The sequence below is a fragment of the Thermococcus sp. genome, assembly GCF_027052235.1.
Classification (GTDB): Archaea; Methanobacteriota_B; Thermococci; order Thermococcales; family Thermococcaceae; genus Thermococcus.
Map to the genome: position 1 here is coordinate 56,949 of NZ_JALUFF010000047.1, position 53,624 is coordinate 110,572.

At 54.5% G+C, this 53,624-nt stretch carries 63 protein-coding genes, 1 tRNA gene and 1 pseudogene (2 of these 65 cut by a window edge); 30 read left to right on the forward strand and 35 right to left on the reverse strand.

The window, feature by feature from the left end:
- From MVC73_RS05045 to MVC73_RS05065, 5 genes are all read right to left on the reverse strand, one after another.
- Window positions 1–230, reverse strand: partial view of a V-type ATP synthase subunit I gene (locus MVC73_RS05045; RefSeq protein ID WP_297507746.1) — the 5' end (the start) only. 1,768 nt of this gene lie to the left of the window's left edge; the window shows 230 of its 1,998 coding nt (coding positions 1–230); the start codon lies at window positions 228–230; its stop codon lies off the left edge, out of view.
- 1 nt (window position 231) lies between these two features.
- The gene (locus MVC73_RS05050) at window positions 232–543 is read right to left on the reverse strand and encodes a V-type ATP synthase subunit H (RefSeq protein WP_297507749.1); all 312 of its coding nucleotides are present in this window, start codon (window positions 541–543) and stop codon (window positions 232–234) included.
- Between the two features lie 122 nt (window positions 544–665).
- The gene (locus tag MVC73_RS05055) at window positions 666–1,367 is read right to left on the reverse strand and encodes a TrkA family potassium uptake protein (RefSeq protein ID WP_297507753.1); all 702 of its coding nucleotides are present in this window, start codon (window positions 1,365–1,367) and stop codon (window positions 666–668) included.
- Window positions 1,367–2,887: a preprotein translocase subunit SecD gene (locus tag MVC73_RS05060; RefSeq protein WP_297507756.1), complete on the reverse strand. Its 1,521-nt coding sequence runs from the start codon at window positions 2,885–2,887 to the stop codon at window positions 1,367–1,369. Before MVC73_RS05060 ends, MVC73_RS05055 begins: the two co-directional genes overlap by 1 nt.
- Window positions 2,884–3,792 carry a protein translocase subunit SecF gene (locus MVC73_RS05065; protein WP_297507760.1) on the reverse strand — a complete coding sequence of 303 codons (909 nt, stop codon included), beginning with the start codon at window positions 3,790–3,792 and terminating at the stop codon, window positions 2,884–2,886. Before MVC73_RS05065 ends, MVC73_RS05060 begins: the two co-directional genes overlap by 4 nt.
- A 298-nt stretch (window positions 3,793–4,090) precedes the next feature.
- Between MVC73_RS05065 and speD the strand changes: the two genes are divergently transcribed.
- Complete coding sequence (gene speD, locus MVC73_RS05070) at window positions 4,091–4,507, forward strand: adenosylmethionine decarboxylase (RefSeq protein WP_297507913.1); 417 nt, start codon at window positions 4,091–4,093, stop codon at window positions 4,505–4,507.
- On the opposite strand, the gene MVC73_RS05075 is transcribed toward speD, so the two are convergent.
- The 4 genes from MVC73_RS05075 to MVC73_RS05090 all read right to left on the reverse strand — a co-directional run bounded on the left by MVC73_RS05075 (window position 4,508) and on the right by MVC73_RS05090 (window position 7,255).
- The gene (locus MVC73_RS05075; protein ID WP_297507763.1) at window positions 4,508–5,062 is read right to left on the reverse strand and encodes a hypothetical protein; all 555 of its coding nucleotides are present in this window, start codon (window positions 5,060–5,062) and stop codon (window positions 4,508–4,510) included.
- Window positions 5,063–5,070: 8 nt separating this feature from the next.
- Window positions 5,071–5,814 (reverse strand): KaiC domain-containing protein, encoded by a 744-nt coding sequence (locus MVC73_RS05080; RefSeq protein WP_297507766.1) that lies wholly within the window; start codon window positions 5,812–5,814, stop codon window positions 5,071–5,073.
- A gap of 151 nt (window positions 5,815–5,965) precedes the next feature.
- Window positions 5,966–6,043 (reverse strand) — tRNA-Lys (locus MVC73_RS05085).
- Window positions 6,044–6,091: 48 nt separating this feature from the next.
- A complete protein-coding gene (locus MVC73_RS05090; protein WP_297507769.1) occupies window positions 6,092–7,255 on the reverse strand; it encodes a GTP-binding protein in 1,164 nt (387 codons plus the stop codon).
- A gap of 113 nt (window positions 7,256–7,368) precedes the next feature.
- Here MVC73_RS05090 and MVC73_RS05095 point away from each other — a divergent pair, with 113 nt between their 5' ends.
- From MVC73_RS05095 to MVC73_RS05115, 5 genes are read left to right on the forward strand one after another with little or no spacing between them, the layout of a single operon-like run.
- The gene (locus MVC73_RS05095) at window positions 7,369–7,824 is read left to right on the forward strand and encodes an Lrp/AsnC family transcriptional regulator (RefSeq protein ID WP_297507914.1); all 456 of its coding nucleotides are present in this window, start codon (window positions 7,369–7,371) and stop codon (window positions 7,822–7,824) included.
- A gap of 57 nt (window positions 7,825–7,881) precedes the next feature.
- A complete protein-coding gene (pfpI, locus tag MVC73_RS05100; protein WP_297507771.1) occupies window positions 7,882–8,382 on the forward strand; it encodes a deglycase PfpI in 501 nt (166 codons plus the stop codon).
- Between the two features lie 47 nt (window positions 8,383–8,429).
- Complete coding sequence (locus tag MVC73_RS05105; protein ID WP_297507916.1) at window positions 8,430–8,825, forward strand: PspC domain-containing protein; 396 nt, start codon at window positions 8,430–8,432, stop codon at window positions 8,823–8,825.
- 1 nt (window position 8,826) lies between these two features.
- Entirely contained in the window at window positions 8,827–9,054 is a 228-nt protein-coding gene (locus MVC73_RS05110) for a hypothetical protein (protein WP_297507774.1), read from the forward strand.
- Window positions 9,055–9,978 carry a triphosphoribosyl-dephospho-CoA synthase gene (locus tag MVC73_RS05115; RefSeq protein WP_297507777.1) on the forward strand — a complete coding sequence of 308 codons (924 nt, stop codon included), beginning with the start codon at window positions 9,055–9,057 and terminating at the stop codon, window positions 9,976–9,978.
- Here the strand turns inward: MVC73_RS05115 and MVC73_RS05120 are convergent.
- The 3 genes from MVC73_RS05120 to MVC73_RS05130 are packed head-to-tail and all read right to left on the reverse strand — an operon-like array spanning window position 9,962 to window position 11,376.
- Entirely contained in the window at window positions 9,962–10,240 is a 279-nt protein-coding gene (locus MVC73_RS05120) for a family 4A encapsulin nanocompartment shell protein (protein ID WP_297507919.1), read from the reverse strand. The two genes, MVC73_RS05115 and MVC73_RS05120, sit on opposite strands and share 17 nt — an antisense overlap.
- Window positions 10,241–10,287: 47 nt before the next feature.
- Window positions 10,288–10,923, reverse strand: a complete 636-nt coding sequence (snatA, locus tag MVC73_RS05125; protein ID WP_297507780.1) for a neutral amino acid NAAT transporter SnatA — start codon at window positions 10,921–10,923, stop codon at window positions 10,288–10,290.
- A 39-nt stretch (window positions 10,924–10,962) separates the two neighbouring features.
- The gene (locus tag MVC73_RS05130; RefSeq protein WP_297507922.1) at window positions 10,963–11,376 is read right to left on the reverse strand and encodes an OsmC family protein; all 414 of its coding nucleotides are present in this window, start codon (window positions 11,374–11,376) and stop codon (window positions 10,963–10,965) included.
- Between the two features lie 58 nt (window positions 11,377–11,434).
- Here MVC73_RS05130 and MVC73_RS05135 point away from each other — a divergent pair, with 58 nt between their 5' ends.
- On the forward strand, window positions 11,435–12,277 hold the full coding sequence (locus MVC73_RS05135; RefSeq protein ID WP_297507783.1) for a radical SAM protein: 843 nt from the start codon (window positions 11,435–11,437) through the stop codon (window positions 12,275–12,277).
- On the opposite strand, the gene MVC73_RS05140 is transcribed toward MVC73_RS05135, so the two are convergent.
- Entirely contained in the window at window positions 12,204–13,055 is an 852-nt protein-coding gene (locus tag MVC73_RS05140) for a gamma-glutamyl-gamma-aminobutyrate hydrolase family protein (protein ID WP_297507785.1), read from the reverse strand. The genes MVC73_RS05135 and MVC73_RS05140 overlap by 74 nt on opposite strands.
- Window positions 13,056–13,099: 44 nt before the next feature.
- Window positions 13,100–14,353, reverse strand: coding sequence for a PLP-dependent aminotransferase family protein (locus MVC73_RS05145; RefSeq protein WP_297507788.1), 1,254 nt, complete (start codon window positions 14,351–14,353; stop codon window positions 13,100–13,102).
- 227 nt (window positions 14,354–14,580) lie between these two features.
- On the opposite strand from MVC73_RS05145, the gene MVC73_RS05150 reads away from it, so the two are divergent.
- The 6 genes from MVC73_RS05150 to MVC73_RS05175 all read left to right on the forward strand — a co-directional run bounded on the left by MVC73_RS05150 (window position 14,581) and on the right by MVC73_RS05175 (window position 20,358).
- Window positions 14,581–15,546: a ribose 1,5-bisphosphate isomerase gene (locus tag MVC73_RS05150; RefSeq protein WP_297507791.1), complete on the forward strand. Its 966-nt coding sequence runs from the start codon at window positions 14,581–14,583 to the stop codon at window positions 15,544–15,546.
- An 84-nt stretch (window positions 15,547–15,630) separates the two neighbouring features.
- Entirely contained in the window at window positions 15,631–16,920 is a 1,290-nt protein-coding gene (locus MVC73_RS05155) for a C/D box methylation guide ribonucleoprotein complex aNOP56 subunit (RefSeq protein ID WP_297507794.1), read from the forward strand.
- A gap of 5 nt (window positions 16,921–16,925) precedes the next feature.
- Window positions 16,926–17,606, forward strand: coding sequence for a fibrillarin-like rRNA/tRNA 2'-O-methyltransferase (locus MVC73_RS05160; RefSeq protein ID WP_297507796.1), 681 nt, complete (start codon window positions 16,926–16,928; stop codon window positions 17,604–17,606).
- Between the two features lie 116 nt (window positions 17,607–17,722).
- Window positions 17,723–18,775: a hydroxymethylglutaryl-CoA synthase gene (locus MVC73_RS05165; RefSeq protein ID WP_297507799.1), complete on the forward strand. Its 1,053-nt coding sequence runs from the start codon at window positions 17,723–17,725 to the stop codon at window positions 18,773–18,775.
- Between the two features lie 10 nt (window positions 18,776–18,785).
- On the forward strand, window positions 18,786–19,952 hold the full coding sequence (locus MVC73_RS05170; RefSeq protein WP_297507802.1) for a thiolase domain-containing protein: 1,167 nt from the start codon (window positions 18,786–18,788) through the stop codon (window positions 19,950–19,952).
- A 1-nt stretch (window position 19,953) separates the two neighbouring features.
- Window positions 19,954–20,358, forward strand: a complete 405-nt coding sequence (locus tag MVC73_RS05175; protein WP_297507805.1) for a Zn-ribbon domain-containing OB-fold protein — start codon at window positions 19,954–19,956, stop codon at window positions 20,356–20,358.
- A gap of 266 nt (window positions 20,359–20,624) precedes the next feature.
- Here MVC73_RS05175 and MVC73_RS05180 read toward each other — a convergent pair whose 3' ends face one another.
- Window positions 20,625–20,918: a hypothetical protein gene (locus MVC73_RS05180; protein ID WP_297507807.1), complete on the reverse strand. Its 294-nt coding sequence runs from the start codon at window positions 20,916–20,918 to the stop codon at window positions 20,625–20,627.
- A 4-nt stretch (window positions 20,919–20,922) separates the two neighbouring features.
- On the reverse strand, window positions 20,923–21,429 hold the full coding sequence (locus MVC73_RS05185; protein WP_297507810.1) for a GNAT family N-acetyltransferase: 507 nt from the start codon (window positions 21,427–21,429) through the stop codon (window positions 20,923–20,925).
- 72 nt (window positions 21,430–21,501) lie between these two features.
- Here MVC73_RS05185 and MVC73_RS05190 point away from each other — a divergent pair, with 72 nt between their 5' ends.
- Window positions 21,502–22,041 carry a multiprotein bridging factor aMBF1 gene (locus MVC73_RS05190; protein ID WP_297507925.1) on the forward strand — a complete coding sequence of 180 codons (540 nt, stop codon included), beginning with the start codon at window positions 21,502–21,504 and terminating at the stop codon, window positions 22,039–22,041.
- 60 nt (window positions 22,042–22,101) lie between these two features.
- Here the strand turns inward: MVC73_RS05190 and MVC73_RS05195 are convergent, their stop codons facing one another.
- The gene (locus MVC73_RS05195) at window positions 22,102–22,512 is read right to left on the reverse strand and encodes a DUF356 domain-containing protein (protein WP_297507813.1); all 411 of its coding nucleotides are present in this window, start codon (window positions 22,510–22,512) and stop codon (window positions 22,102–22,104) included.
- Between the two features lie 110 nt (window positions 22,513–22,622).
- Between MVC73_RS05195 and MVC73_RS05200 the strand changes: the two genes are divergently transcribed.
- The 3 genes from MVC73_RS05200 to MVC73_RS05210 all read left to right on the forward strand — a co-directional run bounded on the left by MVC73_RS05200 (window position 22,623) and on the right by MVC73_RS05210 (window position 26,003).
- On the forward strand, window positions 22,623–24,332 hold the full coding sequence (locus MVC73_RS05200) for a DUF505 family protein (protein WP_297507816.1): 1,710 nt from the start codon (window positions 22,623–22,625) through the stop codon (window positions 24,330–24,332).
- A gap of 90 nt (window positions 24,333–24,422) precedes the next feature.
- Window positions 24,423–24,995: a TATA-box-binding protein gene (locus MVC73_RS05205; protein WP_297507819.1), complete on the forward strand. Its 573-nt coding sequence runs from the start codon at window positions 24,423–24,425 to the stop codon at window positions 24,993–24,995.
- A gap of 6 nt (window positions 24,996–25,001) precedes the next feature.
- A complete protein-coding gene (locus MVC73_RS05210; RefSeq protein ID WP_297507822.1) occupies window positions 25,002–26,003 on the forward strand; it encodes a histone deacetylase family protein in 1,002 nt (333 codons plus the stop codon).
- 1 nt (window position 26,004) lies between these two features.
- Here the strand turns inward: MVC73_RS05210 and MVC73_RS05215 are convergent, their stop codons facing one another.
- The 4 genes from MVC73_RS05215 to MVC73_RS05230 all read right to left on the reverse strand — a co-directional run bounded on the left by MVC73_RS05215 (window position 26,005) and on the right by MVC73_RS05230 (window position 31,188).
- Complete coding sequence (locus MVC73_RS05215) at window positions 26,005–27,111, reverse strand: ATP-binding protein (protein WP_297507825.1); 1,107 nt, start codon at window positions 27,109–27,111, stop codon at window positions 26,005–26,007.
- A 108-nt stretch (window positions 27,112–27,219) separates the two neighbouring features.
- Complete coding sequence (locus tag MVC73_RS05220) at window positions 27,220–27,828, reverse strand: indolepyruvate oxidoreductase subunit beta (RefSeq protein ID WP_297507828.1); 609 nt, start codon at window positions 27,826–27,828, stop codon at window positions 27,220–27,222.
- 1 nt (window position 27,829) lies between these two features.
- Complete coding sequence (gene iorA / locus MVC73_RS05225; protein ID WP_297507831.1) at window positions 27,830–29,773, reverse strand: indolepyruvate ferredoxin oxidoreductase subunit alpha; 1,944 nt, start codon at window positions 29,771–29,773, stop codon at window positions 27,830–27,832.
- Window positions 29,774–29,811: 38 nt separating this feature from the next.
- A complete protein-coding gene (locus tag MVC73_RS05230; protein ID WP_297507927.1) occupies window positions 29,812–31,188 on the reverse strand; it encodes a CoA-binding protein in 1,377 nt (458 codons plus the stop codon).
- Window positions 31,189–31,353: 165 nt separating this feature from the next.
- Here MVC73_RS05230 and MVC73_RS05235 point away from each other — a divergent pair, with 165 nt between their 5' ends.
- Window positions 31,354–32,031: a metal-dependent hydrolase gene (locus MVC73_RS05235; RefSeq protein WP_297507930.1), complete on the forward strand. Its 678-nt coding sequence runs from the start codon at window positions 31,354–31,356 to the stop codon at window positions 32,029–32,031.
- Window positions 32,032–32,085: 54 nt separating this feature from the next.
- A complete protein-coding gene (locus tag MVC73_RS05240) occupies window positions 32,086–33,084 on the forward strand; it encodes a cell wall-binding repeat-containing protein (RefSeq protein WP_297507834.1) in 999 nt (332 codons plus the stop codon).
- Window positions 33,085–33,163: 79 nt separating this feature from the next.
- On the opposite strand, the gene MVC73_RS05245 is transcribed toward MVC73_RS05240, so the two are convergent.
- From MVC73_RS05245 to speE, 5 genes are read right to left on the reverse strand one after another with little or no spacing between them, the layout of a single operon-like run.
- Entirely contained in the window at window positions 33,164–33,310 is a 147-nt protein-coding gene (locus tag MVC73_RS05245) for a C2H2-type zinc finger protein (RefSeq protein WP_297507933.1), read from the reverse strand.
- 47 nt (window positions 33,311–33,357) lie between these two features.
- The gene (locus tag MVC73_RS05250) at window positions 33,358–34,170 is read right to left on the reverse strand and encodes a hypothetical protein (protein WP_297507838.1); all 813 of its coding nucleotides are present in this window, start codon (window positions 34,168–34,170) and stop codon (window positions 33,358–33,360) included.
- Between the two features lie 41 nt (window positions 34,171–34,211).
- Window positions 34,212–34,826, reverse strand: a complete 615-nt coding sequence (locus MVC73_RS05255; protein ID WP_297507841.1) for a hypothetical protein — start codon at window positions 34,824–34,826, stop codon at window positions 34,212–34,214.
- Complete coding sequence (locus MVC73_RS05260) at window positions 34,780–35,745, reverse strand: hypothetical protein (RefSeq protein WP_297507844.1); 966 nt, start codon at window positions 35,743–35,745, stop codon at window positions 34,780–34,782. The genes MVC73_RS05255 and MVC73_RS05260 overlap by 47 nt, the downstream gene beginning before the upstream one ends.
- Before the next feature lie 4 nt (window positions 35,746–35,749).
- The gene (speE, locus tag MVC73_RS05265; RefSeq protein WP_297507935.1) at window positions 35,750–36,598 is read right to left on the reverse strand and encodes a polyamine aminopropyltransferase; all 849 of its coding nucleotides are present in this window, start codon (window positions 36,596–36,598) and stop codon (window positions 35,750–35,752) included.
- A 107-nt stretch (window positions 36,599–36,705) separates the two neighbouring features.
- Here speE and MVC73_RS05270 point away from each other — a divergent pair, with 107 nt between their 5' ends.
- On the forward strand, window positions 36,706–37,203 hold the full coding sequence (locus MVC73_RS05270) for a hypothetical protein (protein ID WP_297507847.1): 498 nt from the start codon (window positions 36,706–36,708) through the stop codon (window positions 37,201–37,203).
- Here MVC73_RS05270 and MVC73_RS05275 read toward each other — a convergent pair.
- Window positions 37,200–37,673, reverse strand: coding sequence for an arginine decarboxylase, pyruvoyl-dependent (locus MVC73_RS05275; protein WP_297507938.1), 474 nt, complete (start codon window positions 37,671–37,673; stop codon window positions 37,200–37,202). The genes MVC73_RS05270 and MVC73_RS05275 overlap by 4 nt on opposite strands.
- Window positions 37,674–37,794: 121 nt before the next feature.
- The gene (locus MVC73_RS05280; RefSeq protein WP_366938935.1) at window positions 37,795–38,967 is read right to left on the reverse strand and encodes a cation:proton antiporter; all 1,173 of its coding nucleotides are present in this window, start codon (window positions 38,965–38,967) and stop codon (window positions 37,795–37,797) included.
- Window positions 38,968–39,052: 85 nt separating this feature from the next.
- On the opposite strand from MVC73_RS05280, the gene gcvH reads away from it, so the two are divergent.
- Together gcvH and MVC73_RS05290 are read left to right on the forward strand one after the other, a co-directional pair.
- Complete coding sequence (gcvH, locus tag MVC73_RS05285) at window positions 39,053–39,457, forward strand: glycine cleavage system protein GcvH (protein ID WP_297507944.1); 405 nt, start codon at window positions 39,053–39,055, stop codon at window positions 39,455–39,457.
- A 45-nt stretch (window positions 39,458–39,502) separates the two neighbouring features.
- A complete protein-coding gene (locus MVC73_RS05290) occupies window positions 39,503–39,841 on the forward strand; it encodes a hypothetical protein (RefSeq protein ID WP_297507850.1) in 339 nt (112 codons plus the stop codon).
- A gap of 166 nt (window positions 39,842–40,007) precedes the next feature.
- Here MVC73_RS05290 and MVC73_RS05295 read toward each other — a convergent pair.
- The 3 genes and pseudogenes from MVC73_RS05295 to MVC73_RS05305 all read right to left on the reverse strand — a co-directional run.
- Window positions 40,008–40,703: pseudogene (locus tag MVC73_RS05295) on the reverse strand (glycosyltransferase family 4 protein); the annotation flags it as partial.
- A 42-nt stretch (window positions 40,704–40,745) separates the two neighbouring features.
- On the reverse strand, window positions 40,746–42,200 hold the full coding sequence (gltA, locus tag MVC73_RS05300) for an NADPH-dependent glutamate synthase (protein ID WP_297507853.1): 1,455 nt from the start codon (window positions 42,198–42,200) through the stop codon (window positions 40,746–40,748).
- A gap of 1 nt (window position 42,201) precedes the next feature.
- Window positions 42,202–43,065, reverse strand: a complete 864-nt coding sequence (locus tag MVC73_RS05305; protein WP_297507857.1) for a sulfide/dihydroorotate dehydrogenase-like FAD/NAD-binding protein — start codon at window positions 43,063–43,065, stop codon at window positions 42,202–42,204.
- Between the two features lie 167 nt (window positions 43,066–43,232).
- Here MVC73_RS05305 and MVC73_RS05310 point away from each other — a divergent pair, with 167 nt between their 5' ends.
- A complete protein-coding gene (locus MVC73_RS05310; RefSeq protein WP_297507861.1) occupies window positions 43,233–43,433 on the forward strand; it encodes a hypothetical protein in 201 nt (66 codons plus the stop codon).
- Here MVC73_RS05310 and MVC73_RS05315 read toward each other — a convergent pair.
- Complete coding sequence (locus tag MVC73_RS05315; protein WP_297507863.1) at window positions 43,420–44,181, reverse strand: tRNA (adenine-N1)-methyltransferase; 762 nt, start codon at window positions 44,179–44,181, stop codon at window positions 43,420–43,422. The genes MVC73_RS05310 and MVC73_RS05315 overlap by 14 nt on opposite strands.
- Window positions 44,174–44,797 carry a DUF257 family protein gene (locus MVC73_RS05320; protein WP_297507947.1) on the reverse strand — a complete coding sequence of 208 codons (624 nt, stop codon included), beginning with the start codon at window positions 44,795–44,797 and terminating at the stop codon, window positions 44,174–44,176. Before MVC73_RS05320 ends, MVC73_RS05315 begins: the two co-directional genes overlap by 8 nt.
- Before the next feature lie 57 nt (window positions 44,798–44,854).
- On the opposite strand from MVC73_RS05320, the gene MVC73_RS05325 reads away from it, so the two are divergent.
- Complete coding sequence (locus MVC73_RS05325; RefSeq protein WP_297507866.1) at window positions 44,855–45,184, forward strand: signal recognition particle protein Srp19; 330 nt, start codon at window positions 44,855–44,857, stop codon at window positions 45,182–45,184.
- A gap of 1 nt (window position 45,185) precedes the next feature.
- Here the strand turns inward: MVC73_RS05325 and MVC73_RS05330 are convergent, their stop codons facing one another.
- Window positions 45,186–45,431: an Lrp/AsnC ligand binding domain-containing protein gene (locus MVC73_RS05330; RefSeq protein WP_088865137.1), complete on the reverse strand. Its 246-nt coding sequence runs from the start codon at window positions 45,429–45,431 to the stop codon at window positions 45,186–45,188.
- A gap of 171 nt (window positions 45,432–45,602) precedes the next feature.
- Here MVC73_RS05330 and MVC73_RS05335 point away from each other — a divergent pair, with 171 nt between their 5' ends.
- Genes MVC73_RS05335 through MVC73_RS05355 form a run of 5 tightly spaced genes read left to right on the forward strand, consistent with a single transcriptional unit; the run spans window position 45,603 to window position 52,019 of the window.
- Window positions 45,603–47,798 carry an ABC transporter substrate-binding protein gene (locus MVC73_RS05335; protein WP_297507869.1) on the forward strand — a complete coding sequence of 732 codons (2,196 nt, stop codon included), beginning with the start codon at window positions 45,603–45,605 and terminating at the stop codon, window positions 47,796–47,798.
- Window positions 47,799–47,849: 51 nt separating this feature from the next.
- A complete protein-coding gene (locus tag MVC73_RS05340) occupies window positions 47,850–48,851 on the forward strand; it encodes an ABC transporter permease (RefSeq protein ID WP_297507871.1) in 1,002 nt (333 codons plus the stop codon).
- A 10-nt stretch (window positions 48,852–48,861) separates the two neighbouring features.
- A complete protein-coding gene (locus MVC73_RS05345; RefSeq protein ID WP_297507874.1) occupies window positions 48,862–50,064 on the forward strand; it encodes an ABC transporter permease in 1,203 nt (400 codons plus the stop codon).
- Window positions 50,057–51,037: an ABC transporter ATP-binding protein gene (locus tag MVC73_RS05350; protein WP_297507877.1), complete on the forward strand. Its 981-nt coding sequence runs from the start codon at window positions 50,057–50,059 to the stop codon at window positions 51,035–51,037. The genes MVC73_RS05345 and MVC73_RS05350 overlap by 8 nt, the downstream gene beginning before the upstream one ends.
- A 10-nt stretch (window positions 51,038–51,047) precedes the next feature.
- The gene (locus MVC73_RS05355; protein WP_297507880.1) at window positions 51,048–52,019 is read left to right on the forward strand and encodes an ABC transporter ATP-binding protein; all 972 of its coding nucleotides are present in this window, start codon (window positions 51,048–51,050) and stop codon (window positions 52,017–52,019) included.
- Here MVC73_RS05355 and MVC73_RS05360 read toward each other — a convergent pair.
- Window positions 52,004–52,618 (reverse strand): hypothetical protein, encoded by a 615-nt coding sequence (locus MVC73_RS05360; RefSeq protein ID WP_297507883.1) that lies wholly within the window; start codon window positions 52,616–52,618, stop codon window positions 52,004–52,006. The genes MVC73_RS05355 and MVC73_RS05360 overlap by 16 nt on opposite strands.
- A 50-nt stretch (window positions 52,619–52,668) precedes the next feature.
- Here MVC73_RS05360 and MVC73_RS05365 point away from each other — a divergent pair, with 50 nt between their 5' ends.
- On the forward strand, window positions 52,669–53,624 hold the 5' end (the start) of the coding sequence (locus tag MVC73_RS05365; RefSeq protein ID WP_297507952.1) for an ATP-dependent DNA helicase. The gene runs 1,207 nt beyond the window's last position; only the first 956 of its 2,163 coding nucleotides appear in the window; its start codon is at window positions 52,669–52,671; its stop codon lies beyond the right edge, outside the window.

The following is a 53,624-nucleotide window of genomic DNA, read 5'->3' on the forward strand; positions in this document are numbered from 1 at the left end:
CCTCCTGAGGTTCTCTTGTATGCCTTGAGGAACTCGGTGAGCCTTGAAATCGTTATCGAGTATGAAGCGGCCTTTCGGTAGTACTCGTTCGGCGCATCCCTCTGGGCTATCCTGACCTCCGTTTCCCTTATCTCAACGGCCCCGGCCTCGTGGAGATAGGTCAACAGTTCGTCCTTGTACCTGTTGAGCGTTATTACCTCTAGCTTGACCATCTCTTCGGGCCTGAACATTTCAGCCCCCTCTTATCAGCTCTATTCCCGAGTTTACTGCCTTCTCGAAGTTGGACTCGGCCTTTTCACGGAGGGCGGATATCTCCATCTCCCCCTCCTTGAGAATTCTCTTTGCCTCTTCCTCGCCCTCAACGCGGGCCTTCTCGATTAAACTCTCGGCCTGTCTCTGGGCATCTTGGATTATCTTTTCCTCAAGGGCCTTAGCCTCTTCCTTCGCCTTCAGGACGAGCTCCTTGGCCTCGCTCTTGGCCCGCTCTATGCGCTCCTCTGCCTCCCTTTCTGCGTCCACAATACGCTTGATGACGTCCTCCATGAGCAGTCCCTCCGATGACCCTGAAAACAGGTGAGCTTTTCGCCAACTTTGGCTTCCCTAACTGGTTTAAATAGTTTATGGTATAAGAGCCTAAGGGTTTTGAAAACGAAAAGAAAAGGTGCTCATCCGGCTTGGACTTCTTCGCCTTTGACTTTCTTTTCCAGTAATTCTTTCACCTCGCTTAGGACACCGTTCTTGGCAAAAACGATTATCTGGCCCTTTTTGGGCAACTTCGTGTCTCCGGAGGGAATTATCAGGTTGCCCTTCTCGTCGTAGACGGCTATGATTAAAGCATCCTTTGGGAGTTTTAGTTCCCTCACGAGCTTTCCTGAGACGTCGCTGTTTTCGTCTATGGTGAAGCGGACTATCTCGGCACCCTCCTTCGGGAAGAGCACCCTGTCGAAGCCAGGGGTGATAATGTTCCTGCTGATGTACTCAGCTGCTATCTCCTCGGGGCTTATGACGAAGTCAAAGTACTTCTTCAGGTCGGAGACCTCTTCAAAGATGCGCTTGTTCTTTGGGTTGCTTATCCTCAGGGATGTTCTGATGTTGGGGTTCAGGTTCTTGGCCAGTATGCAGGCCAGCAGGTTGGCGTCGTCCTTACCGGTTAGCGCCGCGAAGGCATCCGCCTGCTTTATGTTGGCCTCCTCTAGGGTTTTCGTATCGGTTGCGTCCCCCTGTATTACCAGACCGTTGACCATCCCCGAGAGCTCCTCGGCCCTTTCCCTGTTAAGTTCTATTATCGTTATATCGTGTCCGTCCTCCTCCAGCATCTTCGCGACGAGGTAGCCAACCCTGCCCGCGCCCATTATTATGACGTACATCACTCCTCACCGATGAGGTATTTGGCAATCTCTGCGTACGCCGGTCTCGTGATGAATATTCCTATCAGGACGCCGAGTATCGTCGTTACCGCGAATCCCTTAAGGGTTCCGACGAAGTAAACCAGCAGGAAGCTCATGGCTGCTATGGTCGTCGCTGCCGAGGCGAAGATTATGAAGAACGCCCTGCCTATCCTCCTCAGACTGCTGGCGCGTCTCGTTATTCTCGCAACCCTCTCACCGCCGAGGAGCTCGTCGGTTATGACTATCTGCTGATCAACTCCGGTACCTATAGCTGCAATTATACCGGCTATACTCGGGAGGTCGAGGTTCCAGTTGATTAGCGCAGCGGTTCCGAGGATTATGATGACCTCGAAGAGGCTCGTGCTGGCAACCGGTATTGCTATCTTCCAGCGCCTGTAGTGGAAGTAGACTATAAGCAGAACCGCGACGAGGGCCGCGAGGCCCGCATAGAGTGCCTGGGTCTTGAAGTTTTCGCCGAGCTTGGGCGAGATGAACTGCATCCCGATGACGTTGAGCTTGACCGGGAGCGAACCACTTTTCAGGACTGTATAGACAGTTTTGGCCTCCTGCTCTGCGGCAAGCCTGTTCGGAGCTGAACCGCTTATCTGAACGTCCGTCTGGGGCTGACCGTTGGCGAGGCCCTCACCGAGGGAGTAAGGCCCGTAGAGACCGAGAACGCTTTTTACGAGTGTTCTGTCGTCTGCACCCTTGGGGCGCGGGATGTACTTAACGCTGGCGTTCATTTCTCTGAGGTTTTCGTAGAGGCTCTGTGGGACGTCGACGAGGACGATGGGCTTTCCCCCGGCGAGCTTCTTGAGTTCCTCGGCGCTCTGGCCGGAGTAAGGCACTGTGGTTATGTTAAGCGCGCTCTTGATCCTCTTCACGAGGAACGGTGCCTGTGGAGCTTGGGCGTTGAAGGTCGTGCTGTTCATGACGCTGTAGACGCTCTTCGGAACCACGAGGAGGGAGTTAACCGGCGGGTCGAGGAACATGTCAACGGGCCATCCAGCCTTTCCCTTGGCCAGCTTGGCGAACTTTTCTGCTGCGGCCTTTGAAATCCTGAAGGGGACAGCCCAGCTTCCGTCGGGTTTTATCTCGTAGGGGCCGACGTAAACGATGTCCTTACCTGTCCCAAAGATTACGCCGTCGAACTCCATGTAGAATACACCCTGGCTCTCGATGACCTGCTTTATCTGATTCGCCTCCTCAGCACTGGTCACGTTCGCGACCTTGACGAGGACTATCTGGTTTCCCTGACCTTCAACGCTTATGTCCCTCAGCCCGAGGGTGTTCAAACGCCTCTGGAGGGAGTCAACGACGAGCTCCATCGTTTTCTGGTCGACCGGGTGCTCCGTTTGGGCAACTATGGCAACGCCACCGGCTATGTCTATTCCGAAGGTGAGGGGCTTGAAGTAGAGCGTCGCTATCGAGCCCGTGAGGAAGAGTATGAGCAGGAGAACCCTCCAGCTCAGGAGGAGCTTCTTCAGCTTTCTGTTCATGAGCTAACCCCCCTTGAGAGGTACCATCTGAGAACGCCTGCGTTGAATATCCAGGTGTTCATGAAGTCCGCGAGGAGGCCGAATATAAGGACTATGGCTATGTTGTCAATAGTCGGGGACGTTGAGATGAGCCAGAGCATAAGGAGGGCACCGAGTGTCGTCGTACTCATCGTGAAGCCCGTTGAGACCGCGCTCAGGTAGGCTTCCTCTATCGTGTCCTCCTTCCTCCTCGTGAGCTTCGTCGTCAGGAGTATGTTGCTGTCAACGGTGTAACCTATGAGCATGAGCAGTGCCGCTATTGTTGCGGTCGTCAGCTGTATCCTGAATATTCCCATTGAGGCCACTGCTATCACCATGTCCGAGAAGGCCGAGAAGATTATCGCCAGGGACGACACCGGGTTCCTGAAGAAGAGGAACACAACGAGGGCCATCGCTATGAACGCGAAGGTAACGGCCTTGATTCCCTGTTTTTTGGCGAGCTCCCCGAAGGTTGGCTGAACCTCGCTGTGGGTGTACTTTGCATCTGGGAACTTGGTCTTCAGGAGGCTTATTATCTTCAAGGGGTCAACGCCAGTTGGCGCGTACACCCTGATTCCAGAGACTCCCTCAACGCTCTTAAAGCTCTCAACGTGGACGTCAACACCGAGCTGGCCGTCGAGCCACTTCTCCATCTCGTCAGGGTTCGCGCTGACGCCGTAGGCCGTTACGACGACACCGCCCCTGAGGTCTATTCCCAGGGGAGGGAAGTGAACGGCCACGAGAAGAAGTGCTATTATGAAGACCGCGAGGGGGTACATAATCATCTTCTTCGGCTCCATTTCAGCCAGAAACCTGAGCTTTTCTCTTTTCTTTGTGCGAAACTCTTCCTCAATGGAAGGTTCCTTTCTGCGCTTTTTCTTCGCCATAAGTTCACCCCGGGGCAGTTGTTGTCCTGAGTTATGGAGTAGTTGGGTGGTGGAGTTTTAAAATTAGTGGTTGGGGTGCCGGCCACCAAAAGGAGGGGAATTGTCGGTTTTGGGAGCGATTGGACAAAAATCCTCAGGATTAACCGAGAACAGTAAAGAGAAAGCCGTTTAATTCAATAAAATTCGGTTCAGGACATTACAAGGCTGAAACGGCCCGCTGATTGCCGTTCACTTTCGGGATTAACTTTAAAAAGGGTGCCGGTTACCCCCGAAAGAGGAGGTGAGGGCCATGGGCGAGATTGAGACGATAGGGTTCCACTACGTTGTTGAGGCGGCCGGTTGCGATCCTGAGATTCTCGGTGACGCTGACAAGATTCGCGAAATATTCATTGAGGCGGCTAAGATAAGCAACATGGAGGTCAAGTCAAGCTACTTCTTCAAGTTTTCGCCAACAGGGGTCAGCGGCGTGGTTATCGTCGCCGAGAGTCATATCTCTGTTCACACCTGGCCCGAGAAGGGCTACGCAGCTCTGGACGTCTACACCTGTGGCACCAAGGCAGAACCCGAGAAGGCCGTGGACTACATCCTTGAAAAGTTCAGGGCAAAGTACGCCCACGTGAGCGAGATAAAGCGCGGAATCGAGGAGGACGACGAGACCTTCACCCACATGATAATGACTTGGGAGGAGAGCCTGAGGAAAAACGGAAACGGATAGTCACAGCAGCTTTTCTATCTCCTTCACCCTCTCCAACGCGTCCTTCAGGACTTCCCTGATTTTCTCAACCTTGGCTTCGAGTTCTTTCTTCTCCTCCTCAAGGGTCTTGACCTTCTCTTCCAGCTCTTTGACTCTGGCCTCAAGCTCCTCCTTCTCCTTCCTGAGCTTCTCGTACTCCTCCATCGCAACGAGCTGACCGCCTTTAGCTAGAACCTCGATGTTCCTGACGAGCTCGTCGAGCTTGCCCTGCTTTATGAGCTCGTAGGTTTCTCTGACGAGCTGGCCCGCTTTCGTCTCGCCCTTGAGGTGCTTCCTTATCGTCTGCTCAGTCCTGCCGAGCTCTTCAGCTATCTCGCTGGTTGTCATTCCCGCCTTTTCCCTGGCCAGCGCTCCAGCCGCTACCGCTAAGCTGTCAACCCATGTGAGTCTCTCCGCTGGGTCCTTTATCAGCTCTATCACTTCGGGCCTGAAGAGGGTCGCGAAGAGGAGTATGCTCTCAAGCCTGTGTATCTCCTCCCTTCCGATCGGGTTCAGCGGAACCTCTACCATCTCCATCACCTCCTTCATAGTTCAACAACAGTTTTCCTTTTGAGAACCTTGTCCGGGTAAACGACTATCCCCTTGTCGGTGATCTCGAAGGGGTGCCTCCTCATGGAGTGACTAGTTCCGCGCATCTTCCAGACTATCAGCGAGCGCTTGAGCTCGCCGTCTATCTCGTCGAGGTCGAGCCTTATTATGCCGTCAACGCCGTGCTCAACACCGGGCCCGCCGAAACCGCGCTCGCCGACGCTTATCTGGCTGACGAAGATGCTGGTAACTCCAAGTCCGGCGAGAACCCTCTTGAGCTGCATCACTATGCCCCTCGCGAGGGCCGGCTTGTTGATGTAGAGCGTCGTAACGGAGTCAATCACAACGCGCTTGGCGTTTATCTCCCTGATAGCCGTCCTGAGGACGTCTATGAACTCCCTGAGGTCTGTTAAGTCGTGGACTATGTACTTCTCGTACTCCTTACTCTTTCCTATGCCCGCGGTAAAGGCATCCACCATTGCGAACAGCCCTTTCTCCTCGTATTTCCGGACGTCCCAGCCGAACTGGGCCATGTTCTGCCTGACCTGAACCGGGTGCTCCTCCAGAGCCACGTAGATTCCGGGCTCACCCATCTGGAGGCCGTTCCAGAGGAACTGCTGGGAGAATATCGTCTTCCCAGTTCCGGGTCCACCGCTGAGCAGAACAACGTTTCGCTCTGGAATCCCCCCGTGAAGTATCTCGTCCATTCCGGGGATTCCGGTCTTTACCCTCTTGACCATGAGCGTCACCCCCTTTAGTAACCTTTTGTTACCATAGGCTCTAACGCAAAAGGGCTTAAAAAGGTTACGTTGGGTAAGAAAAACGCCTCAGACTTAGGTGGGGCTGTTGAATCAAAGCAACGACTGGAGTGTAGAGACAGAAAAAGGGCTCTGGCGGGCCGGGCGGGATTCGAACCCGCGACCACGGGGTTAAAAGCCCCGCGCTCTAACCAGGCTGAGCTACCGGCCCATGCCCGCTTTGGGTAAATTCCGAGAGCCTTATAAGTTTTGTCCCGCTTCAGCGGGCGTGTATCTCAACTATGTCCCCGTCCTCAAGGACGTGGTCTGCCCCAACCCTCTGGCCCGGGAACTTAACGCTCTTTCCCCACACCCTTGCATAGCGGAAGTTCTTGGCGAAGTCCTTGTGTATCCTCTCGGCGAGATCCATAACCGTTGAGCCCTTCTTTAGTGCAACCGGCGGATAAGCTGGCTCCTCCCCGGGACTCTTCGTGAAGACCCTGATTATTCCGGCGAGCTCGTAGAGTTCGTCCTTGAGCTTGTCGAGGTTTATCTTCCTCCTCGCCGAGACGGGGACTATCTTAAACCGGTCTCCATAGGTCTTGATAAGCCTCTCGTAGTTCTCCTTACTGCCCGGGGCGTCGCCTTTGTTGGCCACGATTATCGCCCTCTTCCACACGAGGCTCTCGTCGAGGGCATCGGCGAACTCCTCAAGGGTGACGGGCTCCTTTACGGTTATCTCTGCCGAGTGGATTCTCTCCTCACGGAGCATCCGCATGACTTCCCTCATGTCGCCCTTTATGTTCTCAGAGCCGTTGATGACTATTCCCCCGCTGGCGGTTCTCTTTATCTCGACCCTCGGCTTTCTCTTGTTGACCTTGATTCCAGCCCTCTCGAACTCCCTCAGAAGAATTTCCATCTGCTTCACCGGGTCCTGCGAGAGGTCTACGACGATTGCTATCGCATCTGCGTTCCTTATCACGCTGAGCAGCTGGGGGCCCATTCCCTTTCCGAGAGCGGCGCCTTCCACAAGCCCCGGGACTTCAACCAGCTGTATCTGGACGTCCTTGTGGTGCATCATGCCCGGTATTGGCTCGACGGTCGTGAAGGCGTAGTTAGCGACGTCGACGTCCGCGTTTGTGAGTGCCTTCAGGAGCGAGCTCTTCCCGACGTTTGGAAGCCCCGCTAAGACTATCTGGGCAGCACCTTCCTTCCTGACGCTGAAGGAGTAGCCACCGCCCTTCTTCTGTGCCCTCTGTTTTTCCAGTTCCCTTCTAAGCTCGGCGAGCTTCCTCTTTATCTGGAGCCGGAGCTTCTCGGTTCCCTTGTGCTTTGGAACCGTGGCGTACATTTTCTCAAGTGCCCTGATTTTCTCGGGTATCGTCTTTGCGTTCCTGTACTCCTCTTCGGCCGCTAGATACTCAGCCGTGACGTTCGTTGGCATCGCTGTTCACCCCCGGCCGGACTAAAAGACGAACGGCCTTTTATAAACGTATGGTCGCTCTAAATCGGCAAATTTTTAAGGACTTTCGAAAATTTTCCATGACGGTGGTGGAGATGACCAGAAGTGGTCTCGACGAAATTGACCGGAAGATACTCGCGATCCTCCAGAAGAACAGCAGAACTCCCCTCCGCGAGATATCGAAGGAGGTCGGCCTGGCCGAGTCAACCATATACGAGCGCATAAAGAAGCTGAAGGAGAAGGGCATCATAAGGAAGTTCACGGTTATACTCGACCCGGAGGCTCTGGGCTTCAGAATTTTGTCCTTCGTCCTCATTAAGGCCCGGGCCGGGATGTATTCCCACGTCGCCGAGGAGCTTATGAGGTATCCCGAGATAGTGGAGGTCTACGAGACCACAGGGGACTACGACATGCTCATCAAGATAAGGACGCGCAGCAGCGAGGAGCTCAACGACTTCCTCGACAGGATTGGGGAGATAGAGGGAGTTGACTCAACGCATACCATGGTCGTCCTCAAAACCCATAAGGAGACGACCGAACTGCCTCTCTGAACGTTTTTGTCCAGTTAGGGTTATAAATGTCCTCTCCAATTTTTCCCGGGTGATACCATGAAGGTGCTGTTTCTGAGTGCGGACCAGTTTGAGGACGTTGAGCTGATTTATCCGCTCCACAGGATTAGGGAAGAGGGCCATGAGGTCTACGTTGCCAGCTTTGAAAGGGGAACGATAACGGGGAAGCACGGCTATCCAGTGAAGGTCGACCTGACCTTTGAGGAGGTAGACTCGGATGAGTTCGATGCACTTGTCCTCCCTGGTGGGAGGGCTCCCGAGAGGGTCAGGCTGAGCGAGAAGGCCGTGATGATAGCCAGGAAAATGTTCGAGGACGGAAAGCCCGTCGCGAGCATCTGCCACGGACCGCAGATACTCATCTCTGCCGGGGTTCTCAAGGGCAGGAAGGGAACCAGCTACATCGGCATAAGGGACGACCTGATCAACGCCGGCGTCGAGTGGGTTGACGAGCCCGTCGTTGTCGACGGCAACTGGGTCAGCTCAAGGCATCCCGGTGACCTCTACGCCTGGATGAGGGAGTTCGTTAAGCTCCTTCGCTAATCCCAATTTTTAAATACCTCCACCCGTAGAAAACATCGGTGGGGGAAATGGAGAAGAGACTGAGGCGCTCAAGGAAAGACAGGATTCTCTTCGGGGTTCTCGGTGGAATAGCCGAGTACTTTGATCTCGACCCAACCCTCGTCAGGCTGTTCTTCATACTGCTCTTCGTCTTCTACCCTGTGCAGATGACCCTCCTCTACCTCCTCGCGGCTTTCGTCATCCCCGAGGAAAAGAACGGGGAGGAGAGTGATGATTTCATAGACGAAGCCAGCAGAAAGCTCAGGGAGGGCTCCGGGAACCTCAAGCTCCTCGCGATAGTTCTCATAGCCTTTGGACTCGTGCTCCTTATGAGACCCATCGTGCCGGTTACCATTGACAGGACAACCGCTGTCGCGCTAGGCCTGCTCATCCTGGGTGTTCTGCTCCTCCTGAGGGGTGATTGAGGTGAGAACCGCTGGAGTGCTTCTCGTCTTAATCGGCATTGCGTTGCTCCTCCTCCAGTTCAGACCGGCTTTCCTTGAGCCCCTCAGGGTTTACGCCCCCTACATCAAGGGTGCCTTCTGGGGTGTCACCTTCATCGCGGGTGGCCTTTACCTCCTCGCCAGGGGCTTCTGGAGAAAGCTCGTGCTTTTCCTCTACCTCCTCTACCTAGTCATATATCTGGTGGTGTGAATGGAGCGGTGGGAGATAGTCAGGGCCTTCATAACGGGCCCCCTGGTTGAAGTTGCCCTGCCGAAGCCCGGCAACGTTAACAGGTTTGCCGACTTCGAGGACTTGAGCATCTACAACTTCCTCGTCTCTTACCCGGCGCTGGTGGGCATATATCACGAAACCGTCAGGAGGGGGGAGCTTATACGCTCCGGGGTTCTCTCTCCAGCCGAGGCTGGCATCGGGGAGCTCATAAGGAGGGGCGCAGAGGCCACGAGGCGCGTTCAGTCGGGAAACCCGAACTTCGGGGTTCTCGTGCTCTCTATACCACTGATTGCCGGCCTCGCCCTCACGAGGAAGCTGAGGGAAGGGGGAGAGAAGGCGAGGCTTCTCATTGAGGAATCCAGCGTCAGGGACACTATGGAGCTTTACCGGGCCATAAGGATTCTTGAGCCCAAGGGAATACCTAGGGGGGTTAAGTACGACGTCTACTCCGAGAGCGCCTTTGAGGAGCTCTTCAGGGACAGGGTCAACCTGATGAAGCTGGCCGGACTCAGCTGTGCAAGGGAGATGGTCTTCTGTGAGTGGCTGAACTCCTATGAGGTGACCTACTGGGCCTTCTCTAGAATTCTCCAGCTGGCGAACGAGATGCCCCTTGAGGAGGCCTCAATAAAGCTCTTCCTTGAGTTGCTGGCTGAGAGGGGGGACACTCTGATCCGGAGAAAGGCGGGAGAAGCCGAGGAACTGCTCGTCAGGGAAAAGGCCAGGGAAGTCCTTGAGGGAAAGCTATCACTTGAGGAGTTCGACGCATTCCTCAGGGAGAAGGGCGACCTCAGGAATCCGGGGAGCGTGGCCGACCTAGTTGCCATCGCCCTAAGTCTTGTCTTCCTGAGCGGTGCGAAAGTTAAGATGAGGAACGGGAGGGCCTGGCTCACGGCACGACCCTGAACCTCTTCGCGGAGTTTTCGTAGCCGAGGACTTTGCTGTCAACGACGAGGGCGTCCTTACCGAACTCGTCAACCACCCTGACCGGAAGGCCTGAGAGCTCGGCCACCTCCTCGTCCCCGCCAAACTCTTCGTTCACCTGCTCCCTTATGAACTCGTAGGCTTCCCTGCCGACTATGACGACGTCGGGCTCGTAGCCCTCAAGCTTGAGTTCGTTGGCCTTCTCCTCAATCGAGCTGAGTATCCTTATCAGGTCTCCCCTCACTTCGAACACCTGAGGGAGTTTTCGGGGTTGAATTTAAGGCTTTCTGGTCAGAGGCCGAAGGCGCCCTTGATGCCGTTTATCGTCATCTGGACGGCCATCGAGGTCAGTATGAGTCCCATCATCCTCGTCATGACCTTGATTCCCACACGACCCAGCTTGGCCTTTATCCTGTTGGCGGAGCACAGGACGAGCCATACGGTCAGGCCGATGAGGATTATGGATGCTATCACCACCGCCTTCTCCGGTACTGTTGAGGTTCCTGCCATGTAGAGCATCACCGTCGTTATCGCGCCGGGTCCCGAAATCAGGGGTATCGCGAGCGGGATTATGGCGACTTCCTCAAGGGTAACGGCATCCTCATCGAGCTCCTCCTCACTGCTTATCTTTACCGTGGAGAGCTTCCCGGAGAGCATTTCCATGGCCATTTTGAAGAGCAGTATCCCACCGGCTATCGAGAAGGCGTCAATGCTGGAGCCAAAGAACTTGAATATCCACTGCCCGATGAGGGCGAAAACAAGGAGCGTCGCTATGACCGTCACAGAAGTTTTTCTTGCTATCTCCCGCCTCTCCCGCCAGCCGAGGTCGTGGGTCACGCTGAGGAACACCGGGACGGCTCCTATGGGGTTCGTTATGGCGAAGAGACCGCCGTAGATGATTATGAGGTATTTGGCAAGCCCTATCACGGTATCACCGAACCGGCCGGAGGAGGGGAGGTTAAAAAGTTAACCCTTCCCCGGGACGACCTCAAGCGAGTACGTCAACTCAGCACCGCTGAGCTTCATGTGGGCGCTCGCAGAGCAGTACTTGTCCTGGCTCAGCTCTATGGCTCTTCTGGCTTTCTCCTCCCTAACCCTCCCGTAAATCCTGTAGTGGATGTGAACCCTTGTGTAAACCTGCGGGTGCTCCTCCCGCCTCTCACCGCTTATCTCCACCTCAAGGCCCTCTATGGGCTCGCGCATCTTCTTGAGTATCGCCACAACATCGTAGGCAGTGCATCCGGCGACGCTCAGGAGAAGGAGGCGCATCGGGCTTATACCGCCCTCCCCGAGTATGACCGAGCACTTGTCTCCCTCAATCCTGCCTATGAACTGGTAGTCCCTGAACCACTCCACCCTTCCCTTTATCGGCTCCCCCACTTCGACCACCAGAGATAGTGAGGAAAGCCCTTTAAAAGCCCTCTCCAAAGGGTTAAGCATGTACATAAGGCCCTTCGACCCATGGAAGTCGAAGCTCTGCACCTGCCCCTTCAAATACACCCTGAACGTCTACACCGGTTGCGACCACGCGTGCGTTTACTGCTACATAACGAGCTACATTCCAAAGGCCTTCAAAGTCAGAACCAAGGAGAGCCTTCTCCCCAAGCTGGAGAGGGAACTCAGAAAGTTCGACAAACGTTATATCATAGCACTTTCCTACTCCTCGGATCCGTATCCAACGGTTGAGCGGGAACTGGGAATCACGAGGAAGGTTCTCCAGCTCTTCAAACGCTACGACGTCAGGTGCCTCCTCCTGACCAAGTCTGACATCTTTGAGCGGGATATAGATCTTCTGAATGAGCTCAAGTGCGCCGTTGGGGTGACCGTTACAACCGTTGACGAGGCCAAGGCGAGGCTCCTTGAGCCGAACGCCCCCTCTCCAAAGGCCAGGATTAGGGCACTGAGGAAGGCCAAGGAAGCCGGAATTCCGGTTTACGCGCGCATAGACCCGATAATCCCCTTCTACACATGGGAGGACTTCGACGAAACCCTCTCCAACCTCGACTTCGTTAGCCATATAACGGTCTCCACGCTAAAGCTGAGGCCTGACTCGAAGAAGAGAATGTTCGCGAAGTTTCCAGGCCTTATGGAGAAACTCTGGCCCCTTTACGAACGGGGAGAGAGGATTGGTGGCTACTACTACCTCCCCAAAGAGCTCAGGTTTAAAATACTCAGGGAGGCGGAGAAAAAGATACTGGGGAAGGGAATCACGTTTGGCTCATGTCGGGAGGGCTACCGCTCGTTTCCGAGCTGTGATGGTTCTCACCTCGTTCCCCGCTGAGCTCCCTCTCGATTTCCTCCCTGACCTCGGCCTCTATCTCTCTCCTCAGGAGCTCTTCCTGCTCCTCATGCCTTCCGGAGGCTGCGTTGACGAGGGCCCTGTAGAGGGGTAGCATCTCCTCCAGATATTCCGGCCCCCACTGAACGCCAAGAAGGAACCCCTCGCTGGACTCTATCGCCTCGACGAGACCATCAACTGCGAAGGCGACCGGTCTGAGCCCCTCTCCGACCCGTTTCACAGCCTGATGGTGGAAGCTGTTGACCCACGTCCACGCTTCGTTTGTGCTCTCCACGTTGAGAGTCTCTTTCAGTATGGAGTAGAGAATTGAATCGGCTTTTACGCGTATCGTGTGGAGTCTCTGCTCGGGCCTCACGGATTTTATGTCCCAGTCGTGCTTTATCGCCTTCGGGATTTCATAGACGTCCTGGTAGAGGGTTCCGCCGAGGGCGACGTTTATGACGTGCATCCCCCTTCCGATGCCCATTACCGGTGTTCCCCTCTCTACAGCCTTCTTGACGAGCTCTATCTCAAACTCGTCCCGGGCAACGTCAACTTCTCTAAGCTTTGGAGACGGGTCGCTACCGTAGAAGCGCGGGTGCACGTCTGGCCCCTCTATGAGAAGCACTCCGTCGGCAACCTCTAGGAGATCCTCCGGGTCGGTTTCCACAGAGAACACCGCTGGCAGACCTCCGGCCTTTGAGACCATTAACAGGTGCTCACGCGGTGCCGAGACGCACCCTTCTTTAAAAGAGCCTATGAGGGCTATCAGGGGCTTCATACAACCACCGGGATGAATGAGAAGAGAAAGTAAAAAAGCTTTTCTCAAGTCCGCGAGCGGATTTCCCCTTCTATTACCTCCGCGAGTCTCTTGACGCCTTCGCGTATCTTCTCCTCTGGCACGTAAGTGAAGTTGAGCCTAAGGGCGTTCTTGACCTCGCGGTGGGCGAAAAAGGCCTCACCCGGAACGTAGGCGACGCCCTTTGAGACGGCCTTTTCGAGCATCAGCTTGCTGTCTATCCCCTCCGGAAGCGTCACCCAGACGAACATTCCGCCGTCCGGTCTCGTCCACTCCACGCTCTCCGGCATGAACTCCTCAAGGGCCTCCAGCATAGCGTCGCGTCTTGGCCTGTAGAACTCGATTATCTCCGGTATGTGCCTGTCAAGGTGGCCCTCCTCGACGTACTTCCAAGCTATAGCCTGCCCGAGTGTGTTGGTGCACAGGTCAACGCTCTGCTTTGCTATCTCCATCTTCCTTATGAAGTGTGGATGGGCTGAAACCCAGCCGAGACGAAGGCCGGGGGCCAGTATCTTTGAAAACGTCCCGAGGTATATGACCCTCCCTTCGTCATCGAAGTGCTTTATCGGGGGTACTGGCTCGCCCGAATAGCGAAGCTCGCTGTAGGGATTGTCCTCAACGATTATGAAGTCGTATTCTCTGGCCAGTTCTATGAGCCTCTTCCTCCTCTCAAGGCTCATGGTTACGCCCATCGGGTTCTGGAAGGTTGAAACCGTGTAAACTAACTTAACGCGCTTGCCACTCCTCTTGAGCTCCTCAAGCTTCTCCTCCAGCATGTCGATTCTCATGCCATCGTGATCCATGGGTATGCTGACGAACTCGGGGTCGTAGTACTTGAAGGCCTGAAGGGCGGCGAGGTAGGTCGGTGCTTCAACTATTACGACATCGCCGGGGTTTATGAAGACCCTCCCGATTAGGTCGAGGGCCTGCTGACTTCCGGCGACCATCATTATCTCGACCTTGCTCATCGGAATACCGTAGCGTCTCTCCATCCACCTTGCGAGGGCCAGGCGGAGTGGCGTGAAGCCCTTTGTAGTGCCGTACTGCAGGGCTTTGTCTGCGTGGTTCGTCAGGACGTCTTCGGCTATCTTCTTGATGATCTCAACGGGAAACGTTTCCGGTGCCGGTAAACCTCCTGCGAGGCTTATGACGTCGCTGGTCTCGACGAGCTTGAGAAGTTCCCTAATTTCAGATGCCTTCATCTGGAGAGCCTTCTCTGAGAAGAAGGACTCGAAGTTCAGTGGCTCCGAGGCGAGCTTCCTTTCGAGTTTTTTCCGCATGACAACCACCTCAGTGAACAGACCTGAACACGTAACCAAATCTATACACTAAGAAGTTCGGGCCGTTCGTTATAAACCTTTCTCAAAATCGGGTTTTGGACTTTACAAAGGTAAAGCAAACTTCTCTGGAAGATTTGGGGTCATTGGGGCACTTTTTGATGCACCGATGCACTGGAAACCTCTATAAACCCGAGCCCCATAAGGGTAGTTTACACGGGGGTGATGAGATGGTCGCCAAGGAAGTGCTCGAAATAGCCGAGAAGATTAAGAGCATGGAAATTCGTGGTGCTGGAACGATAGCAAGGGCAGCCGCAAGGGCCCTTATGATACAGGCCGAGAAGAGCAAAGCCAGAACGGTTGACGAGTTCTGGGAGGAGATGAAGAAGGCCGCAAAGATACTCTACGAGACGAGGCCAACGGCGGTTTCCCTTCCAAACGCGCTCCGCTACGTGATGCACCGCGGTAAGATAGCCTACTCCAGCGGGGCCGACCTTGAAGGGTTGAGGTTCATCGTCATTAACGCCGCCAAGGAGTTCATACACAACTCCGAAAACGCCGTCAAGAGGATCGGTGAGATAGGTGCCAAGAGGATTGAAGACGGGGACGTCATAATGACCCACTGCCACAGCAAGGCTGCCATAAGCGTCATGAAGACCGCATGGGACATGGGCAAGGACATAAAGGTCATAGTAACTGAGACCAGACCCAAGTGGCAGGGCAAGATAACCGCGAGAGAGCTCGCCAGCTATGGCATTCCAGTTATCTACGTCGTTGACTCCGCAGCTAGGCATTACATGAAGATGACGGACAAGGTGGTTATGGGTGCAGACAGCATAACGGTCAACGGAGCTGTGATAAACAAGATTGGGACGGCTTTGATAGCTTTGACAGCCAAGGAGCACAGGGTCTGGACTATGATTGCCGCTGAAACCTACAAGTTCCACCCCGAGACGATGCTCGGCCAGCTCGTCGAGATAGAGATGCGCGACCCGACGGAGGTCATCCCGGAGGAAGAACTCAAGACCTGGCCGAAGAACATAACCGTCTGGAACCCAGCGTTCGACGTTACTCCTCCTGAATACGTTGACGTCATAATAACCGAGCGCGGGGTCATACCACCCAGCGCGGCTATAGACATCCTTAAGGAGGAGTTCGGCTGGGCGCTCAAGTACAGGGAGCCCTGGGAGGACTGAGACCTTTTCTTTTTTTCACCGTTATGGTTTAAAACTCCGAAGCCTTTTATACCCCTTGGGACAAGGGCATAGGGGTGAACGCTCATGAAAGCTTACCTTGCCGAAAACGTCAGGGGCATCTACGCCTTTGACGGTGAAGGAAACCTCATTGGCACCAAACCCTTCCCGGGAAGGCCCGAGGACAGCCTCGACAAACTCCTCAAGGGCCAACCCGTTGAGGAACTGCTCTCATTCCTAAACGAGCTGAAGGAAAAGGGCTACACTGAGTTCATCGTTGAGGATTCAGAGCTTGCCAGAAATCTCAAGGAGCTTGGCTACACTGTTACGGCCGAGTTCCCGAACGTCGCTGGAGAAAAGCTCCGCTCGAATCCTGCCGAATTCCTCGGCGAGAAGTGGTTCGAGGAGTACTATTCAGTGGGAGTTGCCCTAACGAGGCTCCGCATACAGGAGCAGAGCGGGGCAAGGGACAAGATGATAATCCAGGCCATAGAAGCTTTAGACGATATTGACAAGGTCATCAACCTGCTCGTTTCAAGACTGAGGGAGTGGTACGGCCTCCACTTCCCTGAACTCGACGAAATCCTTCCAAAGCACCAGCAGTACGTCGCCTTCGTTAAGGAGATTGGGCCGAGGGAGAACATAACACGGGAGAAGCTTGAGGAGCTCGGCTTTCCGGGGGGCAAGATTGAGAAAATCCTCAAGGCCTCTGAAAAGTCAATGGGCGCTCCGCTCGGCAAGTTCGACAGCGAAATCATAATGAAGCTTGCAAGTGAGATAAGCGACCTCTACAAGCTGAGGGAGCAGATAGAGGACTACCTTGAGATGGCCATGGACGAAGTCGCTCCAAACCTCAAAGCCCTTGTCGGAGCAAAGCTCGCTGCGAGGTTGCTCAGCCTCGCCGGAGGTCTTAAAGAGCTCGCCATGATGCCGGCATCGACTATACAGGTACTAGGTGCTGAGAAGGCCCTCTTCAGGCACTTAAGGACCGGTGCCAAGCCACCGAAGCACGGTGTCATCTTCCAGTATCCGGCAATCAACCGCTCACCCTGGTGGCAGAGGGGTAAGATAGCCAGAGCCTTGGCCGGAAAGCTGGCCATAGCTGCCAGGGTTGACTACTTCTCGGGCGAATACATCGGTGAGGAACTCAAGAAGGAGCTTGAGCAGAGGATAGAGGAAATCAAGAGGAAGTACCCGAACCCGCCGAAGAGGAAGGCCAAGCCCGAGAAGAAGAAAAAGAAGGAGAAGTTCAAGGGCAAGGGCGGAAAGCACGAAAAGGGCAGGAAGTTCGAGAAGAAGGAGAAGGCTAAGGGCAAGAAGGAGAAAGGCAGGAAGGAGAAGAAGAAAAAGAAGAAGGCTAAAGGCGGAAAGAGGTGAGGGCAATGAAGGTTAAAAAGCACAAGTTCCCGGGCGTTTACATCATCGTTGAGGATGACGGGAGCGAGAGGATAGCGACCAAGAACCTCGTTCCCGGGCAGAGGGTTTACGGTGAGAGAGTTATCAAGTTCGAGGGAGATGAATATAGGATATGGAACCCGAGCAGGTCGAAGCTTGGCGCGGCAATCCTCAACGGCCTCAAGAACTTCCCGATTAAGCCCGGTTCAACGGTTCTATACCTCGGAATAGCGAGCGGAACGACAGCCTCACACGTCAGCGACATCGTCGGCTGGGAGGGCAAGATATTTGGCGTTGAGTTCTCGCCTCGCGTTCTCAGGGAGCTGGTTCCCATCGTCGAGGAGAGGAGGAACATAGTTCCTATACTCGGCGACGCGACAAAGCCGGAAGGCTACCGCGCCCTCGTTCCGAAGGTGGATGTAATCTTCGAGGACGTGGCTCAGCCAACGCAGGCGAAGATACTCATAGACAACGCAAAAGTATATCTCAAGAGCGGTGGCTACGGGATGATATCGGTCAAGAGCAGGAGCATAGACGTGACTAAAGAGCCCGAGGAAGTATTTAAAGAGGTTGAGGAGGAGCTTTCCGAGTATTTCGAGGTCGTCGAGAGGCTTTCGCTTGAGCCCTACGAGAAGGACCACGCGTTGTTTGTTGTGAGGAAGCCTTGAATTTTCCACCTTTTATCGTTTATTGTCGAAAAACTCTTTCACTTTTACCGAAAGACTTTTATAAGTCCCCCTGAAACCTTAGGCGAAGTTCAGTTCAAGTTTTCAGGTGATGCACGATGGGAAAACTGTTGAGGCCAAACCGAGAAGTTGGCATAATCGGCTACGGCGCCTACGTTCCCATGTATAGAATCAAGGCTGAGGAGATAGGAAGGGTCTGGGGTACAACAAGCTTCCCGATACAGGAAAAATCCGTCCCGGGACTCGACGAGGACACCATAACCATAGGAATTGAGGCAGCAAGAAACGCCCTCAAGAGGGCCGGAATTGACCCCAAGCTGATAAGGGCAATCTGGCTCGGAACCGAGAGCAAGCCCTACGCAGTAAAGCCCAGCGGAACGGTCATAGCCGAGGCCATAGGTGCTACCCCCGACTTAAACGCCGCCGACTTTGAGTTCGCCTGTAAGGCCGGAACCGAGGCAATCCAGGCCGCTATAGGATTTGTGGGCTCGGGCATGGCCGACTACGCTATGGCTATCGGAGCCGACACCTCCCAGGGGAGGCCCGGCGACCACCTTGAGTTCACCGCTTCAGCCGGAGGTGCCGCTTACATCCTCGCCCCCAAGAGCTCTGAGACGGTTGCATACTTCGAGGCGAGCTATTCCTACGTAACCGACACGCCCGACTTCTGGAGGAGGCAGCACGAGCACTACCCGAGGCACGGTAACAGGTTCACCGGCGAGCCTGCCTACTTCCACCAGATAATAAGCGCCGCCAAGACCCTCATGGAGGAGCTCGGCTACTCCCCGAGCGATTTCGACTACGCGGTCTTCCACCAGCCCAACGTCAAGTTCCCGCTTACAGTTGCCAAAATACTCGGAATCCCGAAGGAGAAGGTTCTCCCGGGACTGCTCAGCGGGATAATAGGCAACACCTACAGCGGGGCAACTTTGGTTGGTGTCTCCGCGGTTCTGGATATAGCGAAGCCCGGCGATAGAATTCTCTGGGTTTCATTCGGCTCCGGTGCCGGAAGCGACGCCTTCAGCGTTGTCGTCCAGGACGCGATAGAGGAGAAGCGCGATCTGGCTCCAAAGACGATGGACTATGTGAACAGGAAGAAGTACATAGACTACGCCCTCTACGCGAAGGCGAGGAGAAAGTACATCGTCTGAGGTGGTTGAAATGGAGAAGCCCGTTATCATAGGTGCCGGAATGGTTCCCGTCGGCGAGCACTGGAGGCTCTCCCTTAGGGACATAGCCGTTGAAGCCCTTCTCAAGGCTATGGACGATGCCGGAATAGACAAGGTTGATTCGCTCTACGTCGGAAACATGGCCTCCGGTTCCTTCATCGAGCAGGAGAACCTTGGAGCTTTAATAGCGGACTGGGCCGGCCTTGGCAGTATCCCCGCCGTCAAGATTGAAGCAGCATGTGGTAGCGGTGGCGCAGCGGTTCAGGAGGGAGCGAAGGCCGTCACGGCAGGCCTTGAGGATGTAGTTGCAGTTGTCGGTGTTGAGAAGATGACCGATGCCTGGCCGACCGATGCGACGCGCTACCTCGGATATGCTGCGGACGCGGAGTACGAGCTCTTCCACGGGGCAAGTTTTGTCGCTTTAAACGCGCTCATCATGCGCCTTTACATGAAGACCTATGGCTACACCGAGGAAGACCTCGCTTACTTCTCGGTCAACGCCCACAGGAACGGGGCCAGAAACCCGTACGCGATGTTCAAGAAGGAGGTCAGCGTTGAGACCGTCCTTAAGAGTCCCTACGTTGCGGACCCGATAAAGCTCTTTGACGCCGCACCGATGTGCGATGGAGCCGCGGCCGTTATAATAACCTCAAAGGAGAAAGCGAAGGAACTCGGCGTTCCGAAGGATAAGATGGTCGAGCTGGCCGGCTTCTGGAGGGCGATAGACACCATCAACCTCGCCAACAGGGAGGACTTCCTCACGCTCAAGGCGGCGAAGGTTGCCGCTGAAAAGGCCTACAAGATGGCGGGGGTAACCCCAAAGGACATAGACTTCTTCGAGGTTCACGACGCCTTTACTGTAATGGCGGCTTTAAGCTTGGAGGCCCTCGGCGTAGCGAAGAGGGGTGAGGGAGCCAAGCTGGCAAGGGAAGGACAGATAGCGATAGATGCCGACTACCCAATACAGACGATGGGCGGACTTAAGAGCAGAGGACACCCTGTTGGAGCCACCGGCGTTTATCAGACGGTCGAGGCCGTCCTCCAGCTCCGCGGGGAGGCGCCTGAGGGTATCCAAGTGCCCGATGCCGAAATCGGCCTGACCCAGAACATAGGCGGAACCGGTTCGAACATAACGGTCAACATATTGAGGAGGGTCTGAAATGGGGAAGCCGATGCAAGTTGCCAGGCACTGGAGGCACTTCCGTGAGAAGTACGCCCTGATCGGGGGCAAATGCGAGAACGGTCATGTTTTCTTCCCGAAGAGGCCCGTCTGCCCTGTTTGCGGAAGCAGGAACATCGAGGACTACCAGTTCAGCGGAAGGGGGAAGGTTTTAAGCTGGACGATAGTGAGGAACCCGCCGAGCGGGTTCGAGTACTACAAGCCCTACCCCCTTGCTTTGGTTCAGCTTGAGGAGGGGCCGGTCGTCTTAGCACAGCTCACCGACGTCGAGCCTGACGAGATAGACTTCGGAATGGAAGTCGAGATGGTAACCAGAAAGGTCAGGGAGTTCGACGAGGACGGAATAATCCTCTACGCCTACAAGTTCAGGCCGGTTTTGAAGTGAGGCTCAGGCCTTTACATTTTTCTTCCAAACTTTTAGTGGTGGAAAGATATAGGATGTGAAGATTAAGGTTCCAGTTAGTGAGGAGGAACTCAGAAGGGTTCCAACCTGAGCGGAACAATTCAATGTCTCGATAGTTGAGCTTGAGGAGACTGGCTTCGTCCCACTGGAAGTGGAGGTTGCGATAACCACCACTTCAAGCCCCGCGAAAACGTGCTAATACTAAAGCGACGAGATGCTCCAAAATCAGGGGATGAAGGAACCCGGCCTCACGCCTTTTCTACCCTCATTCTGTCCCCGCTCTCGAACTCAAGCTCCAGTTTCCCACGCTCCATCTTGACCTTGACTCCATCGACAACGGCCTCTATCTTCCCTTCCTTGGCTTCAACTCCAAGCATCTCGGCAATCTCCTCAACGCTCTTCAGGGAACCGCTCATCGTGGTTTCGAGGGTCTCGCCACCGCTCTCAACCGTAACCTTGAGCTTTCCCTTTCCCTCCCTAATGAAGCTCTCCTCTTTCATGTCCTTCACCTTCTCGGGTGTCGCGGGCTGAATGCACGGCATATGATCACCCACTCTCAACTGTTTCCTTTTCTTTATCAGGTTTTTCCTTCACCATTCGAACCCATATTCCGTGCTTCCCAACTGCCTTGAAGCCGTATTCCCTGTAAAAGCGCTTTGCCACCTCGTTCTTTTCCCCGACCCAGAGTTCTATCTTGTCGGTGTGCTTCTCAAGGTATTCGAGGCACTTTTCCATGAGCTTGTGGCCTATCCCGTGCCCCTGGAACTTCTTATCAACGGCGAACTCGTGGATTGCTCCGACTTTCCTGCCCTCGTACCTGCTGTACCAGTCGTTGTCGCAGACTATGAAGCCCACTATCTCGTCCCCAATCTTCGCGACAAAAAAGCCGTCCTTGGCCTTGCTCCAGCACCACCTGAGGTAGCGCTTCGCGTAGCTCTCCCCCTCGCCTCCGTATTCTCTCATGCCTTCGTAGGCGCTCATGTATATCCCTATCAGCCTTTCAAGGGTCTCCTGGTCGAGCTTTTCCAGCTTCTCTATTCTGACTTCCCTCATCGTGTTAGGGTCTTATCGAGGGGTTTAAAAAGTCTAACTCCGAGCCTCTGGTGGAATGAGAAGGTGATGGGAATGGGAAAGGCCAAGCCTAAGTACTGCGAGATATGCGGTGCACCCATCAAAGGGCCCGGCCACAGAATAAGGATTGAGGGAGCCGAGGTTCTCGTCTGCGATAAGTGCTACGAGAAGTACGGAAAGAAGAAACCGGGAACCTTCAGCATAATGCCGACTGGCAGGGAACCGAGGAGAACCTCAAGGCCGAGCCAGAGGCCGAGGAGAGAGCTTAAACCAAGGCGCGAGAAACCCCTTTATACCGAGGAGATAGTGGAGGACTTCGCGGAGAGGGTTTACAGGGCCATACAGAGGAGCGGGAAGAGCTACGAGGAGCTCTCCCACGAGGTCGGACTGTCGGTCAACGACCTCCGCGCCATAGCCCACGGCTACCGCGAGCCAACAATAAAAGAAGCCAGGAAGCTTGAGAAGTACTTCAGGATAACCCTCATCGAGCGCGTTGAGGAGGAGCTCGGGGAGAAGAAGGTCATCCCGAGGGACTACGAGCCGACTTTGGGGGATATAGCCAACATAAGGATCAAGAAGAGGAAGAAGAAGTGAATTTTTACCCTGGCTAATTTTTTGTTAACGAAGGGGAACTTCTCATCAGGTAAGGGCATTTTAAAAAGGCTCGTTGTCCTCGCTCTTCTCCCTCTTCTTAACCTCCTCAGCCTTAGTCCTTTTCGGCGGGTGGAAACCGCGGAGCTTCTCGAAGGTTCCCCAGAGGCGCATGAGTTCCTCCCATACCTCGGTATCCGGCGGGATGACGAGGATGTGGGCCGGGGGATGGATGTCCATAATTCTCCCTATCGCCTTCCTGGGTGGCAGGTCTATCTGGGCAACCACGTGGGCTTTAAATTTCTTCTTCGGCTTCTCACCGCTTATCTTCTCGAAGGCCCACTCCGAAAGTGCCGGTGGGATTATCCTCGGATCACCGCGAATCCTCATGCCACCGTAGCGGACGAGATCTGCCAAAGCCACGCTCGCCTTGTGGAAGTTGTCTGCCCTCACGAGCACTATCGTGTTTCTCATGGTCTCACCGTAACCACTCGGCCGGCATGTTTTTAAACCTTCCCCGATTTTAGTTACCGAAATTTTTAAAAACGTCAAGTTTCTAAAATTGCTGGCTCAAGTTAGGGGGGATGAAAATGTTCCTGAAGAGGAGACACCTAGAGATACTGAGGGAAATGAGGAACACTGAGAGCCAGGCCGAGATTGAGGCTAAGCTCCCCGACGAGTTCCAACTCAGGGCAATTGAGCTCTACATCCTTGGCTTTGCGGAGCTTGAGGGCGGAAAGATTAAGCTCACCGACGCCGGGAGGAGACTGCTGGAGCTCACGGATGGACTCAACCTTGATGAGCTTCCTGACGTTATAGCGGACAGCGAGATTATCAAGATGCTCGAACTCCTTGAGGAGACAGGATGGGTTCCCGAGAAGTGGCTGGAGGTTCTCAGGGAGAGGAAGCTCGCCGATGAGAACGGTCTAACGGACTTCGGAAAGGGCCTTCTTGGGGTTTACAGGACGACGCATCCGGTCGTCTACCTCACTCCGGAGATAGTCTCTTTCCTTAAGGGCATGCCCAAGCTCGGAGTCCTTGACGAGCTCATAACTTTCAAGAACTCCAAGCTTTACGGCGACAACATCGTCAACGCCCTCCAGGCCATGAGGCTCCTGATGATTTCCCCACCAACGGAAAGGGGAAGGGCCTTTACCATCACACCGGCGGCAAAACAGGCCCTCAAGGCCCTCAGCATGATGCCGGTGTTTGCGAGGGCTATAGTTCTTAGGAAGGAGGACTTTGAGGCCCTTAAAGCCGGAAGGGGCAGCGCGGAGCTTGAGAGCATGGGGCTCAGCAACGAGAAGGGAACAACAGAGTTTGGAAGGGCTATAATGGAGACCTACGAGGCAATCGGCAAAGTTGAGGAGAAGGTTCTCCCGATTTACCTGCTCGACGACGAGCTGTCCGTTCTAAAGGCAATAGAGGAGATAGAGAAGAAGCACGAGACGAACCCTGAGATACTCCCGACGGAGAAAGAAATCGCCAGGAGAGCTGAGGTTGAAGACGTAGGAGCGATACTCCATCTACTGGAGAGTAAGGAGCTCGTTGAGAGGAAACTCGTCAAGAACAGGGACACCTACTGGCTCACCAGCTGGGGCAGGGAGGCAGTAAACTTCGGAACCGTCAGTCCCGATGCCATGAAGGCCGTAACCTACGCCGATAGCGGCGACGTGCCGATAGCGGAGTGGGTCTTAAAGGCCCAGGAAGAGGGCCTCGTAAAGGCCGGCGTTACCGACAAGGGACGCTTCTACCTCAGGCTCAGCAGGACGATAAGGAGGAAGCTCTTCCTAACAAAGTACGATGTGGCCATTCTCGCAAAGCTACCGAGGAGGAAGTACATCCACCGCGATGAGCTTGTCAGGCTTGTTGGGGACTACATCGGTGGCGATGAGAGGGAGGTAATCAGGGCAATTGGGGAGGCCGAGGCAAAAGGCTTCGTCGTTGAGCTCCAGAACGGCATGGTGAAGCTGACCGGGCTCGGGGAGAGGGTTAAGACCGCCCTTGAGAACGCGAAGCTCCAGGAAATAGTCAGGGTCAAGTTCAGCGTTACCCCAACGCTCTACAACGTGCTCAGGGTCATCTACGAAAACCTTGAGGCCTTCAACAGGATATGGAAGGAGAAGGGCGAGGTAAGGGATTACAAGATGGAGGAGGTTGACGTAATAAGGAAGCACCTCAGCCTCAGTGACGAGGAGATAAAGAAGGCACTCACGATGCTCCGCCAGCTCGGCTTCCTCGGGAGCAAGAGCCTGACCGAGGCGGGGAAGGTTCTCGTCGAGGCCTACCTCTGACCATTTTTATTCCCTGCATCATAAAGCTTTAAAAAGGAATCCGGGCTATTTATAAAGGGTTTTTAAACCCACCATCCGGAGGTGTAAACCTTGGTGGACATGAGCAATGTAAAGCTCAGGATAGAAAACATAGTCGCTTCTGTCGACCTCTTTACGGACCTGAACCTTGAGAAGGTCATAGAGATATGCCCGAACTCCAAGTACAACCCGGAGGAGTTCCCCGGCATAATCTGCCGCTTTGAGAAGCCCAAGGTTGCCCTGCTGATATTCAGCTCCGGAAAGCTCGTCGTCACCGGGGCCAAGAGCGTTGAGGACATCGAGAGGGCCGTAAACAAGCTCATCCAGATGCTAAAAAAGATAGGGGCCAAGTTCCACCGCGAGCCCCAGATAGACATCCAGAACATGGTCTTCAGCGGTGACATAGGCATGGAGTTCAACCTCGATGCCGTGGCACTTAGTTTACCCAACTGTGAATACGAGCCGGAGCAGTTCCCCGGTGTCATCTATCGTGTTAAGGAGCCCAAAGCTGTTATACTGCTGTTTTCCTCTGGGAAGATAGTCTGCTCCGGTGCGAAGAGCGAAAGCGACGCCTGGGAGGCCGTGAAGAAGCTCCTCCGCGAGCTTGAGAAATACGGTCTAATCGAAGAAGAGGAGGAGTGGTGAGGCCTCTTGGCCTTCTCCGTTATCTACTCCCCGATATTCCTCGAACACAAGCCCAAAGACTACCACCCCGAGAACCCCGAAAGACTCCTTCGGGCAATGGAAGCTCTAAAGAGGACCGGCCTATGGGAGCCAATCGAGCCTGAACCTGTTCCTGAGGAGGAACTTCTCAGGGTTCATAGCGAGGACTACGTTAAGCGAGTGAAGGAAAAGAGTCGCTCTTTTGCCTACCTTGATCCGGACACGTACGTTTCTCCCGGCACATTCGAGGCTTCCCTCACTGCCTTTGGCGCATCAAGGAGAGCCGTTGAACTGGCAGTTGAGAGGAAAGGTCTTTATCTGGCCCTTGTCAGACCCCCGGGCCACCACGCGGGCAGAAACGGGAGGGCTTTAAACGCTCCAACGCTTGGCTTCTGCATCTTCAACAGCTCGGCCTACGCCGCCAAAATCGCGGAGGAGAAGCTTGGAAAGGTTTTGGTTATAGACTTCGACGCTCACCACGGCAACGGCACGCAGGAGATACTGTGGAACGATGAGAAAGCTGTCCACATAGACCTCCACGAGCGCGACATCTATCCGATGAGTGGGTACGAATACGAGGTTGGCGGAAAGAAGGCTGAGGGCACGAAGATCAACATCCCCATGCCCCACTACGCCGGCGACGATGACTACGTTTACGCCTGGGAGGAAATCGTCCTGCCAATAATAGCCCAGTTCAGGCCAAAACTCATCGTCGTCTCGGCCGGCTTCGACGGCTTTCTCGGCGAGAACCTGACGACACTCAGGTTAAGCGAGGTTTTCTTTGCCTACGCAGGCTCGACGCTCTCCCGCTATCCTCTCGCGGTAATCTTCGAGGGTGGCTATTCAGTAGGCCTCGACAAAGGCCTGCCGGCATTCATCAGGGGCTACCTGTCGGGAGAAATAAGGGAAGTTCCGGTTGCACCTTCCTACGAGGCTCTAAGGACGGTCTCGGCCGTAAAAGAAGTGCAGAGGCAGTGGTGGGAGCTGTAGATTACTGGGGGGTAAGTTGAAGGTTCTTCACGACGTCCCTAACGACTGGATCTGGGATTGAATACTCGTTTCCTTTCTTTTCAAGGTAGCCGTACTTGAGAAGGTTCTTGAGGAGGATGGAAAATTTTGCATCGTTTACAGGCCCCATCTTGAACTCCACGTACTCCTTTATGGTGCTCCATCTAACGTTTCCCATGGCAACAGCCTTCAATATAACCCCGTACCTCCTGCTGTTCCGAATAAGGGATGAAAGCTCCTCCCGGATTAGCTTTTCGGCCATGTTGAAGAGTTCGTCCATAGCTTGGGCATGGGGAAGCTTTCTAACCCCGCGGAGATAACCGTACATCGTGAGCCAGCCAACTATACCGTCGAGCCTCTCAACGGCCTCCTCAATCTCGTTCTCAGCAGGTTCGATGCCGATCTCTCCAAACCCCTTTCTGAGGAAGTCCACACTCTCCTCCCGTTTAAACCTTTGGAGCACTATCTCCCTCGCGTATCTGCCAAAGAGGGGTTTTTTGGGGTCCTCAAGGCCAAGGAAGTCTTGGAGCATCCCAACCTCTGAGCCAGTTAGCGCGAAGGTTATCCCGGGCAGATTGTCCACCGCGTAGGCTATCAGACCGTCGTACCTGATCCCAGAAAGCCTGAGGTACTGGGCCTCGTCAAATGCAATTATTGCCCTTAGGTTCTCGTTCTCGGCCCAGGAGCTTATCTTTTCGAGGATTTCTGCAAGGTCGGGTTTCCTCTCGAACTCCACGCTCAGGCTCGAAACTCTCAACCCGCGGATGGAGCTCAAAACCTTTTCAAGCTTAAGCCTTAGTGATTTACGTCCCGAGACAGTTGCGAGGAGGGAATCAAGGATTTTTCGGGCAAGAATCTCTTGAGGTATTGAGCCGTGGGTGAAGTAGAGGGAGCGGACATCGATTTTTGCATACGGGAATCCCAATTCGGCGAGCGCAACATTTAGGAGGGAGCTTTTCCCGAGGCGTCTTATGCCGAGCAGGAGGATCAGATTTTCTCCTAGGTTCACTGCGCTCTGGAACTCCCTCAGTTCCTTCTCCCTGTCGTATAAATCTTCACGCCGGGTTTTTGGGCGAAGGTCGAACAGCAACTTACCCCACCGTAAGTTACTTACCCGGGGGTAAGTTATAAGGGTTTCGCGAGATAAAGGGCAGTAAAGGGCTCAACTAAGGGAAGGAAAAAAGGGACAAGAGAGCGCTCAAAGCCCCAGCATCTTTCTCGCGGCCTTAACTCCCAGATCGAAGGCCTTCATGTTTATCTCTATCGTTTTGGGCGGGACGCTTACCTTTATGACCTCCCTGACGTGCTCGGCCGAGAGCGGAAAGCTAGGCGTTTGAGTTAAAGCCCCAATGAGGACGACGTTGGTGGTAACGATATTCCCTGCCTTAAGGGCCAGTTCTTCAGCGTCGAAGGCCATAAACTTGCCCCCGAAGTCCTCCTCGATGATTTTCTTCATCTCCTCAAGGGTCGGGTAGATAGCTAGCCCCATCGAGACCTGAACCGGTGGAATCGGACGAGCGTTCGTGAAGACCAGGCCACCTTTCTTAAGGTAGTTGATGTAGCGTAAAGCCTCGACGGGTTCAAAGGAGAGTATGACGTCGGCCTTTCCCTCGGGAACCATGGCACCGTAAACGTCCTCGCCAAAGCGAACGTAGGCGATGACGCTTCCAAAGCGCTGGCTCATGCCGTGGACTTCTCCAACGCGGACCTTATAGCCGGCCCTCAAAGCCGCCCAGCCTAGTAGGTTTGCTGCCGTGAGGATTCCCTGACCGCCAACTCCGGTGATAACGATGTTGTACTCCCTCATCTCACTCACCCTCCTCCATGGGCTCAAAGGCTCCAAACGGACACACCTGAGCACAGCCACCGCAGCCCCAGCACATCGTCGGGTCTATCTTGGCCTTCTTTGCCTCGGCATCCCAGTATATTGCCGGACAGCCGTAGGCGTTGATACATATCTTACATCCGGTACACTTGTCCTCGATGACGTGGTAAATGGGCCACTTCTCTCCAGCGCGCCTCATCTGGCCTATTCTATAGAGTGCACAGGGCTGTCTGGCAACGACGACGCTTACGCCTTCAACGGCCAGAGCTTCTTTGATTGCCTTCTCCGTCGCCTTTATGTCGTATGGGTCTACAACCTTGACGAAGTCGGCTCCCATCGCCTTTGCGACTTCCTCTATGAGTATCCTCTTACCGGGTCCGTGTGGGGTGTCTCCAGTTCCGGGGTTCGGCTGGTCGCCGGTCATGGCAGTGACGAGATTGTCGAGGACGACTATGACCACGTTGGAGCGGTTGTAGATGGCATTTGCCAAAGCCGGAAGTCCGGTGTGGAAGAAGGTCGAGTCTCCTATGGTGGCAACGATTATCTTCTTCTCCTTGCCGGTCTTTCTCTCTTCCTCGCCCGGAACACCGTTCAAAGCGACGTCGAGGCCGTGGGCCATGCCTATCGAGCCACCCATGGCTATGGTCGTGTCAACTGTCTTGAGCGGTGGCAGAACGCCGAGGGTGTAACAGCCTATGTCGCTCGGGAATATGGCTCTCGGCGATGCGGCGCGCCTAATCGCGTAGAATGTGTTCCTGTGCGGACAGGCTGGACAGAGCGAAGGAGGCCTCGGCGGGACTATCTTTGAGACCTTCTCGTACTTCCTGTCAATCTCCTCGAAGTCTATCGGCGTTTCCAGGCCGAGGAACCTCGCTACGGCCTCTACAGCTCTCCTCGTCGTCATCTCGTAAACCCTGGGCACGATGTCCTTCCCGTGGATTGGGATTCTAAAGCCTTTGTCATAGGCCCACACCTTTACCTGCTCCTCAACGACAGGCTCAAGCTCCTCAACTATGAGAACCCTCTCAAGCCCATCGAAGAACTTCTCAAGCAGGCCGTAGGGAACCGGGTAAGGCGTTCCAAGCTTGAGCAACTTGACGTTCTCAACTCCGAGCCATGCTAAAGCCTCCTTCACGTAGGCGTAGCTGAGGCCCGGAGCGATTATACCGACCTTTGCGTTCTCATCGCCTTCAATCCAGTTGAATGGGCTCTCGTTAAACTCCTCGCGGAACTTTTCCACCGTTTCGAGCAACCAGGGGTGCTTCTTCCTCTGGAATGCCGGTATGTCAACGTACCTCTCGGGGTTCTTCTTGAAGTTCCCGAACTTTCTCTTGGCTTTTCTTATCTCCTCGGGCAGTTTCCCAAGAACGACGTCGCCACGCATGTGGGAGCTCCTCGTCGTCGTTCTGAGTATCACCATCTGGCCGTACTTCTCGCTCACCTCGAAGGCGTACTTCACCATGTCCTTCGCTTCCTGAACGCTCGAAGGCTCCAAAACTGGAATCCCGGCGTTCTTGGCTATCGCCCTCGTGTCCTGCTCGTTCTGGCTGCTCCACATGCTCGGGTCATCTGCCACCATAACTATCAGCCCGCCGTCAACGCCCATGTAGCTTGCCGTCATGAAGCTGTCCATGGCGACGTTTAGGCCAACGTGCTTCATTGCCGTCATTGCTCTAAGGCCACTCCAGGCAGCCGCTAAGGCAGTCTCAAAGGCAACCTTCTCGTTGGTTGAGTACTCCATGTAGACACCGGCCTTCTTTGCAACTGCCGCCATTGTGTCGGTAAGTTCAGAACTCGGCGTTCCGGGATACGCTGCAAAAACCGCTATGTTACCCTCCAAAGCTCCCCTTGCTATCGCATGGTTTCCGAGGAGGAGAACCCTCTCCCCGGGCTTGTCCCACAACACTATGTCGGTAACCTTCGCCATCCAAACACCTCCGATACTGAGTGATGAAAAAATGAAAGTCAGTCTTCCTCCAAAACTCCAGCGTTCTTCGCCTGCTGGACGAGGGCGTAGGCTCCAGCTGCCACATCCTCGGGCCTCTCGTAGCTCGGAATTCCGTTCTTCTCAAGCAGTTCCTTGGCCTTCTCACTCACGTAGCCGGCCATGAAGAGGCCGAGAACGGGCTTCCCGTTGTTTACCTCCTTAATAGCTTTGATTACTCCCTCTGCGTGCTCCGTCGGCGTCATTCCCGCGAAGGTCGGGACGACGCATATCGCTATGAGCATGTCAACGTTCCTATCCTGAAGAAGGGTCTTTGCCGTCCTGTAGTAGTCCTCCCCTCTAGCGGAGGCTATCATGTCAACCGGGTTCTTTACAGCGGCCATCGGCGGGAGGAAGGAGCGCAGTTCTTCTATCGTCTTTTCCTCAAGGTTTGCCAGCTTCAGCCCGCGCTTGTCTATCTCATCCGCCGTCAAAACTCCCGGACCGCCTGCGTTCGTCATTATCGCGACGCGCTTTCCTCTGGGCAGTGGCTGGGTGAAGGCCCTCGCCATGCTGAGCATGTCGTCTATGGTCTCCGCTATGAGAACGCCACTCTGCTTGAAAGCAGCTTCATAAATCTTCCAGCTTCCAGCCAAGGAACCCGTGTGGCTTGAAGCGGCTCTTGCTCCGCTCTCACTCCTTCCTGCCTTGAGGGCTATAACCGGCTTCTTCTTTGTAACTCTTTTCGCCACCTCAATGAACTTCCTCCCGTCCTTAACTCCCTCGATGTAGAGGGCTATCGCCTTGTCTTCCTCGGTGTCCGCTAAATACTCCATTAGCTCCGCGAAGTCGAGGTCTGCCATGTTCCCAACGCTTACGAATTTGGAGAAGCCTATGCCCTCTTTGACGGTCTTGTAGACTATTCCCGCTCCCAAAGCACCGCTCTGGCTGACGAAGGCTATGTCGCCCCTCTTGGCGTCCATTATGAAGGTCGCGTTCATATCGTTGTGAGTGTTCATAACGCCGACGCAGTTCGGGCCGATGAGCCTCATGCCGTACCTGTGGGCAATCTCCACCAGCTCGCGCTCCTCCTTCTTGCCCTCCTCGCCGGTTTCGCCGAAGCCAGCGGTTATAATGACCGCTCCCTTGACGCCCTTTTCGCCGCAGTCAATAACCGTCTGCTTCACGAACCTCTTCGGGACGACTATTATTGCCAGCTCAACCTCGTCCGGAATGTCTTTCACGTTCCTGTAAGCCTTAACGCCCTGAACGACCTCGTCCTTGACGTTCACAGGGTAGACCTTTCCATCCCTGTATTTCTTGAGGTTCTTGAAGACCTCGTAGCCGAGCTTTAAGGGGTCGTTCGATGCGCCGATAACAGCTATGCCCCTCGGCCTGAAGAAGTAGTCGAGTGTCATTAGCCTCACCGTTTAAACCTCCACCGAATCGTATATAAGCTTTCCCAAAACGGACATCGGAGATAGTTGGGACATCGTTGGGCCTAACAAGTGCATCAGTGGGCTTTTCTGGGCCATCGAAAGCTTTAAGTAAGCTTGGGTTATTTTAATTTGGAGGTGGTGAAGATGGTGAAGGTGCGCTTTTTGGGACATGCCGCCTTCTACATCGAGGGGAGCAAGAAAATCCTGATAGACCCGTTCCTCAGCGGCAACCCGCAGGCAGCGGTGAAGCCGGAGGAGCTTGAGGCCGACCTTATCCTCGTCACTCACGCCCACGGCGACCACATAGGTGATGCCATAGAGATAGCCAGGAGAACCGGTGCGAAGATAGTTGCCATGTACGATGTTGCCAACTACATCAGCGAGCAGGCAAACGGTCAGGTTGAGACGATAGGGATGAACTACGGGCCGACTGAGATTGAGGGAGTCGGAATAATCCAGGTTCCGGCCTGGCACTCAAGCAGCGACGGCGTTCACAGCATAGGAAACGCCTCGGGCTTCATAGTCAAGCTCGATGGAAAAACAATCTATCACGCCGGAGACACCTTCGTGTTCCTCGACATGGGTCTCTTCAGCGAGCTCTACGGGCCGATTGACGTTGCCCTTCTCCCTATAGGCGGGCACTTCACGATGGGGCCGAGGGAAGCGGCTAAGGCAGTTGAGCTCCTCAAGCCAAAGAAAGTCGTGCCGATGCACTACAACACATGGCCACCAATAGCTCAGGATCCAGAGGAGTTCAAGAGGCTTGTTGGCGATAAAGCCGAGGTAGTAATCCTCAAGCCGGGGGAGGAGCTTGAGCTTTGAGCTTCCTCAAAAACCTTTTAAGAGCCTTTCCTTATCCTCCTTTCAGGTGGTGAAATGGGCAGAAAGGCCTTGGCTTTCATCGTGCTGTTAGTTCTTATCCCTTTGCTCCTCCCGGCGGTTCACGCGGCTGGGGGACCTCAGTACGACCTTATAATAGTTAGAAACGACAACCTCATCGACTACATAGTTGCCCTCCCCTATTCCAAGCTCCTAGGCGTTCCGATCCTCCCCGTCAACCCGAAGGAGCTCGACTACGCGACGATTGCTCAGCTTCAAAGTTATGAGCAGTTCGGCTGGTACAAGGTTCTCGTCATAGGTGACTATCAGGCTATAAGCCAGAAGGTTCAGGAACAGCTGATAGACATTGGTTTTCAGGTGACGAGGCTCGGCGGGGCCACGAGAGTTGACACGGCCGTCAAGCTGGCCGAGGAGTTCTATCCTGAGGGTTCGGAGACCGTCGTCATAGCGAGTGCCAGCGACTACGGCTCTGCCCTCGCGGCGGCTAGGTGGGCGATGACCTACAACTACCCTCTCCTCCTGACTGCCAAGGACAACCTCTCAACTCAGGTAGTTGACGCCCTCCAGAGGCTTCACCCAAGGCTCGTCGTCCTCATCGGTGCGGGTATGTCGAAGAACATCAAGGGCCAGCTCGAAAGCCTTGGCTACCAGACCTACTGGGTGAAGGAGACCATAACGATAAGCGTCCCCACCTCCACCGTGCCCGAAAAAACCAACTGGAGCCTCGTTGTTCTGGCTGTGATAGTCTCGATAGGCGTTGCCGTTCCGGCATCCCTCTACTACGCGAAGAAGCGCTGGTCCGCCAACAGGGTCCCGATTGAAGTTCTAACGGAGAAGGAGCGCATAGTGGTCAAGGCCATCCTTGAGAAAGGAGGGACGGTAAAACAGGAGGAGCTTCCGGAGCTTACAGGCTATTCGAGGCCGACGATAAGCAGAATCATTCAGGAGCTTGAGAAGAAACAGCTCGTTGAGAGAGAGAAGGTCGGGAAGACCTTCATAGTGAGGCTCACCAAAGAAATAGTTATGAGAGAGTGAGCGGTCGGGAAAGCCCTCCGCTCATCACTTTTCTCAGGGTCCTGGCTGTTTCCTCATCCCGGTAAAAGGGGAAGAAAATTCACTTCCTGCGGAAGAGATGGCCGTGCGCCCTGTTGACGTGCCTCGTGAAGGCCTTCGCGTCGCGGAAGACCATACCACAGCGCGGACAACGGAAGAATATCTCCCCGTCCCTGTCCCGGATTTTGATGGCCTTCAGCACCGCCATCTCCTCCACCCCCGATGGCCCGTTGCCCCTTCCTCTTTTAAAGTTTGCTAAGCCCACACCCTGTTGCCCTTGACCTTTATGTAGCCCAGCGTTTGGAGGGTCTTGAGGAAGTCCTCAATGGCGTCCTCGTCGTAGTATATGTTGACCCTTCCACTCCTACCCCTCACCACTATCGGCTCCAGCTCCATTACCGCCTCGATGAGCTCGTTTTTCCTCCTGTGCTTCTCGGCCAGCTCAAGGATTTTCTCGGCAAGAACGGAGCGGGCGATGCCGTCGAAGGTTGCCTCGACGATGCTCTCCTCTGTTGCGTACTCCCCGGCTATCTCAAGTGCCCCCTCGATGAGCTCCCTCTCAACTTCAAGAACCTCGACGTAGTAGCGCTTTTCGAGGGTGTACTCCGTGACCATCGTTGGCTTGAAGCGCTCGTCTATTTCCTCAAGGTATTCCTCGACCTCGTCTATTGGGAAGCGAAGCTCGATCCTTAAATCCTCAAGCGGTGGCTTCTCCCTGAGGACGAAGCTCCCGTCTCTCTCCTCGATTGAGCCGGCCTCGATGAGAGACGTGACCAGCATGAGCTTCCCAAGGTCGGACTCGTCAAAGAGCTTCTCCGCCGGCCTCTCCTCACCCGGTTTCCAATCGGAGAACAACTCCTCGTAGGCGGAGCGGAGGGCTTCGAGGTACTCCTCCAGGGGCCCTATGCCTCCAGCCTTCTCAAGGAGCTCGGCGTAGGTGCCCTCGATTACGATGTAGTGGGAAATCTCGCGGGAAAGCTCTTCCCTTGTCCTGTTCATTATCCCGGCCCGGCTGAGTTCCCTTGAGAGGGCGTTCATCTCGTCTTTGGTAAGGACTTCGAACTTCATCGTCTCACCAGAGGTTAGAAACGGTGGATGGTGTTATAACCTTACTCCCGGAGAACGCTTGAGAGGAGGGCTCTTAGGGGCTTGTTGGTCAGTCTTTCAAGGGTCTCCTCCACTTCCCCCTTAAGCTCCGGTGAGTAGCGGGCGTACAGGTAGAGGGCGTAGGCGTTCAGCTTGGCGTCCCCCTCGTTCGCGAGCTCGACGGCCGAGGCGAGCCTCGGGTCATCTAGGAGCCTGTCAGCGATCTTCGTGAGGGCCTCCCTGTCGTTTTCTTCAAGGGCCTTCTTCAGTGGCCTGTAAAAGCCCGAGAGGGTAAGCCTGAGGGCCGAAATCCTCTCAACTGCCGGTTCTTCCTCGGGTTTTCTCATCAGGAGATAGAGGAACGGGGGGACGAAGATTACAAGGGCTATCAAGGCGTAGAGACCTATCGGAACTCTTACCCCAGGGGCGACCCTGCTTCTCATATATGCTAGCAGGATTAGGCCGGCGATGGCCCAGAAAGCCATGAATGCAAGGTAGTAAACGGAGGTCGTCTCCACTTTTGGTGGTTTTTTCTCGCTCTCGGCCCTCTCAAGGCCCTCTTCGAGGAGCTCAATCTCGGCCTCAATCTTCTTAATCCTCCTCTCCACTTCCTCCAGAGCTTCCTTCATGGCTTCCATCCAATTCACCTTCGCCCTCATCCGTTAAGTCTTTTACCCCGACCTCGGCGAGGACGAAGCGGTAGAAAGCGAAAGCCCCAATGAGCGCGAAGAGGTACTGGTTGAGGAACTTGAAGGCGAAGGCTATGACAACGTTCAGGCCGGTGTTCCCGATTGCCATGAGAACTCCAAGCTCGTTTCCTCCAAGCCCTCCCGGAGTTCCCAGGGCACTCCCGAGGAAAGCAGAGTAGAGTATGGCCTTAACCGCATCGCCCGGTTGAATTGAGACGCCGAAGGTCATCCCGACGCTCACCAGTATGCCGGCGTTTATGAGGACGAGCATCGTTCCAAGGATGAGCGCCACGAAAAGCCTGCCCGGCCGGGATTTAGCCCTGTGCCAGCCTGCGTAGAACTCCTGAAAGGCACTCCCCATCCGAACCCTTGAGAGAACCGGAAGGAGGGCCCGGTAGACCCAGCTGTCGGCAAGGAAGGTAAGCAGGAAGAAGAGGAAAACCAGAAGGGCAGTCCAGTCGTGGGCCATGAGGAAGAGCATTGCGGAGCCAACCATGAACTCGGTCGCCACCTCGATGAGGCTCGACGCCAGAACCTGGAAGTAGCTAGCCCCTATGAACTTCACCTTAACGAGAGTCCCCACTGCGGCGTTGAAGGAGAAGGAAAGATACGTTCCCGAGAGGTTCGCAAGGAGGACGCGCTTGAAATCGACCTCTGCCAGGTCGCTGAGGTAGATGTACCACAGGGTGGTATAGGTCATGTAGCCGGCAATGCCGAGGAGGAAAGCCAGAAGAAAGTAGGGGGAGAGGAGCTGTGAGGGCCTGAGCTTTATCCTTGATGCCTCGGAGTAGACCCTGTATATCAGGTATGCGGTTATCCCGACGGTCAGCGCTGCCGTTAGTAGCTTTTTCTTCCTCGGGGAGAGCACTCTCTCACTGCCCCTCTAGGAGTTTCCTGACGTAGCGTGGCATCTGGAAGAGCGTCTCGTGCCTCTCCGGGTCGTAATAGTAGAGCTCAAGCTCCCTGGCCCTCTCCAGGTCGACTTTCCTGAAGTCTATCTCACCCTTTATACCCACGAGGAAGCTCCACGGGGAGGCGTAGCCTATCACCGGGAAGCTGAAGTAGTAAACCCTGTCGAAGACCTTCTTCATGGCCCTGTAAGCATCGAGGAGTTCGTTGGTGAAGAGGTAAACGCTGCCGGCCTGGGTGACGTACACCCCGGGATCGCTGAGCTTCGCGTAGGCGTTCCTGTAGAAATCCTCCGAGAAGAGCAACTTTGCCGGACCGACAGGATCGGTCGAATCAACTATAATCGCGTCAAACCTCTCTTCTGTCCCCTCAAGGTATTTGACGCCGTCCCCGGTGATGACCTTGGCCCTCGGGTCATCGAAGGCCCCCCTCGCGACGTCCAGATACAGCTGCGCTACCTCAACGACAATCTCGTCTATCTCGACCATCGTTGCTCTCTCGACGGTTTTGTGCCTCAGAACTTCCCTGAGGGTTCCGCCATCCCCGCCACCGATTATCAGGACGTTCCTGGGGTTTGGGTGAGCCAGAAGGGCCGGGTGAACGAGAACCTCGTGGTAGCTTTCCTCGCCGACCTCAACGAGCTGTATCGTGCCGTCAAGGACAAGCATCTTACCAAACCCCTCTGTCTCATAGAGCTCAAGTCTCTGGTATTTCGTCTGGAGCTCCAGGAGGCGCCTTTTAACCTTGAAACCGACGCCGTAGCCCATTGGATACCACTCGATAAAGGCCCTCTCCTCTTCGTTGTAGCCCATGTTTCCCACCTGAGCTTAGGTAGGGCATCGGGTTTTAAAACTTGGGGTTCATGGTCTCGAACTCAAAAAGGTAAAAGTTATTAAGTGCCCCTCAGAGTTTAGATACGATGGCGGAAGTACGGTTGAAGAAGGAGCTTACGGAACTCCTGAAGAGACTCGCCCCCCAGATAGAGGAGGGTTTGAAATACGGTGTGCCTCACATAGTTGGTGAAATCAGGAACAACAACGGTCAGCTTGAGGTAAACGCAACGGTCTCAATCTTCGAGAGCTCCCATCACTTTCTCCGCCTTACCTCGAGTGGAGAGCTACTCTTCATATACCCCGCCGAAGACTCCCATCCTTACAGGCTTCTTCTCGATATATGGCGCTTCCTTGAGGGCAAAAAGCCCGGAAGTACTGTCCTTGAGCCGGGTACCGTGATAAAGGGCGACCTCAAGGAAAGTCTCAGGAAGCACGGCTATGAGATTCTATGGATGAACATCCAGCCGACCGCTGAGGGGGAGATGGTTGGGGTCTGGGCTAGAAAGGGGGATGTCAGGTACAACCTCACCTTCAAAAAGGTCGGGAGAGAAGAGTTTCTCCTCGTTGAATTATCCCGGGTTTAGTAGGGGAACATAACGACAACAGCAACGGCCGCCGCGGGTTTGTCCTTCACGGTTATGCTCGCGCTCGCGACCCTAAACTCCCCGAGTTCCCAGCCCCTGTTGGCGAAACCCTCCTCGACCATTCTCCTAACGACCCTCTCGGCCTCCTCCTTCGTGCAGTAGCCGGCGTACTCGTAAATCAGGCCACCCTCGTTGTTCTTGCTTATTCCAACTCCCAGCGCGGCGCTGATGGTCATCCCCGGCTCGTCGCTCTCGATGTGGGCGTAAACCGTGGGGAGGAGCATTCCTATGGGGACGTCGTGGACCCTCTCCATCCACTCGATATGGGCCGGGATGACACTGCTGAGCTTGACGAGGTTAACGTTGCCTATCCCGAGTTTGAGGAGGGCGTTGTCAAAGGCGTTGAGCTTGGTTCCGCCCTCGGCGGCCGCAGCGCCCATGAAAGCCCTTTTGGGAGTTATCCAGCTCATCTCCACCACCCTCTCACCTTTAACCACTCCACCGCTCAGTAGACTGCTTATAAAGCTTTCGGGAGGGGTAAAAGCCCCCTTGAGGTCTTTTAAAGCTCATCGGGGAGTTTTTCGTCTGATTTTAGCTCATTCCTGCTCCTTTTCTCCTTTCCCCGAGCAGGGTAAGGGTTCTCCCAACGGTCGCTGCCATAAAGATTCCGGCAACTGATGTGAATGCGGTTGTGGAGTAGAGAACGCCGTTCAGGATGCCGTAGCTGTTGCCAAGGTCTGCCACCAGGAGTCCCAGTATGCCAAAGCTCACCAGTCCCGTTGCCTTGGCGACTGAACCCACCCCAGAGCCGTCCCATGTAAGGACAACGCTGAGGACGAAGCGGACGACGTATATCACCAGGAAGAAGTAGAGGACGGTTAGCGTTACCTCCGCCCTGAAGTTCATCCCGCGCCAGGCGAAGAAGATGGGGGCGAATATACCGCTCGTAACACCGCTGAGTATTGTTTCCAGTCTCTCGTACTGCTTCGTTCCGACAAGGTCGCTGTGGAGTATCAGACCCGCTAGAAAGCCACCTATAGTGAAGTGCATTCCCAGCTCTTCGCTGATGAAGCCGAGGAGGGAGGCAAATATCATGAATATTCCAAAAACGGCCTCGTCGCTCTTCAGCCGTCTGAGCTGTGTCATGAGCCAGACCTTGTGCTGGATTCCGATCTTGTAGTTCAGGTACAGGACGGCCCCTATGAAGAACCCCTGCTCCCCAAGGATGAGGAGGAGCTTTGAGGGGCTCGGAGCACTCTCGAAGCCGGCTAGGACGTAGACAAGAACAAGTATCGCGACCTCGCTTATTATGGCGTAGGAGAGGGCCACGTGGAGGTAGTCCTCGCCGAAGAACCTCTTGAGCCTCACAACTATTGGGGCGCTCGCAACGGCGAGGATGGAGGCAGCGAGGAGGTTGTCCGGCCCGAGGGAGTAGCCGGTCATTGGGAGCGTCAGGAGGAGCATTACACCAAGGGTTATCAGGTAGATAGGAAGGGCTTTTCTGCCCCCGACGCGGAGCTCCTCGGGGGTTATCTCCAGGCCGGCGGATATCATCAGAAAGAATACCCCGAACTCCGCGAGGAGGTTCATCTCGCTCGCAGGGGCACCGCTCAGGAAGTAGCCGAGAATGAAGCCGGCCGTTATCTCACCCACCAGTCCGGGGTAGCCCAGCCTCTCGAAGACCTCAGCGAGAAACCTGCCCACGGCTATTATGGCCATGACGTAGCCGATTATCTGCACCCCATCACCCTCCTCAGAACCCACTCTCTCTTCCTGGGAAAGGATATAAGACTTTCCTTTTCGAGAAAGGTTTAAATGGTCAAACCTGTTACACCGAGCGGTGATGTTCATGATTGAGGTTGGCGAATACAAGGTCAAGGAGGGCCTCTACTACACCAAGGATCACGAGTGGGCCCAGGTTCTTGAGGACGGAACCGTTCTCGTTGGCATAACCGACTACGCCCAGAAGGAGCTCGGCGATTTGGCCTACGTTGAACTCCCCGAGGTTGGAAAGGAGGTCAGCAAGGGCGACGTTCTCTGCGAAATTGAGAGCGTCAAGGCCGTCTCCGAGGTCTACGCCCCGGTCAGCGGGGAGGTCATAGAGGTCAACGAGGAGCTTGAGGACTCCCCCGAGTTGCTCAATGAAGACCCCTACGAGAACTGGATAGCCAAGCTCAGGCCGAGCAACCTTGAGGAGGAACTCAAGGAGCTAATGGATGCCGAGGCCTACGCGAAATATCTCGAAAGCCTCTGAGGAAGAGTTAAGTAGTCCCTTTCCCTATTCTTCCCGGTGGTTTCGATGAGAGTCCTGAAGGAATGGGACGTTAAGGTAAAGCTCGTAAAGACCAAAAGGGGGGCGCTTCTCCACCTGATAGAGCTCGAACCCGGCCACTTCTACCTTGAGCAGAACCCGCTTAAGGATTCGAAGTACGGCGTGGCCTACAGGAAGATAAAGGAGAACTTCCCGGAGTTCTACATGTTCTGGGAGATTAAAAACAACCGCTACACTGGAAAGCTTCTGGCCGGAGCGTTCCTTGAGAAGGCCGAGATAGACGAGTTCGTGACCCTCCTCGCGAAAACCGAGGACTTCAAGAAGTTCGAGGAAATCTTTGAGGAGATTGAGGAGCTGGAGGAGTGAGCTCGGCTCTATTTTTTCATCATTCCCTCAGATACCCTAGAGGTCGTCATCGCTCGTTTTAAGGTTGAAGGGAGAGGTTAAAAGGATTTGGCTCGGCCAGTATGTCCTTCATCACCCCTCAGCCACTCCAGGGCTCGTCATCGCCACTCGGCTTTTTAACGTGGGGTTATTTTAGGGTCGTGAGGATTTTGTCATACTCAGCTTCTATTTTCGAGGCCACAACTTTCCAAGAGTACTCCCTTTCGACAGCTCTTCTTCCCGCCTTTCCAAGATCCCTTCTCAGATTTTCGGCCGAGAGCAGTGTGTGAATTGCATTCTTAAGAGCTACTTCATCTCCGGGGGGAACGAGAATTCCACTCCTGCTTTTCTTAATTACCTCTGGAATCCCACCAACGTTGGTTGCCACAACCGGAATTCCCGAGGCCATGGCTTCGAGGATGACTATGCCAAAGGCCTCAGCAGTGGTTGAGGGGAGAACGAAGACGTCTGCCATCCCGAACAGTTTGGGAAGGGTATTCCCGGGCACGTAGCCAGTAAAGACAACCCTGTCTTCAATTCCTAAGAACTTCGCCTGCGCCTTCAGGAAGGGCAGCATCTCGCCCGAGCCTACCATTACAAGGGTTACGTCATCAATCTCTTTAGCAAGGTTCTGGAAGGCGTTGAGGAGGAGGTGAGGCCCTTTCCTGAACGACATCCTGCTGACGTATAGAACAACGCGCCCCTCAATCCCGAGCCCTTCCTTCACGCGCTCCTTTTCCTTTTGGCCGAGTGGCCTGAAGACCTCGTCGTCAACGCCGTTTGGGATTACCCTGACGGGAACGCTGGTAAAGTGCTCTATAAAGGCCTTGGCGACGTTGCTGACCCGATATTAGAGGCGTGCTTTAGGTAGAAAAGAAAATGAAGATTAGGCGTTCGCCTTCTCTTCCCTCTTCTTCGTGAGGTACTCGTGGATTGCCTTTGCAGCTTTTCTCCCGTCTCCCATCGCTAAGATAACGGTTGCCTCGCCCCTTATCGCGTCACCGCCAGCGAAAACACCGGGAATGCTCGTCATCAGGTTCTCGTCAACGACTATCTTACCGCGCTTATCGACTTCAAGGCCGGGGGTGTTGATGATCAGCCTGTTCGGGTGCTTACCAATTGCTATGATTACGGTGTCTGCCTCAATCGTCACGTTCTCGCCGGTTCCCTTTATCTTTCTCTTCCCTCTCGCATCCCTCTCCTCAAGGGGCATCATCTTCTCGAACTTAACCGCTTTGACGTTGCCGTTCTCGTCGCCTATAAAACCAGCGGGATTAACGAAGTAAACGAACTTTATGCCCTCCTCCTTGGCGTGGGCGACCTCTTCCTCTCTCGCCGAGACGTCCTCCTCGCCACGGCGGTAGGCTATTGTAACCTCAGCCCCAAAGCGCCTTGCGCTTCTAGCGGCGTCCATAGCGGTGTTTCCGGCGCCTATAACGACGACCTTCTTCCCGACCTTGACGGGTGTGTCATACTCCGGGAACAGGTAGGCCTTCATGAGGTTGACCCTTGTTAGGAACTCGTTCGCTGTATAGATGCCGTTGAGGTTAACCCCGGGAGCGTTTACGAGCCTCGGCGTTCCAGCGCCGGAGCCTATGAAGACGGCATCGTATTCCTCAAGCAACTCCTCGATGGTCACGGTCTTTCCAACGATATGATCTGTGAGGATTTTAACGCCGAGCTTCCTCAGCTTCTCGATTTCCTTCTCGACTATGTCCTTGGGCAGTCTGAACTCGGGAATGCCGTACATCAGGACTCCTCCGGGCTCGTGCAACGCCTCGTAGATGGTAACATCATATCCCAGCTTCGCCAGCTCGCCAGCGGCGGTGAGTCCAGCGGGTCCGGCACCGATTATCGCAACGCTCTGGCCCTTCTTCTCTATTGTGGGGACTATCTCAAAGAGTAGCTCCTCGTCTATGCCGTGTTCCCTCGCGTAGTCGGCAACAAACCTTTCGAGCTTACCTATGTTTATCTTGTCTCCCACTTTACCCATGACACAGTTCATCTCACACTGGTCTTCCTGCGGGCAGACCCTACCTGTGGTTGCCGGGAGGGAGTTGCAGGCCCAGATGACGTTGAGTGCCTCTTTTACTGCTTTGTCCGGGTTGTCGCGGTATTCGACGAGCTTGCCTATGAAGCCCGGAATGTTGATGTGAACGGGACAGCCCTTGATACAGGGGGCGTAGTTAGCGGGACACTGGAGGCACCTCTCTGCCTCTTTCACGGCAAGCTCAAAAGTATAGCCGAGGTTGACCTCCTTGAAGTCGTGTATCCTCTCCTCGGGGGGTCTCTCTATGGTCGGAACCCTTTCCTTGATGAGCTTTGGTCTCTTTCTCGCCATTTCACTCACCCCTTAGGGACTTGAGGTACTCCTCAAGGGCCCTCCTTTCCATATCCGTGTAGAAGCCGACCCTGTGTATGAGCTCGTCCCAGTTGACCTTGTAGGCGTCGAAGCCGGGCCCGTCTATGCAAGCGAACTTGACCTCTCCGCCGACGGTAACACGGCAGGAACCGCACATACCGGTTCCATCTACCATAATCGGGTGAAGGTCGGCCTCCATCGGTATGCCGTACTCTTTCACGACGTTGAAGACGGCCTTCTGGCCACCCGCCGGGCCGACTATGAAGACCAAATCCCATTGCTCGCTCTCAAGGAGTTCCTTAACCTTTGCAACGGCCCTCCTCACGAGCTCTTGGGCAATCTCGTTCATTCCCCAGCCGGGCTGGAGGTCGAAGTCCTCAACTATGTGCCTTGATACCGAGTCTTCTATGTCCTCTTTCAGGATCACCATCGGTTTTGGGGTAACGTGGAGGGTCGTAACGTCGTTTCCAAGCTCCTGCCAGGCTCTCGCTATCGGAAAGACCTCTACCATTCCGGTGATGAGGCCTATGGCCAGTATCTTCCCAAACTTCTTCATTGGCGCAGGGTTCCCGAGCGGGCCGGCGACGTTGAGAAGCTCGTCGCCCGGTTTCAGCTCGTTTGCCATCCTGAGGGTCGTCTTTCCCCTGACGAAGGTCACGAGCTCTATCCAGCCCTCCTCCCTATCCCATCTTATGGGGGTGAGCGGAATCCTCTCACCGTTCGGGAATGCCCTGACTATGACAAACTGCCCCGGTTGAACCTTCCTGGCCACGTGGGGAGCGTGGATTTTATACCACACCTCCTTCATGGCGAGCTCCTTCTTGTCGAGTATCGTGTACCCCACAATGAACACCTCCGTACATGAGCTCAAAGCTGAGCATCTGAGTGAAGTGAACCTTAGGTGTTTATAAATATGTGCTCAACCTTTGGTTAACAACCCCGAAGGGATTTCGGGCTGAGATTTTGAAAGGTGAAGGAAACACTTTTAAGGCATGGGGATAACGGAGGGAGGTGTGGAGAATGAGAAGGGCCGTTTACATGGCCTTTGTTATTATTACAGCCTTGGGTATGTTCCTGCCCGTTCTATACGGCAACGTGAGCTTTCTCAGGAACGCCATAAAAGACCCTCTGCCGGTTTCCCTTGCCATCATGGTCATCGCGTGGCTTTTCGCTTACTACCTTTACCCCGAGGAAGAACCTACAGCTTCCTGAGGAAGGTCATGTAGCCGGTGTGGGCCAGCATCATGGTTCTTGGCCTCATGCACTCCCGCTTTACCTCCTGCTCCCTTACGAGAACCTCCACGGTCATGACCCTCAGGAAGTGCTCCCTGAACTCCTCGAGGGCCCGGTAGAAGCGATGCACTTGGTTCGCGCAGGGGGTGTAAGCTACAAAGTAGCCACCCGGTCGTAGAACGTCAACCGCATGGGGCAAAACGTTCTCCGGCTGGGGAAGGTCGAGGACTATGTGGTCGGCCCTCTCTTCATCTATTCCGTCGTATATGCTCCTGTTCTTCAGGATAACCCTCTCGGAAAAGCCGGCCAGCTCCACGTTCCTCTTAGCTATCTCGTAGAAGTCCTTCCTCACCTCGTAGCTGATGACCCTTCCAGAGGGGCCGACGGCGTTGGCCAGGAAAAGTGTTAACGCTCCGCTTCCGGCTCCGGCCTCTATAACGGTATCTCCGGGAGAGATGCCAGCGTAGGCTATTATTATCCCAGCATCCTTCGGGTGGACTATCTGGGGGCCCCTTCGCATTTTGGCTATGATGTCGTTGATGTCCGGTTTTATCGCGACGAATGTCTCTCCCCTGTGGCTCTCTATCCTCGTTCCGTAGGGCTTCCCTATAAGCTCCCCTAACTGGAGTATCCCCAAATCTGTGTGGAACTCTCTGTCCTTGGCCCTCACGAGGTAGCGCTTGCCCCTCGGGTCTATCAGTAGAACGGGGGAGCCCTCTTCAATCACCGACCCCACCGTCCTTGAGGATGAGCACTTGGGTGTCGCTGACATCTAGGACGAAGGTCGCTATCTCCTCAAAGACGGCAAGGTTTTCTCTTGTAAGGATGTCCTTGTTTACAAGATGAACTCCTATGAGGTCTTCCATCGGGATATTGGTAACGGCCGTTATTATTGATTTAAGGGCACCATCCGGGTTGAAGCGGGCGTAGTGACTCAGCCCAAAGCTCAGCAGAAACTTGGGCTTCTGGGGTAACCTGCTAATCCTGCTCATTATGGCGTGGTAGTTCTTCAGGAAGATGTGGGGATCGTATGTTGGCACCATCTCGTCGAGTATCTCCCCATAAGTAGTCGCTCCGGGCCCTATTTTGATAACCTTGATGTCCTTTATAAGCTCGACGAACTCGGAATAGGCCTTTCCCGGAAGCCTGCGGAGGTATTTCCTGAACAGGGTGTCCCCTATGCCGAAGAAGTCCGTTATCACGAGGTTGCCATTGGCCTTGAGGAGCGGAACCAGTTTGCCCCAGGCAGTTCTCTCAACTGGGGTTAGGGAGGAGTACTCGATTATGACCACGTCGCCCCTGAGGGCCTCTCCGAGGAGAAGCTTTTCGAGTGTGTCTTCCATTCTTCCCACCAGAAGGGTTTTTAACGCCCGGGTCTTTTAACCTTGTCGGGTGGGAGAATGAGGTTCGTGGTGTGGCCTAGTGAGGTGGACGCACGCCTGAGCAGGAAGTACGGAAGGGCCGTCAAGAAGAGCGTTGCCGTTGATTCACCAAACCTTGGAGAGGTTGAAGACGCCGTGCTGAGCCTTGGTTTTAAGATCATTGAAAAAGCCCCGGAAAAGCTGAACCCAAGGCTTTCCGGGCTCGACGAGGAGCTCAGAACGAGGGGGATGCTGATTGTTGAGAGCCCCTACGGGAAGGGAAAAACGCTTAAACTTATAGCGGAGAAGATTAGAGAGCTTAGAGCTCGGACTAGGGCAAAGGGCAAGTCCAAGAGGAAGAGAAGGTAGTTCACTCCTCTTCTTCCATCTCGACGACTATGGCTGTAGTAGTGTCTATGACGCCGTCTATGTTGTGGATGTCGTGGAGTATCTTCCTAGTCAGTTCTCCGAGGTCCTTGGCCTCGATGTGGACTATTGCATCGTAGGGACCCGTCACTGCGTCGGCTCTGGTAACGCCCGGTATCTGCTTGAGCGCCTCAATGACGCTCTCGACCTTCCCTATTTCCACAGTAAGCAACACATACGACCTAACCATGGGCATCACCGCCGGAGTTTTCTCGTTTCTTATTTGTCTCCCTGCTCATTTAAGCTTTTCGTAGATAGCGTCTCTACCCAGATGTTCATCATTGTGATAATAGTGGTATCGAAAGATTTAATTATGGGTTAAGAGTATCATAATACGCCTCACTGCTCAGAGGTGAACAACATGAGGGCTAAAACGACTCTGGCCCTGTTGGTCGTTTTTTTGGTCGCTTTTAGCGTAGCGGCCAGTGGCTGTGTAGGTGGTGGCCAGAAGGGCACCACCACAACAATTGGACAGACAGGGGGAACATCCTCCACAACTCAAGCGACCCAGACGACTTCTTCAAGTGTAAGTGCCACCACCTCTAAGGCTATAAAATACATTGAGGCGCACCTCTCCAACGCTACCGTTGTTGACACCGAAAAATACGTCGTTGTTGTTGGTCCCGAGGGAAGCGGTGCCAAGGTCTCGAACCTTCCGAATAAGCCCGTCATTGTGGTCTCCTACAAGGCCAACAAGGAAAAGACCCCGAGCATACAGGAGTTAATGAAGAACCAGCAAGGATTTGGCCAGATAAACCCTGCCTTCCTCCGTGATCCCAGAATGGACGCTCTGATACAGCTCGCTAGAAAGGTTACGGACCCCAACATCAGGGGAGCACTCTACAGTGCCCTGTATATTCTCGCCAACAGAGAAGTCCCCGAGATAATCCTTGGTGATGCCAAGGCGGCCCGTGTTTACTGGAACTGGGTGCACAACTGGTACTACAACCCGGTCCTCGCACCGCGCTGGGATCTCGTCATGGAAGACAAGGACGCCCCGAGCGTCTCGATAGGAATAGGTGACTACAAGAATGAGCCCGGAACGATAGTCGAGGCAACCTTTGGATGGCCAAGGTCGTTCGATCCTGCTTTTGACTACGAGACCTTTGGCTGGGCCCTCTACCACAACGTCGGCGACACTCTCGTCACCTACTGGGAGGACGAGACGACCAAGGTCTCACCGGATCTCGCTGTTGCTTGGGCCCACAACAAGGACGGAACAGTCTGGTACTTCGTCATAAGGGGCGACGTTAAGGCCTACGACCCGAAGAGCGGAACAACTTACACGATCAACGCAACCGACGTTGAGTTCGAGTTCTGGCGCGTCCTCAGGGCCGGCTATTCGGTCAACTGGATGCTAGCCACTTACACCGATCTCAACAAGAGCTATGCCATGAGCGAGGACGAGTTCCAGAAGGAGCTCCAGTCAGGAGGAATCATTGCCGACTTCAACGGAAAGACCAAGGAGGTTAAGAGCCTCAACGAGCTCCTGCAGTTCTTCGGCTACTCCGGACCTACCGCCGGTGTCTACAAGCTCGTCCTGCCGCACCCATACGGCGGTATCCTGAGCGTTCTGGCCGACCCGTATCTCATGGTCATACCCGCCAAGTACCTGCTCGGCGACAAGTATGAGGATGCCATGAAGGCCTCTGACTGGGGTAAGAAGCCTTGGGTATGGTCAAAGTACGTTCAGGAAGGCTCCAACGACCCGATACACAAGATGCTTCAGGACAACATGATAGGCGTCTTTACCGGTCCGTTCTACATCAAGGAGGCCAAGCAGAACAGCTATATCGTCCTTGAGAGGAACCCCTACTACTGGAACGCCAGCGTCTGGAAGAAGCTTGAGTCCAAGAACCCCAACCTCGTCACGACCAAGCGTGTTATCTACGTCCTCTCCGATGATACCACCACGCGCATAAGCCTCTTCCAGAAGGGAGTCGCCGATATCGTTGCCGTTCCTGTGGACAGGCTTGACGCCGTCAAGGGACTCACCCTCGACAAGTTCCAGTCCAAGATTGATTCCTTCGTTACGCCCGACATGGTCTTCATAGTTCTCAACGCCGCCAAGGAACCGCTCAACAACGAGCTCGTCAGGCAGGCGCTGGCCTGGGCAACACCCTACGACCAGATATACAACGCAGTTTACAGGGGATACATGGTTCCGAACTACGGCCCGATACCGATTGGATGGCTCGGCTACACCGAGTACAACGTTATCAAGTACAAGTACAACCTCGCTAAGGCCCTCCAGCTTATCCAGAAGGCGGGAATTGATCCTAAGAAGTACACTCTGACGATATACTACAACACTGGAAACACCCAGCGTGAGAAGATAGCAACGCTCCTCCAGAACACATGGGGACAGCTCGGCTTCAAGATATCGGTTACTCCGCTCTCATGGCCAACACTCCTCAGCAAGACCGCAAGCGGTGACTTCGACGTCTACATAGTCGGATGGGCCCCGGACTTCCTCGACCCGGACGACTACGTCGGTCCGTTCCTCCAGAGCGCCGTGGTCTTCGACAGTCTGAATTACGAGATAATATCTGGCTGAAGGCTTGAGTTTCTTTTCTTTTCCTTTAAAATCTCCACGGAGGGAACTGTGGTGGCAGGGCTCGAAAAGTTCCTGGTGAGAAGGGGCTTAACGTTCATACCGACGTTGATAGGTGTAACTCTGATTGTTTTCATTATTGCGTACGTCATACCGGCGAACCCCGTAAAGGCCTGGGCCGGAGGAGAAAAGGCCTCCCAGGCCGCTGTTGAGATGATAAAGAAGGAATACCATCTCGACCAGCCCTGGTATGATCAGTACTGGTTCTTGGTTAAAGGCCTCTTTACAAACAGCCTGCTCGACCCCTTGAATCAGGAGCCGGTTTTTGACAACATAGGTAACCGTTTTGTCGTGACCTTCCAGCTGGCGCTCTTCGCCTTCCTATTCGTTATTATAATGGGGCTTCCCCTGGGCATAATCTCCGCCCTGAAGAGGAACTCTGCAACGGATATGGCCTTGAGAATACTCGCCCTAATCTTCATCTCGACGCCAATTTACGTCATAGCATACCTTTTCATCTGGCTCTTCTTCCTGCACTGGAACGCAACGACGCTCGCTGGAATACCTCCGGGCCCACCGCACAAGATAACCCATGTGCCTGTCATAGATGCCCTACTGACCCTAGACTGGGGCAACTTCGTTCAGCAGGTCGAGCGTTTCTGGCTCCCGGGATTTACGCTGGGTATAGCCGCAGCGGGTGTTCTCATGAGGTTTACCAGAAACTCTTTCCTTGAGGCATACAGCAGGGACAGCACGCTCTTTCTCAAGGCCAAGGGCGTGCCCAAGATGAGACTCTATCGCCACGTTCTGAAGAACGCATTGGTTCCAGTAATCACCATTCTCGCCCTCCAGTTCGGCGGTCTCTTGGCAGGGACACCAATTACCGAGACGATATTCAACCTTCCGGGAATAGGTCGCTACGCCCTTCAGGCGATAATGTACTTGGACTTCCCGGCCTTAATAGGTGTCACCTTCCTCTATGCAATAGTCTTCGTTACCGCCAACCTGATAGCGGACATACTCTACGCAATCATAGACCCGAGGGTGAGGTTCTGAGGTGATCATAATGCCTGAAAATGTTGAGGAGTTCGAAGAGAGGGAAGAGTACGAGATGACCATACTAGACAGGACGAGCGACAGGATAATAGATGCCTTCGCCTCTTTTATCAACCTGTTCAAAAAGGACTGGAAGAGAAGGAACCAGTCAAAAATAAAGGAATGGAAGCTAATGGCGTACGCAATGAACCGCTCGCCTCCCACTCTGCTCGGCCTCTTCATAGTGATAGTTTACATCATCCTTGGAATATTCGGCCCATACATGGCCCCCTGGTCGTATGATTTCTTCCCGGTGAACTACAACTTCTCCACTCAGCTGGCCCCTCCGGGGTCTACTTACTTCCTCAACGTGACCACAATAGAGAAGGGCTACATCATCCACTACACAACAAACATCCACTACGTCCTGGGTTCGGACGTTTACGGGAGGGACATAGTCAGCATACTCCTCGCGGGGGCCAGAACGGCTTTGGTGCTTGATATCTTTATCATCCTTATAGGCCCCACGATAGGGATTGTCCTCGGCCTCATCTCGGGCTACTACGGTGGAAAAGTCGATGAGACCATAATGCGTATAACCGACATGTTCCTTGCCTTCCCTGGACTCATCTTGGCGATAGCCCTCTCGGCAGTCCTGCCGACTAGGATACAGAACTTTTTGAACGCCCATACCTGGGCCCAGACGCTCACCCTTAAACTCTTCGCACTGCACGCAAGGGACGTCAACAACCTCGGAAAGCTCCTTGCAGTTTTTGTGGCCCTCGTCATCGTGTGGTGGCCGGGCTACGCGAGGGTGGCCAGAGGTTCAACGCTGACCGAGAAGGAGAACCTCTACGTTGAGGCCGCGAGGGCTGTGGGTCTTCCAACGAGGACGATACTCTTCAGGCACATCCTCCCCAACATAATAGGTCCGATACTGGTCATGATAACCATGGACTTCGGTGGCGTTATTCTGACCGAGGCAGGTCTAAGCTTCCTCGGCCTCGGTGCGGTGCCACCGATACCGGACTGGGGTAATCTCATCAACCAAGGTTCTCAGTACTTCCCTCAGGCTTGGTGGCTTGTTGCCTTTCCGGGAATAGTCATCGTCACCGTCGTCCTTGGCTGGAACCTACTTGGAGACGGTCTCAGAGACATCCTTGACCCGAGAACGAGAAGGAGCCTTGAGTTCAAACTCAAGAAGAAGGCTGAGGGGGGTGAGTCCAGTGCCTGAGCCAATCGTAGAGATCAAGAATCTCAGCGTTTACTTCTACACCTACGCCGGCGTTGTCAAGGCTATAGAGAACGTGTCCTTCGACATATACCGCGGTGAGACACTGGCACTCGTTGGTGAAACCGGCTGTGGAAAGAGCGTAACGTCCAGAGCATTAACACAGCTCATAGAAAGCCCCGGAAGGATAGTCAGCGGGCAGGTCATCTACCATCGGGACGATGGCTCGACCGTTGACATTCTCAAACTCAGTGAGGAGGAGATAAGGGAGATTAGGGGTAATGAGATAGCCTACATCTTTCAGGATCCTCACTCGTCCCTCGATCCACTCTACACGGTCGGCTACCAGATAGGCGAGGCCATGGAAGTCCATGGGAAGGTCAGGAACATAAAGGAGGGCATAGCGAGGGCCGTTAACATTCTCAGGGAAGTTCTCATCCCAGACCCGGAGAGGCGCGTCAAAAACTACCCCCACGAGCTCAGCGGTGGAATGAAGCAGAGGGTCGTCATAGGGATTGGGATAGCCAACAACCCTAGGCTTCTCATAGCTGACGAGCCGACCACGGCCTTGGATGTTACGGTTCAGGCGCAGATACTTGAACTTCTCAACGAGCTGAAGAGGAGGTACAATGCGACAGTTTTGCTTATCACCCACAACCTCGGTGTTGTCGCAGAGACTGCACAGCGCGTCGTCGTCATGTACGCTGGGAAGGTCGTCGAGATAGGGAGCGTTGAGCAGATATTCCACAATCCCCTCCACCCATACACGGTTGCACTCCTCAGAGCGGTTCCGAATCCCCTCAAGAAGATTGAGAGGCTTGAAAGCATCCCTGGAACAGTTCCAAACCTCATAACACCACCGAAGGGCTGTCGCTTCCATCCAAGGTGTCCCTTTGCCGAGGAACGTTGTAGAAAGGAAGTTCCCGAGCTTAAAGAGATAGAGCCGGGCCACTGGGTGGCCTGCCATCTCTACTGAGGTGATTACGATGGAGCCAGTGCTCAAAGTTGAAGGACTGAAAAAGTACTTCCCCGTTAGGAGTCTCCTCAGGACGGTTGGCTGGGTGAAGGCGGTTGATGGAATAGACTTCGAAATCTACCCCGGTGAGACCTTCGGCCTCGTTGGCGAGAGCGGTTGCGGAAAGACTACAACGGGCAGGACAATACTCCGCCTCATCGAGCCTACCGAGGGCAAGATAGTCTTCAACGGAAAAGACGTCACAAAGCTTAAGGGCAAGGAGATGCTCTGGTTCAGAAGACACGCCCAGATAATGTTCCAGGATCCTTACTCCTCCCTCGACCCGAGGCAGACAGTGTTCAACATTATAATGGAGCCCGTGAAGTTCCACGGGATAGAGGTTGATGACCCCGAGGACTTCGTGATAAGGCTCCTTGAGAGCGTTGGATTAAACGAGATGCACCTCTATCGTTATCCCCATGAGTTCTCGGGCGGACAGAGGCAGAGAATAGCCCTCGCCAAAATACTTGCCCTTAAGCCGGACTTCGTCGTCTTGGACGAGCCAACCTCGGCCCTCGACGTCTCTGTTCAGGCCAATATCCTCAACACCCTCAAAGACCTACAGAAGAAGCACGGTTTCTCATACCTCTTCATAAGCCATGACCTCGGCGTTGTCAAGTATATGAGCCACAGGATGGGAGTCATGTACCTCGGCAAGCTCGTCGAGGTTGGCCCGGCTGAGAAGATATTCGACAATCCGCTCCACCCGTACACCCAGATGCTCCTCTCGGCCATACCGATACCCGACCCCGAGCTGGCTAAGAAGAAAAAGAAGATGGAGGTAAAGGGTGAGCCTCCGAGTCCCATAAACCCGCCTTCTGGATGTCGTTTCCACCCGAGATGCCCCTTTGCCAAGGCCGGTCTCTGCGACAAGAAGGAACCGCCGCTGGTCGAGGTTGAGAAAGATCACTACGTCGCTTGCTGGCTCTACGGGAAGGCCTGACCTCTCTCTTCCATTTCCCTTGGGAAGAGAGTATCTCTGAAGAGAGCCGAGAAAAAGGCCGTTCTGAAGATCGAATCCTTCCTGAGGAGGCCAGTGTAAACAGTGTCCTCCCCAGCTGGGCTTTTAACTTTTCCGTCCTCCACCCAGAGTTTTCTGTATGCAACCCCCTCTCCAATGATTGGAACTTTTGCAAGCTCCCCGGAGGACGTGACTCCCAGAATACCCTTGAGAAGGGCGAGCCCGAAGGAGCTCTCCCGCTCAATTTCTCCCAGTCTCTCGTCGGTTGCGATGTGTCTGCTGTGACCAGTGGGTATGCCGATTATCCTGAGGACGTTCCACCTCCTGAGGTGGGAGATCCTTCTATCCCTCGCCTCTCGGGAAGACTCTTCAAGTGTTAGGAAAAGTCTTCTAAGGAACTCCCCAACATCTTCCCTGAGGAGAACGGGTAGGGGTCTCCCAGCGGTTTCCGAAAGGGCCTCCTTTGAGGGGTCCTTTATGAGAAGGACCTTCCTAGGTTCGAGGGAGACGAACTCTGTGAAGTATGCATCTACGGCGAACCTCCCGCGCGCTGTCCTAAAGAGTATGAGGGGAACCTCCATGGCAATCCCAAAGGTATTTAACCCAGCCCTCAATAAGCCTTGCGGTGAAGATGAAGGTTGATGAACTCCCCGTTGACGAGAGGATAAAGCGGGTCATCAAGGAGAGGGGCATAGAGGAGCTTTATCCGCCGCAGGCGGAGGCGCTTAAAACGGGCGTTTTGGAGGGCAAAAACCTCGTTCTGGCCATTCCGACGGCGAGCGGGAAAACCCTCGTGAGCGAGATAGTCATGATTAACAAGCTTTTGAAGGAGGGTGGAAAGGCAGTCTATTTAGTTCCGCTCAAGGCCCTTGCCGAAGAAAAATACCGCGAATTCAAGGAGTGGGAGAAGCTTGGAATCAGGGTAGCGGCTACCACAGGTGACTACGACTCAACGGACGAGTGGCTCGGGAAGTACGACATAATAGTCGCCACCGCTGAGAAGTTCGACTCCCTCCTAAGACACAGGCCGAGCTGGGTGAGGGACGTCAAGCTGGTTGTGGCCGATGAAGTCCACCTCATAGGCTCCTACGACAGGGGAGCGACGCTTGAGATGATATTAACGCATCTCCTTGACAGGGCGCAGATTTTAGCGTTGAGCGCGACCGTTGGGAACGCCGAGGAGCTGGCCGAGTGGCTTAAAGCTGAGCTTGTGGTCAGCGACTGGCGTCCGGTTGAACTGAGGAAAGGCGTCTTCCACCTCGGGACCCTCTTCTGGGAGGATGGGAAAATAGACCGCTACCCTGAAAACTGGGAGAGTTTGGCGATAGATGCCGTAAAGAGGGGTAAACAGGCCCTGGTTTTCGTGAACACGAGGCGTTCAGCCGAAAAGGAGGCGGTAGCCCTCTCCTCCAAGGTCTCCAGACTCTTGACAAAGCCGGAAAAGAGGGCACTTGAGGAGCTCGTTTCTGGCATAGAGGACAACCCGACGACAGAAAAGTTGAAGAAGGCCCTGAAGGGCGGCGTGGCCTTCCATCATGCTGGCCTTGGGAGGGCGGAGAGAACTCTTATAGAGGACGCCTTCAGAGA

What these genes read in the sequence shown, in the direction of transcription:
- MVC73_RS05060 (WP_297507756.1), bottom strand. Translation starts at nt 2,887, where the DNA reads ATGAACAGAAAGCTGAAGAAGCTCCTCCTGAGCTGGAGGGTTCTCCTG.
- MVC73_RS05230 (WP_297507927.1), bottom strand. Translation starts at nt 31,188, where the DNA reads ATGACACTCGACTACTTCTTCAGGCCGAGGGGCATAGCTGTTATCGGC.
- MVC73_RS05360 (WP_297507883.1), bottom strand. Translation starts at nt 52,618, where the DNA reads ATGGAGGTTCCCCTCATACTCTTTAGGACAGCGCGCGGGAGGTTCGCC.
- MVC73_RS05170 (WP_297507802.1), top strand. Translation starts at nt 18,786, where the DNA reads ATGGAGAAGCCCGTTATCATAGGTGCCGGAATGGTTCCCGTCGGCGAG.
- gcvH (WP_297507944.1), top strand. Translation starts at nt 39,053, where the DNA reads ATGATTGAGGTTGGCGAATACAAGGTCAAGGAGGGCCTCTACTACACC.
- MVC73_RS05190 (WP_297507925.1), top strand. Translation starts at nt 21,502, where the DNA reads ATGGGAAAGGCCAAGCCTAAGTACTGCGAGATATGCGGTGCACCCATC.
- MVC73_RS05345 (WP_297507874.1), top strand. Translation starts at nt 48,862, where the DNA reads ATGCCTGAAAATGTTGAGGAGTTCGAAGAGAGGGAAGAGTACGAGATG.
- MVC73_RS05220 (WP_297507828.1), bottom strand. Translation starts at nt 27,828, where the DNA reads ATGAGGGAGTACAACATCGTTATCACCGGAGTTGGCGGTCAGGGAATC.
- speE (WP_297507935.1), bottom strand. Translation starts at nt 36,598, where the DNA reads ATGGGCTACAACGAAGAGGAGAGGGCCTTTATCGAGTGGTATCCAATG.
- MVC73_RS05095 (WP_297507914.1), top strand. Translation starts at nt 7,369, where the DNA reads ATGACCAGAAGTGGTCTCGACGAAATTGACCGGAAGATACTCGCGATC.
- MVC73_RS05330 (WP_088865137.1), bottom strand. Translation starts at nt 45,431, where the DNA reads ATGGTTAGGTCGTATGTGTTGCTTACTGTGGAAATAGGGAAGGTCGAG.
- MVC73_RS05050 (WP_297507749.1), bottom strand. Translation starts at nt 543, where the DNA reads ATGGAGGACGTCATCAAGCGTATTGTGGACGCAGAAAGGGAGGCAGAG.
- MVC73_RS05255 (WP_297507841.1), bottom strand. Translation starts at nt 34,826, where the DNA reads ATGGAAGCCATGAAGGAAGCTCTGGAGGAAGTGGAGAGGAGGATTAAG.
- MVC73_RS05290 (WP_297507850.1), top strand. Translation starts at nt 39,503, where the DNA reads ATGAGAGTCCTGAAGGAATGGGACGTTAAGGTAAAGCTCGTAAAGACC.
- pfpI (WP_297507771.1), top strand. Translation starts at nt 7,882, where the DNA reads ATGAAGGTGCTGTTTCTGAGTGCGGACCAGTTTGAGGACGTTGAGCTG.
- MVC73_RS05355 (WP_297507880.1), top strand. Translation starts at nt 51,048, where the DNA reads ATGGAGCCAGTGCTCAAAGTTGAAGGACTGAAAAAGTACTTCCCCGTT.
- MVC73_RS05080 (WP_297507766.1), bottom strand. Translation starts at nt 5,814, where the DNA reads ATGGTCAAGAGGGTAAAGACCGGAATCCCCGGAATGGACGAGATACTT.
- MVC73_RS05055 (WP_297507753.1), bottom strand. Translation starts at nt 1,367, where the DNA reads ATGTACGTCATAATAATGGGCGCGGGCAGGGTTGGCTACCTCGTCGCG.
- MVC73_RS05250 (WP_297507838.1), bottom strand. Translation starts at nt 34,170, where the DNA reads ATGAAGTTCGAAGTCCTTACCAAAGACGAGATGAACGCCCTCTCAAGG.
- MVC73_RS05180 (WP_297507807.1), bottom strand. Translation starts at nt 20,918, where the DNA reads ATGCCGTGCATTCAGCCCGCGACACCCGAGAAGGTGAAGGACATGAAA.
- MVC73_RS05065 (WP_297507760.1), bottom strand. Translation starts at nt 3,792, where the DNA reads ATGGCGAAGAAAAAGCGCAGAAAGGAACCTTCCATTGAGGAAGAGTTT.
- MVC73_RS05235 (WP_297507930.1), top strand. Translation starts at nt 31,354, where the DNA reads ATGGTGAAGGTGCGCTTTTTGGGACATGCCGCCTTCTACATCGAGGGG.
- MVC73_RS05335 (WP_297507869.1), top strand. Translation starts at nt 45,603, where the DNA reads ATGAGGGCTAAAACGACTCTGGCCCTGTTGGTCGTTTTTTTGGTCGCT.
- MVC73_RS05140 (WP_297507785.1), bottom strand. Translation starts at nt 13,055, where the DNA reads ATGAAGCCCCTGATAGCCCTCATAGGCTCTTTTAAAGAAGGGTGCGTC.
- MVC73_RS05275 (WP_297507938.1), bottom strand. Translation starts at nt 37,673, where the DNA reads ATGAGCTGGATAACTCCCAAAAGGGCTTTCATGGGCGCTGCGGCCGCC.
- MVC73_RS05320 (WP_297507947.1), bottom strand. Translation starts at nt 44,797, where the DNA reads ATGGAAGACACACTCGAAAAGCTTCTCCTCGGAGAGGCCCTCAGGGGC.
- MVC73_RS05200 (WP_297507816.1), top strand. Translation starts at nt 22,623, where the DNA reads ATGAAAATGTTCCTGAAGAGGAGACACCTAGAGATACTGAGGGAAATG.
- MVC73_RS05270 (WP_297507847.1), top strand. Translation starts at nt 36,706, where the DNA reads ATGGCGGAAGTACGGTTGAAGAAGGAGCTTACGGAACTCCTGAAGAGA.
- MVC73_RS05090 (WP_297507769.1), bottom strand. Translation starts at nt 7,255, where the DNA reads ATGCCAACGAACGTCACGGCTGAGTATCTAGCGGCCGAAGAGGAGTAC.
- MVC73_RS05135 (WP_297507783.1), top strand. Translation starts at nt 11,435, where the DNA reads ATGTACATAAGGCCCTTCGACCCATGGAAGTCGAAGCTCTGCACCTGC.
- MVC73_RS05245 (WP_297507933.1), bottom strand. Translation starts at nt 33,310, where the DNA reads ATGGCGGTGCTGAAGGCCATCAAAATCCGGGACAGGGACGGGGAGATA.
- iorA (WP_297507831.1), bottom strand. Translation starts at nt 29,773, where the DNA reads ATGGCGAAGGTTACCGACATAGTGTTGTGGGACAAGCCCGGGGAGAGG.
- gltA (WP_297507853.1), bottom strand. Translation starts at nt 42,200, where the DNA reads ATGGCGAGAAAGAGACCAAAGCTCATCAAGGAAAGGGTTCCGACCATA.
- MVC73_RS05075 (WP_297507763.1), bottom strand. Translation starts at nt 5,062, where the DNA reads ATGGAGATGGTAGAGGTTCCGCTGAACCCGATCGGAAGGGAGGAGATA.
- MVC73_RS05175 (WP_297507805.1), top strand. Translation starts at nt 19,954, where the DNA reads ATGGGGAAGCCGATGCAAGTTGCCAGGCACTGGAGGCACTTCCGTGAG.
- MVC73_RS05145 (WP_297507788.1), bottom strand. Translation starts at nt 14,353, where the DNA reads ATGCGGAAAAAACTCGAAAGGAAGCTCGCCTCGGAGCCACTGAACTTC.
- MVC73_RS05105 (WP_297507916.1), top strand. Translation starts at nt 8,430, where the DNA reads ATGGAGAAGAGACTGAGGCGCTCAAGGAAAGACAGGATTCTCTTCGGG.
- MVC73_RS05325 (WP_297507866.1), top strand. Translation starts at nt 44,855, where the DNA reads ATGAGGTTCGTGGTGTGGCCTAGTGAGGTGGACGCACGCCTGAGCAGG.
- MVC73_RS05160 (WP_297507796.1), top strand. Translation starts at nt 16,926, where the DNA reads ATGAAGGTTAAAAAGCACAAGTTCCCGGGCGTTTACATCATCGTTGAG.
- MVC73_RS05150 (WP_297507791.1), top strand. Translation starts at nt 14,581, where the DNA reads ATGGTCGCCAAGGAAGTGCTCGAAATAGCCGAGAAGATTAAGAGCATG.
- MVC73_RS05240 (WP_297507834.1), top strand. Translation starts at nt 32,086, where the DNA reads ATGGGCAGAAAGGCCTTGGCTTTCATCGTGCTGTTAGTTCTTATCCCT.
- MVC73_RS05195 (WP_297507813.1), bottom strand. Translation starts at nt 22,512, where the DNA reads ATGAGAAACACGATAGTGCTCGTGAGGGCAGACAACTTCCACAAGGCG.
- MVC73_RS05185 (WP_297507810.1), bottom strand. Translation starts at nt 21,429, where the DNA reads ATGAGGGAAGTCAGAATAGAGAAGCTGGAAAAGCTCGACCAGGAGACC.
- MVC73_RS05115 (WP_297507777.1), top strand. Translation starts at nt 9,055, where the DNA reads ATGGAGCGGTGGGAGATAGTCAGGGCCTTCATAACGGGCCCCCTGGTT.
- MVC73_RS05155 (WP_297507794.1), top strand. Translation starts at nt 15,631, where the DNA reads ATGAAAGCTTACCTTGCCGAAAACGTCAGGGGCATCTACGCCTTTGAC.
- MVC73_RS05165 (WP_297507799.1), top strand. Translation starts at nt 17,723, where the DNA reads ATGGGAAAACTGTTGAGGCCAAACCGAGAAGTTGGCATAATCGGCTAC.